52 protein-coding genes and 1 pseudogene (1 of these 53 cut by a window edge) are annotated in these 57,478 nt (G+C 60.5%); 21 read left to right on the forward strand and 32 right to left on the reverse strand.

The window, feature by feature from the left end; genetic code table 11:
- Positions 1-84: 84 nt before the first annotated feature.
- Genes murA through mlaF form a run of 7 tightly spaced genes read right to left on the reverse strand, consistent with a single transcriptional unit; the run spans position 85 to position 4,620 of the window.
- Entirely contained in the window at positions 85-1,341 is a 1,257-nt protein-coding gene (gene murA, locus BFR47_RS07440) for a UDP-N-acetylglucosamine 1-carboxyvinyltransferase (RefSeq protein WP_071472476.1), read from the reverse strand.
- Positions 1,342-1,353: 12 nt separating this feature from the next.
- A complete protein-coding gene (locus BFR47_RS07445; protein WP_071472477.1) occupies positions 1,354-1,614 on the reverse strand; it encodes a BolA family protein in 261 nt (86 codons plus the stop codon).
- Complete coding sequence (locus tag BFR47_RS07450) at positions 1,605-1,901, reverse strand: STAS domain-containing protein (RefSeq protein WP_071472478.1); 297 nt, start codon at positions 1,899-1,901, stop codon at positions 1,605-1,607. The genes BFR47_RS07445 and BFR47_RS07450 overlap by 10 nt, the downstream gene beginning before the upstream one ends.
- The gene (mlaC, locus tag BFR47_RS07455; RefSeq protein WP_139215127.1) at positions 1,898-2,542 is read right to left on the reverse strand and encodes a phospholipid-binding protein MlaC; all 645 of its coding nucleotides are present in this window, start codon (positions 2,540-2,542) and stop codon (positions 1,898-1,900) included. The genes BFR47_RS07450 and mlaC overlap by 4 nt, the downstream gene beginning before the upstream one ends.
- 28 nt (positions 2,543-2,570) lie before the next feature.
- Positions 2,571-3,044, reverse strand: a complete 474-nt coding sequence (gene mlaD, locus BFR47_RS07460; protein ID WP_071472479.1) for an outer membrane lipid asymmetry maintenance protein MlaD — start codon at positions 3,042-3,044, stop codon at positions 2,571-2,573.
- Between the two features lie 6 nt (positions 3,045-3,050).
- Positions 3,051-3,830: a lipid asymmetry maintenance ABC transporter permease subunit MlaE gene (gene mlaE / locus BFR47_RS07465; RefSeq protein ID WP_071472480.1), complete on the reverse strand. Its 780-nt coding sequence runs from the start codon at positions 3,828-3,830 to the stop codon at positions 3,051-3,053.
- Positions 3,820-4,620, reverse strand: coding sequence for a phospholipid ABC transporter ATP-binding protein MlaF (mlaF, locus tag BFR47_RS07470; RefSeq protein WP_071472481.1), 801 nt, complete (start codon positions 4,618-4,620; stop codon positions 3,820-3,822). Before mlaF ends, mlaE begins: the two co-directional genes overlap by 11 nt.
- A gap of 197 nt (positions 4,621-4,817) precedes the next feature.
- Here mlaF and BFR47_RS07475 point away from each other — a divergent pair, with 197 nt between their 5' ends.
- Genes BFR47_RS07475 through mgtE form a run of 11 tightly spaced genes read left to right on the forward strand, consistent with a single transcriptional unit; the run spans position 4,818 to position 12,903 of the window.
- Positions 4,818-5,792, forward strand: a complete 975-nt coding sequence (locus BFR47_RS07475; protein ID WP_071472482.1) for a KpsF/GutQ family sugar-phosphate isomerase — start codon at positions 4,818-4,820, stop codon at positions 5,790-5,792.
- Positions 5,792-6,343, forward strand: coding sequence for a 3-deoxy-manno-octulosonate-8-phosphatase KdsC (gene kdsC / locus BFR47_RS07480; RefSeq protein ID WP_071472483.1), 552 nt, complete (start codon positions 5,792-5,794; stop codon positions 6,341-6,343). Before BFR47_RS07475 ends, kdsC begins: the two co-directional genes overlap by 1 nt.
- The gene (lptC, locus tag BFR47_RS07485; protein ID WP_071472484.1) at positions 6,340-6,888 is read left to right on the forward strand and encodes an LPS export ABC transporter periplasmic protein LptC; all 549 of its coding nucleotides are present in this window, start codon (positions 6,340-6,342) and stop codon (positions 6,886-6,888) included. The genes kdsC and lptC overlap by 4 nt, the downstream gene beginning before the upstream one ends.
- Before the next feature lies 1 nt (position 6,889).
- Positions 6,890-7,387 carry a lipopolysaccharide transport periplasmic protein LptA gene (gene lptA, locus BFR47_RS07490; protein WP_245748847.1) on the forward strand — a complete coding sequence of 166 codons (498 nt, stop codon included), beginning with the start codon at positions 6,890-6,892 and terminating at the stop codon, positions 7,385-7,387.
- 2 nt (positions 7,388-7,389) lie between these two features.
- On the forward strand, positions 7,390-8,115 hold the full coding sequence (lptB, locus tag BFR47_RS07495; protein WP_071472486.1) for an LPS export ABC transporter ATP-binding protein: 726 nt from the start codon (positions 7,390-7,392) through the stop codon (positions 8,113-8,115).
- A gap of 49 nt (positions 8,116-8,164) precedes the next feature.
- A complete protein-coding gene (locus tag BFR47_RS07500; protein WP_071472487.1) occupies positions 8,165-9,604 on the forward strand; it encodes an RNA polymerase factor sigma-54 in 1,440 nt (479 codons plus the stop codon).
- 24 nt (positions 9,605-9,628) lie between these two features.
- A complete protein-coding gene (hpf, locus tag BFR47_RS07505) occupies positions 9,629-9,916 on the forward strand; it encodes a ribosome hibernation promoting factor (RefSeq protein ID WP_071472488.1) in 288 nt (95 codons plus the stop codon).
- Between the two features lie 2 nt (positions 9,917-9,918).
- A complete protein-coding gene (ptsN, locus tag BFR47_RS07510; protein ID WP_071472489.1) occupies positions 9,919-10,365 on the forward strand; it encodes a PTS IIA-like nitrogen regulatory protein PtsN in 447 nt (148 codons plus the stop codon).
- Positions 10,366-10,375: 10 nt separating this feature from the next.
- Positions 10,376-11,242 (forward strand): RNase adapter RapZ, encoded by an 867-nt coding sequence (gene rapZ, locus BFR47_RS07515; protein ID WP_071472490.1) that lies wholly within the window; start codon positions 10,376-10,378, stop codon positions 11,240-11,242.
- Positions 11,229-11,504, forward strand: coding sequence for an HPr family phosphocarrier protein (locus tag BFR47_RS07520; protein WP_071472491.1), 276 nt, complete (start codon positions 11,229-11,231; stop codon positions 11,502-11,504). The genes rapZ and BFR47_RS07520 overlap by 14 nt, the downstream gene beginning before the upstream one ends.
- Positions 11,505-11,541: 37 nt before the next feature.
- Complete coding sequence (gene mgtE, locus BFR47_RS07525; RefSeq protein ID WP_071472492.1) at positions 11,542-12,903, forward strand: magnesium transporter; 1,362 nt, start codon at positions 11,542-11,544, stop codon at positions 12,901-12,903.
- A gap of 161 nt (positions 12,904-13,064) precedes the next feature.
- Here the strand turns inward: mgtE and pmbA are convergent, their stop codons facing one another.
- Positions 13,065-14,405: a metalloprotease PmbA gene (pmbA, locus tag BFR47_RS07530; RefSeq protein ID WP_071472493.1), complete on the reverse strand. Its 1,341-nt coding sequence runs from the start codon at positions 14,403-14,405 to the stop codon at positions 13,065-13,067.
- Positions 14,406-14,508: 103 nt separating this feature from the next.
- Here pmbA and yjgA point away from each other — a divergent pair, with 103 nt between their 5' ends.
- The gene (gene yjgA / locus BFR47_RS07535) at positions 14,509-15,039 is read left to right on the forward strand and encodes a ribosome biogenesis factor YjgA (protein ID WP_071472494.1); all 531 of its coding nucleotides are present in this window, start codon (positions 14,509-14,511) and stop codon (positions 15,037-15,039) included.
- A 91-nt stretch (positions 15,040-15,130) separates the two neighbouring features.
- On the opposite strand, the gene BFR47_RS07540 is transcribed toward yjgA, so the two are convergent.
- The 9 genes from BFR47_RS07540 to BFR47_RS07580 form a co-directional block, all read right to left on the reverse strand.
- On the reverse strand, positions 15,131-15,325 hold the full coding sequence (locus tag BFR47_RS07540; RefSeq protein WP_139215128.1) for a hypothetical protein: 195 nt from the start codon (positions 15,323-15,325) through the stop codon (positions 15,131-15,133).
- A 119-nt stretch (positions 15,326-15,444) separates the two neighbouring features.
- The gene (tldD, locus tag BFR47_RS07545) at positions 15,445-16,890 is read right to left on the reverse strand and encodes a metalloprotease TldD (protein WP_071472495.1); all 1,446 of its coding nucleotides are present in this window, start codon (positions 16,888-16,890) and stop codon (positions 15,445-15,447) included.
- On the reverse strand, positions 16,880-17,710 hold the full coding sequence (locus tag BFR47_RS07550) for a carbon-nitrogen hydrolase family protein (RefSeq protein WP_071472496.1): 831 nt from the start codon (positions 17,708-17,710) through the stop codon (positions 16,880-16,882). Before BFR47_RS07550 ends, tldD begins: the two co-directional genes overlap by 11 nt.
- Positions 17,711-17,720: 10 nt before the next feature.
- Positions 17,721-21,500 (reverse strand): YhdP family protein, encoded by a 3,780-nt coding sequence (locus tag BFR47_RS07555; protein WP_071472497.1) that lies wholly within the window; start codon positions 21,498-21,500, stop codon positions 17,721-17,723.
- Positions 21,500-22,969 carry a ribonuclease G gene (rng, locus tag BFR47_RS07560; protein ID WP_071472498.1) on the reverse strand — a complete coding sequence of 490 codons (1,470 nt, stop codon included), beginning with the start codon at positions 22,967-22,969 and terminating at the stop codon, positions 21,500-21,502. Before rng ends, BFR47_RS07555 begins: the two co-directional genes overlap by 1 nt.
- Before the next feature lie 68 nt (positions 22,970-23,037).
- Entirely contained in the window at positions 23,038-23,613 is a 576-nt protein-coding gene (locus BFR47_RS07565) for a Maf family protein (RefSeq protein WP_071472499.1), read from the reverse strand.
- A gap of 8 nt (positions 23,614-23,621) precedes the next feature.
- Positions 23,622-24,110: a rod shape-determining protein MreD gene (mreD, locus tag BFR47_RS07570; RefSeq protein ID WP_071472500.1), complete on the reverse strand. Its 489-nt coding sequence runs from the start codon at positions 24,108-24,110 to the stop codon at positions 23,622-23,624.
- A complete protein-coding gene (mreC, locus tag BFR47_RS07575) occupies positions 24,091-24,993 on the reverse strand; it encodes a rod shape-determining protein MreC (protein WP_071472501.1) in 903 nt (300 codons plus the stop codon). Before mreC ends, mreD begins: the two co-directional genes overlap by 20 nt.
- Positions 24,994-25,029: 36 nt before the next feature.
- Entirely contained in the window at positions 25,030-26,073 is a 1,044-nt protein-coding gene (locus tag BFR47_RS07580; protein ID WP_071472502.1) for a rod shape-determining protein, read from the reverse strand.
- Positions 26,074-26,244: 171 nt separating this feature from the next.
- Between BFR47_RS07580 and BFR47_RS07585 the strand changes: the two genes are divergently transcribed.
- A complete protein-coding gene (locus BFR47_RS07585; RefSeq protein ID WP_071472523.1) occupies positions 26,245-27,159 on the forward strand; it encodes a 1-aminocyclopropane-1-carboxylate deaminase/D-cysteine desulfhydrase in 915 nt (304 codons plus the stop codon).
- On the opposite strand, the gene BFR47_RS07590 is transcribed toward BFR47_RS07585, so the two are convergent.
- The 3 genes from BFR47_RS07590 to BFR47_RS07600 form a co-directional block, all read right to left on the reverse strand.
- Entirely contained in the window at positions 27,154-29,067 is a 1,914-nt protein-coding gene (locus BFR47_RS07590; RefSeq protein WP_071472503.1) for an EAL domain-containing protein, read from the reverse strand. The two genes, BFR47_RS07585 and BFR47_RS07590, sit on opposite strands and share 6 nt — an antisense overlap.
- 213 nt (positions 29,068-29,280) lie before the next feature.
- Positions 29,281-29,871, reverse strand: coding sequence for a single-stranded DNA-binding protein (locus BFR47_RS07595; protein WP_071472504.1), 591 nt, complete (start codon positions 29,869-29,871; stop codon positions 29,281-29,283).
- A 14-nt stretch (positions 29,872-29,885) separates the two neighbouring features.
- Entirely contained in the window at positions 29,886-31,259 is a 1,374-nt protein-coding gene (locus tag BFR47_RS07600; protein ID WP_071472505.1) for an MFS transporter, read from the reverse strand.
- 145 nt (positions 31,260-31,404) lie between these two features.
- On the opposite strand from BFR47_RS07600, the pseudogene uvrA reads away from it, so the two are divergent.
- A pseudogene (gene uvrA / locus BFR47_RS07605) lies at positions 31,405-34,231 on the forward strand (excinuclease ABC subunit UvrA).
- Between the two features lie 17 nt (positions 34,232-34,248).
- Positions 34,249-36,000, forward strand: coding sequence for a PglL family O-oligosaccharyltransferase (locus tag BFR47_RS07610; protein WP_071472506.1), 1,752 nt, complete (start codon positions 34,249-34,251; stop codon positions 35,998-36,000).
- Positions 36,001-36,007: 7 nt separating this feature from the next.
- Here BFR47_RS07610 and BFR47_RS07615 read toward each other — a convergent pair whose 3' ends face one another.
- Positions 36,008-36,889, reverse strand: coding sequence for a glutaminyl-peptide cyclotransferase (locus BFR47_RS07615; protein WP_245748848.1), 882 nt, complete (start codon positions 36,887-36,889; stop codon positions 36,008-36,010).
- 236 nt (positions 36,890-37,125) lie between these two features.
- Between BFR47_RS07615 and BFR47_RS07620 the strand changes: the two genes are divergently transcribed.
- Positions 37,126-37,518, forward strand: coding sequence for a PA2779 family protein (locus tag BFR47_RS07620; RefSeq protein WP_071472525.1), 393 nt, complete (start codon positions 37,126-37,128; stop codon positions 37,516-37,518).
- Positions 37,519-37,598: 80 nt separating this feature from the next.
- Positions 37,599-38,486 (forward strand): PA2778 family cysteine peptidase, encoded by an 888-nt coding sequence (locus BFR47_RS07625; protein ID WP_217645495.1) that lies wholly within the window; start codon positions 37,599-37,601, stop codon positions 38,484-38,486.
- A gap of 31 nt (positions 38,487-38,517) precedes the next feature.
- Here BFR47_RS07625 and BFR47_RS07630 read toward each other — a convergent pair whose 3' ends face one another.
- Genes BFR47_RS07630 through BFR47_RS07650 form a run of 5 tightly spaced genes read right to left on the reverse strand, consistent with a single transcriptional unit; the run spans position 38,518 to position 43,713 of the window.
- Positions 38,518-40,215 carry a chloride channel protein gene (locus BFR47_RS07630; RefSeq protein WP_071472508.1) on the reverse strand — a complete coding sequence of 566 codons (1,698 nt, stop codon included), beginning with the start codon at positions 40,213-40,215 and terminating at the stop codon, positions 38,518-38,520.
- Positions 40,212-40,802: an ABC-type transport auxiliary lipoprotein family protein gene (locus BFR47_RS07635; protein ID WP_071472509.1), complete on the reverse strand. Its 591-nt coding sequence runs from the start codon at positions 40,800-40,802 to the stop codon at positions 40,212-40,214. Before BFR47_RS07635 ends, BFR47_RS07630 begins: the two co-directional genes overlap by 4 nt.
- Positions 40,803-40,834: 32 nt before the next feature.
- Complete coding sequence (locus BFR47_RS07640) at positions 40,835-41,773, reverse strand: MlaD family protein (protein WP_071472510.1); 939 nt, start codon at positions 41,771-41,773, stop codon at positions 40,835-40,837.
- A gap of 3 nt (positions 41,774-41,776) precedes the next feature.
- Positions 41,777-42,571 (reverse strand): ABC transporter ATP-binding protein, encoded by a 795-nt coding sequence (locus BFR47_RS07645; RefSeq protein WP_071472511.1) that lies wholly within the window; start codon positions 42,569-42,571, stop codon positions 41,777-41,779.
- Entirely contained in the window at positions 42,565-43,713 is a 1,149-nt protein-coding gene (locus BFR47_RS07650; RefSeq protein ID WP_245748849.1) for an MlaE family ABC transporter permease, read from the reverse strand. Before BFR47_RS07650 ends, BFR47_RS07645 begins: the two co-directional genes overlap by 7 nt.
- A 234-nt stretch (positions 43,714-43,947) precedes the next feature.
- Between BFR47_RS07650 and BFR47_RS07655 the strand changes: the two genes are divergently transcribed.
- Together BFR47_RS07655 and BFR47_RS07660 are read left to right on the forward strand one after the other, a co-directional pair.
- On the forward strand, positions 43,948-44,259 hold the full coding sequence (locus BFR47_RS07655) for a YqfO family protein (RefSeq protein ID WP_071472526.1): 312 nt from the start codon (positions 43,948-43,950) through the stop codon (positions 44,257-44,259).
- 62 nt (positions 44,260-44,321) lie between these two features.
- Complete coding sequence (locus tag BFR47_RS07660; RefSeq protein WP_071472513.1) at positions 44,322-44,789, forward strand: methylated-DNA--[protein]-cysteine S-methyltransferase; 468 nt, start codon at positions 44,322-44,324, stop codon at positions 44,787-44,789.
- 531 nt (positions 44,790-45,320) lie between these two features.
- Here BFR47_RS07660 and BFR47_RS07665 read toward each other — a convergent pair.
- Both BFR47_RS07665 and metH read right to left on the reverse strand, forming a co-directional pair.
- Positions 45,321-46,568 (reverse strand): D-alanyl-D-alanine carboxypeptidase, encoded by a 1,248-nt coding sequence (locus BFR47_RS07665; RefSeq protein ID WP_071472514.1) that lies wholly within the window; start codon positions 46,566-46,568, stop codon positions 45,321-45,323.
- A gap of 233 nt (positions 46,569-46,801) precedes the next feature.
- Positions 46,802-50,482: a methionine synthase gene (gene metH, locus BFR47_RS07670; protein ID WP_071472515.1), complete on the reverse strand. Its 3,681-nt coding sequence runs from the start codon at positions 50,480-50,482 to the stop codon at positions 46,802-46,804.
- A gap of 243 nt (positions 50,483-50,725) precedes the next feature.
- On the opposite strand from metH, the gene BFR47_RS07675 reads away from it, so the two are divergent.
- Positions 50,726-52,015: a cation:proton antiporter gene (locus BFR47_RS07675; protein WP_071472516.1), complete on the forward strand. Its 1,290-nt coding sequence runs from the start codon at positions 50,726-50,728 to the stop codon at positions 52,013-52,015.
- Positions 52,016-52,123: 108 nt separating this feature from the next.
- On the opposite strand, the gene BFR47_RS07680 is transcribed toward BFR47_RS07675, so the two are convergent.
- Positions 52,124-52,990: a homoserine O-succinyltransferase gene (locus BFR47_RS07680; protein WP_425433994.1), complete on the reverse strand. Its 867-nt coding sequence runs from the start codon at positions 52,988-52,990 to the stop codon at positions 52,124-52,126.
- A gap of 142 nt (positions 52,991-53,132) precedes the next feature.
- Here BFR47_RS07680 and BFR47_RS07685 point away from each other — a divergent pair, with 142 nt between their 5' ends.
- Positions 53,133-54,311 (forward strand): CinA family nicotinamide mononucleotide deamidase-related protein, encoded by a 1,179-nt coding sequence (locus BFR47_RS07685; RefSeq protein ID WP_071472517.1) that lies wholly within the window; start codon positions 53,133-53,135, stop codon positions 54,309-54,311.
- Positions 54,312-54,341: 30 nt separating this feature from the next.
- On the opposite strand, the gene BFR47_RS07690 is transcribed toward BFR47_RS07685, so the two are convergent.
- From BFR47_RS07690 to BFR47_RS07700, 3 genes are all read right to left on the reverse strand, one after another.
- The gene (locus BFR47_RS07690; protein ID WP_071472518.1) at positions 54,342-55,046 is read right to left on the reverse strand and encodes a phosphatase PAP2 family protein; all 705 of its coding nucleotides are present in this window, start codon (positions 55,044-55,046) and stop codon (positions 54,342-54,344) included.
- A gap of 143 nt (positions 55,047-55,189) precedes the next feature.
- Complete coding sequence (locus tag BFR47_RS07695) at positions 55,190-56,533, reverse strand: 8-oxoguanine deaminase (RefSeq protein ID WP_071472519.1); 1,344 nt, start codon at positions 56,531-56,533, stop codon at positions 55,190-55,192.
- Positions 56,534-56,655: 122 nt separating this feature from the next.
- On the reverse strand, positions 56,656-57,478 hold the 3' portion of the coding sequence (locus BFR47_RS07700) for a nucleobase:cation symporter-2 family protein (protein WP_071472520.1). Its footprint extends 611 nt past the window's final position; 823 of the gene's 1,434 nt are visible here — the last part of the coding sequence; the start codon falls outside the window, past its right edge; it ends in the stop codon at positions 56,656-56,658.

The raw sequence follows: 57,478 nt of genomic DNA on the forward strand, positions 1-57,478 counted from the left end.
GGGGATTGGGATTGGGGATTGGGGACTTTAAGGATGGAGCCGGAAACCGGGCTGTCCCCAGTCCCCGGTCCCTAATCCCGGGATTTAGCCTTTGATGCGTTCTATCTTACCACCCAGAGCGGACAGCTTGGCTTCGATCACTTCATAGCCACGATCGATATGGTAGATACGGTCGACGATGGTGGTGCCCTCGGCCACAAAACCGGCCAGCACCAGGCTGGCGGAGGCCCGCAGATCCGTGGCCATCACGGTGGCGCCGGTCAGCTGCTCGGTATCATCGCAGATTGCCAGATTACCGTTCAGCTCGATATGAGCGCCCATGCGGTTCAGCTCGGGTACATGCATGAAGCGGTTTTCGAAGATGGTTTCGGTCACCCTGCCCACCCCCTTGGCCACCGCGTTAAGTACGGTAAACTGGGCCTGCATGTCGGTAGGAAACGCCGGGTAGGGCGCCGTCTTGATATCCACCGGCTTCAATACCCGGTCGGTCATGTCCAGACGGACCCAGTCTTCTCCGGTTTCCACCAGGGCACCCGCGTCCTTCAGCTTGACCAGCACCGCTTCGAGCAGATGCGGATCGGTATTGCGACAGGTCACATCACCGCCGGTGACGGCCGCACCGACCAGGAAGGTTCCGGTTTCAATCCGGTCTGGCTGAACCCGATAATCACCGCCGTGCAGCGCCTCGACGCCATCGATGATCAGGGTGTCCTGCCCTATGCCCTGAATCCTCGCGCCCAGCGCGTTGAGGAAGTTGGCCAGATCAACCACTTCCGGCTCGCGGGCCGCGTTTTCGATAATGGTACGGCCCTCGGCCAGTACCGCCGCCATCATCAGGTTTTCGGTGCCGGTCACGCTGACCATGTCCATCAGGATATGAGCCCCGCGCAGGCGACCCTCGACCCGAGCCTTGATGTAACCGTCTTCGACCTTGATCTCGGCCCCCATCTGCTCCAGACCGTGGATATGCAGGTTCACCGGTCGGGCACCGATGGCGCAACCGCCGGGCAGGGATACATCCGCCTCGCCGAAACGAGCCACCAGGGGTCCCAGCGCCAGGATGGAAGCACGCATGGTCCGCACCAGCTCATAGGGCGCAACATGACTGTTTACCGCACCGGAGATAGCGATAACGTCATCCTGCTCGCTGACCTTGAGGCCCATCGAGGCCAGCAGCTGCAGCGTGGTGTCCACGTCCTTGAGCTTGGGCACATTGGACAGCCGCACCGTCTCGTCGCACAGCAGGGTGCCAAAGAGGATCGGCAGCGCGGCATTCTTGGCACCGGAGATGGTGACTTCACCGGAGAGCCGACAGGGCCCCTGTATTTTAAATTTGTCCATTTCGGTTCCTGCTCAGGAAGGCATGATGAATTTTCGTTCCCGGGCCCATTGCTCGGGAGTAAAGGTCTTTACGGTCAAGGCATGGATGGCATTCTGGGCGATCAGCTCCATCAGCGGGCCGTTGATCGCCTGTTGCCGCTTGAGCCGGCTCATGTCGGTGAAGTCGGTTGATACCGCTATCACTTCAAAATGGCTGCCTTCGCTTTTGATGTAAAGCTCGTCCAGAGGCAGTGCCTGCCGCAGTAAACGTTCAACTTCGTTATTCAGATCCATGTGGGCTCCCGCTCATGTTGGCTCTCGGCAGTATTGTCTGTCAGTTCAAACAGTGAACTGACGCCGTATAAATCGGCCAGTGGATAAAAACTGGCCGGGGGGGATATCAGGGTCAATGACTGGTTGTCGGCGGCCAGCGCCTGACTCCATTGCACCAGAAACGCCAGCCCGACCGAATCCAGCTGGCTCAACGCGCTCAGGTCCACCAGCCCGGCACCGAACAGGGTAGCCCGCTCGGCCCAGTAGGCCGGCAGATTATCCCGGGTAAGCGCCCGACTGAGCTTCATTGCGCCACTTCCAGTGGGGTCACCGGCTTCTTGGTATGTTCCTGCAGCTGACTCGTCACCCTGTCGATGCCATTCTGGCGGATAAGACCGCTCAGTTCAGCCTGTTTGGCGGACAGCAGGCTGATACCCTCTGCCACCATGTCAAACACCTTCCACTCGCCGGTACGGCTGTTCTGACGCAGCTTGAACTCCAGCTTGATGGCAGGCTTGTTCGGCTCCAGTACCGAAACCGGCACCGAGACCAGCTTTTCTCCCTTGGGCACGCTGCCGGTCCCGATATTCAGCTGCTGCTCCTTGTAGGCCGCCAGGGCATCGGCATAAGTCACCACCAGATAGTCGCTGAAGGCGGCAACGAAACGATCGCGCTGCTCGGGGGTGGTGCTGTTGAGCTGATTACCGATAACACGATAGGCGGAAAAACGGACATCCACCGCCGGCAGCATTTCTTCCCGTACTATGGTGCGCAGGTGCTCGGGGTTGGCCTCGATTTCGGCCTGCTGTCTGGCGAGTCGGTCGAAGGTTTTCTGGGCAACGTCGTTCACCAACCGATAGGGATCGGAGGCCGAGGCCGAGGCAGAGGCTGTCAGTGGCGTCCAGAGACCCGCCAGTAACAACAGCCCGGACATCAGTAGTTTTTTCATCTTTAGCTCCTCGTATGTGGGCTACGGTTTATTTGTCGCCGATGGAATAAATAAACTTTCCGATCAGTTCTTCCAGCACCAGCGCCGACTGGGTGTCGGCAATGGTATCGCCATCCGCCAGCATGCCGATACCCATGTCCTCGTCGGCAAAACCGGGGCTCAGCCCCAGATACTGTTCACCGAGCAGACCCGAGGTCTGAATGGCGGCCGTGCTGCTTTCGGCAAATTCACCGGCGCTGCGACTCACCGTCAGGGTCACCACCGGCACCTGATCCCTGGGGTCCAGGCTTATCTGACTGACCCGTCCCACCACCACGCCGCCCACCTTGACCGGTGAACGCACCTTGAGACCGCCGATATTATCGAACTTGGCATAGAGGGTATAGCTTTCTCCCTGGCCGTTGACGCTGACACCGGCGACCTTGAACGCCAGCAGCAACAGGGCCCCGATACCGGCCAGCATAAAGCAGCCGACGCTGAATTCCAGTTTGCTGTATTTCATCAAAGTTTACCCAAACATGACGGCGGTGAGGGCGAAATCGAGCCCCAGTACCGCCAGAGAAGAATGAACCACGGTACGGGTCGTGGCCTGACTGATCCCGGCCGCCGTCGGCTCGGCATCGAAACCGTTGAACAGGGCAATCCAGGTCACCACCAGCGCAAACACCAGACTCTTGATGACGCCCTGCATGATGTCCTGCTGCCAGTCGACTGCCGCCTGCATCGCCGACCAGAAGCCACCTTCGTCTACCCCCAGCCAGTCGACGCCCACCAGCTTGGCGCCCCAGATACCAATCAGGCTGAACATCAGCGCCAACAGCGGCATGCTGATGAAGCCGGCCCAGAACCGGGGTGCCACTACCCGACGCAGCGGGTCTATGCCCATCATTTCCAGACTGGACAACTGCTCGGTCGCCTTCATCAGGCCCAGTTCGGCGGTGAGGGCCGAACCGGCCCGGCCGGCAAACAGCAGCCCGGTCACCACCGGCCCCAGCTCGCGCAGTAATGACAGCGACACCAGCGGGCCCAGGCTGCCTTCGGCACCGAAGTCCACCAGCACATTATACCCCTGCAGAGCCAGCACCATACCGATAAAGATCCCCGATACCAGGATGATGGCCACCGACTGCACCCCCACCACCTGCAGCTGCTGTATCAGCAGTGGAAAATGCTTTTTCGGCTGGGGCCGTCCCACCAGGGCATGCATCAGCATGAAGCCGGCGCGGCCACAGGCCGAGATACCGGCGACGCCCTGACGTCCCAGCCGCCCTATCACATCAATTAACATCGGCTAACGACTCCCTGAATGAAGGCGCAGGATAATGAAACGCCACCGGGCCATCGGCCTGGCCCTGCAGGAACTGGATCACCTGGGCATCGGTATTCTGTTTCAGTTCGGCCGGGGTGCCCGCCGCGACCACCTGCTTGTTGGCGATGATATAGGCGTAATCGGCGATGTTCATCACCTCGGCCACGTCATGAGTGACAATTATCGAGGTCAGCCCCTGAGCCCGGTTCAGCTCGGAGATCAACTTGACCAACACGCCCATGCTGATGGGATCCTGACCGGCAAAGGGCTCATCATACATGATCAGCTCCGGATCCAGTGCAATGGCGCGCGCCAGTGCCGCTCGCCGGGCCATGCCGCCAGACAGCTCGGATGGCAGCAGGTCCGCCGCCCCACGCAATCCCACCGCTTCCAGCTTCATCAGCACCAGAGTGCGGATCATCGGCTCTGGCAAGCCACTGTGCTCACGCAGCGGAAAGGCCACGTTATCGAACACCGACAACCCGGTAAACAGGGCACCACTCTGAAACAGCATGCCCATGCGCCGCCGCACCTGATAAAGACGGGAACGGCCCAGCGCGGGAATGGACTCGCCATCGAACAGCACGTCACCACTGTTCGGCTTGATCTGACCACCGATCAAACGCAGCAGGGTCGTTTTGCCGATGCCGCTCGGCCCCATGATGGCGGTAATCTTGCCTTTAGGGATCTGCAGGTTGATCCGCTCATACAGGGTCCGGTCACCGTGACTGAAACAAAGATCCCTTATTTCGACAAGGCTCTGGCTCAAACTGATTCCCCAGCAAAAAGAAAGAATTGTATGAGTTCCCCGATCGATGGGCAACCAAGCCGGGCCCTTTTCCTTGAGCGATGCGCCATTCCCTGTCCCGGCGCGAGCCAACAGGGGGATGTCAGAATCCTCAGCCACCTGTCGCTTATCGGCACAAGCTTTTCTATAATGGCGCCGCCTAAGGTGTGGAGAATCCAATGACTGCTGAATTTGATTATCAGAAAACCGCCCAACGAGTGCTGGATATTGAAAAGGCAGCCATCGACGGCCTTTATCAATATCTTGATCGGGATTTCGATCATGCCTGCCGGCTGATGTTCCAGTGCCGGGGAAAAGTCATCGTGACCGGCATGGGCAAGTCGGGACATATCGCCAACAAGATTGCCGCCACCCTGGCCAGTACCGGCACCCCCGCCTTTTTCGTTCACCCCGGTGAGGCCAGCCATGGCGATCTGGGCATGATCGGCAAGGACGACGTGGTACTGGCCCTGTCCAACTCGGGCGAGAGCAGCGAAATCATCGCCCTGCTGCCCGTGCTCAAGCGTCGTGGGCTGCCACTGATCTGTATGACCGGCAACCCCACGTCCACCATGGCACGGGAAGCCAGTGTCCATCTGTGCACCCGGGTAGAGCAGGAAGCCTGTCCGCTCGGCCTGGCGCCGACGGCCAGCACCACCGCCGCCCTGGTGATGGGCGACGCCCTCGCCGTTTCCCTGCTGGAGGCCCGCGGTTTTACCGCCGATGACTTTGCGCTCAGCCATCCCGGTGGTGCCCTCGGCAAACGCCTGCTGCTGCGGGTCGGCGATGTAATGCACCGGGACGAGCGGGTGCCCCGGGTCGGACTCGACACCCTGATCATCGACGCGCTGCTGGAAATCGGTCGCACCGGCCTGGGCTTCACCGCCGTGGTCGATGACCAGCAGCGACTGGTGGGTATCTATACCGATGGCGACCTGCGCCGCACTCTGGATCATAAAATCGATGTACACCACACTTCCATCGAGCAGGTCATGACCCGCAGCAGTACCACGGTACACGCCAACATGCTGGTGGCGGAAGCGGTCAAACTGATGGAAGAGAAAAAAATCAGCGGCCTGCTGGTGGTGGATGAACAACACCATCCGGTAGGCGCCTTCAACATGCACGATCTGTTACGGGCGGGAGTAATCTGATGCAACAACCAAGCCTTTACGGGCCGGTGGCCGATGCACTCTGGCAGCGGATGGCCGGGATCCGGCTACTGATCTGTGACGTGGACGGGGTACTGTCCGACGGCATGATCTATCTCGGCAACCAGGGCGAAGAGTACAAAAGCTTCTGCACCAAAGACGGTTTCGGCATCAAGGCGCTGCTCAATGCCGGTATTCAGGTCGCGGTGATCACCGGCCGGGATTCCCGTATTGTCAGCGAACGCATGGCCTCGCTCGGGGTCACCCATGTCTATCAGGGCCAGAGCGACAAGATGCACAGCTATCGCGCCCTGCTGAAGACGCTCAAGCTTCAGCCGGAGCAGGCCGCCTATATCGGCGACGATGTGGTCGACTTGCCGGTGATGCGGGACTGCGGTCTGGGAGTCGCCGTCGCCGATGCCCATCCGCTGGTGCTGCAGCAGGCCGATTATATCACCCGTATCGACGGCGGCCGGGGAGCAGTGCGCGAGCTGTGCGACCTGTTGCTCGAGGCCAGAGGCGAGCTGGAACAGGCCAGAGGGATGAGCCTGTGAGTCGCCAGACCTGGTGGTTTGGCGCCCTCTTCGCGCTCGCCCTCGTCTGCTGGCAATGGTTCCGGCCGGTTTCCGATGCTCCCGTCAATCAGCAGGATTATCAGCCGGATTTTGTCGCCAAAAACCTGAGCAGTGTGCAGTACAACCGGCTGGGTCTGCCCTACCGGGGGCTGGATGCGGAATATGCGGAGTACTACGAACCGCTGGCCATGACCCTGATGGAAAAACCTGTTATCTTGCTTTATTCGCCCGACGGCCAGCCCCAGTGGCGGCTGAGCAGTGACGAAGGCATGATCAACACCAATGACAATGCGGTGCTGAACGGCACCGTCGTCGGCCAGGGGCTGCAACCGGATGCCCTGGTGGAAACCCTGACCACCGAATATCTGGAACTGGATTTTATCAACAATCAGCTGCACTCCAACCGGGATGTGCAGCTGCGCAGCTCGTCTTACCAGGCTCAGGGCCAGGGGTTGCTGGGCAAGCTGGATCAACAAACGGTGGAATTACTGCATGATACCCGGGCAACGTACATCAATCCTTAGCATGAGCGTCCTGCTTTCCCTGAGCATGGGCCTGGCCGAGGCCAAAGACGCCGACTTCAACCAGCCGGTGACCATCGATGCCGGACGCCAGCTGGTGGAGCTGGCCGATAACAAGGTGACGTTCAGCGACCGGGTGGTGGTCAAACAGGGTTCCATGGACGTTCGCGCCGACAAACTGGTGGTGATCCGCTCCGAGCAGGGATTGCAGTCGATGACCGCCCATGGCGCCCCGGCCACCTACTATCAGGTGCTGAACAACGGCCAGCCGGTCAAGGCCGAGGCCCGGGAAATCCACTACGACATGAAGGCGCGTACCATCACCCTGCTCAAGGATGCGAAGCTGAAGCAGAACGATAATATCGTGACCGGCTACCGCATTCGTTATCACATCGATCGGGAGCAGATGGAAGCCGAAAGCCAGGGCGGAACAGACCGGGTCACCACCATCTTCCTGCCCGAGCAGCTGCAGAACATGAATGACAAAAAGGCTCAGGACTGATCATGGCAACACTGAAAGCCCGTGGGCTCCAGAAGAGTTACAAGGGGCGCCAGGTGGTGGCCGATGTCAGCCTGACCGTCAACACCGGCCAGATCGTCGGCCTGCTGGGTCCCAACGGTGCCGGCAAGACCACCTCGTTTTACATGATCGTCGGCCTGGTACAGCGGGACGCCGGCAGCATCACCATCGATGCACAGGACATCAGCCATGAGCCCATGCATGTGCGGGCCCGGGCCGGTATCGGTTATCTGCCCCAGGAAGCCTCCATTTTCCGGCGCCTGAGTGTGGCCGACAATTTAATGGCGGTACTGGAAACCCGCAAGGATCTGGATGCGGCCGGCCGTGACGAGAAGATGGAACAGCTGCTGGAAGAATTCAATATCACTCATATCCGCGACAGTGCGGGTATGAGTCTGTCTGGTGGCGAACGCCGCCGGGTGGAAATTGCCCGCGCACTGGCGGCCGATCCGCGCTTTATTCTGCTGGATGAACCCTTCGCCGGCGTCGACCCGATCTCGGTGCTCGACATCAAGAAGATCATCCTGCATCTGCGCGATCGGGGACTGGGGGTGCTGATTACCGATCATAACGTGCGCGAAACCCTGGACGTCTGCGAACGGGCCTATATCGTCAGTCAGGGCCATCGCATCGCCGCCGGTACCCCGGCCGAAATACTCGCCAACGAGCAGGTCAAGAAAGTCTATCTTGGTGAACAATTCAGCCTCTGAGCTGGCCCGCCGGAGCCCCCTGCGGTTGATATAGAAGGACTTTTCAACGATGAAGCCAACTCTTCAGTTACGTCTGGGGCAGCACCTGACCATGACCCCTCAGCTGCAGCAAGCCATTCGCCTGTTGCAGCTATCCAGCCTGGAACTGCAGCAGGAGATCCAGCAGGCCCTGGAGAGCAACCCTCTGCTGGAACAGGAAGAGCCGGACAGCATCGAGGTCACCGGAACCGGTAACGACGAGCAAATCGCCGCCGATACCGCCATGGAACAAAGCAAGTTGTCCGATGAACTGCCGATGGATACCCACTGGGATGACGTCTATACCGCGTCCTCCGGCGGCAGCGGCAATGCCGGCCTGCCGGAAGGCGTCGAAGACACCGTCTATCAGGGCGAAACCACCGAGACACTGCAGGATTATCTGCTGTGGCAGATGCAACTGACCCCCTTCAGCGACACCGATCAGGCCATCGCCCTCGCCATTATCGACGCCATCGACGACGCCGGTTACCTGACGCTGGGGGTTGAGGATATTCTGGCTTCCGTTTCCGGTGGCGAGCAGGATATCGAGGCGGACGAAGTGGAAGCGGTCCTGAAACGCATCCAGCATTTCGATCCCCTCGGTGTTGCCGCCCGCAGCGTCCAGGAATGCCTGCGCATTCAGCTGGAGCCCTTTCCGGCCGACACGCCCTGGCTGAACGAGGCCCGCATCATTATCGGTCAGCATATGGATTTGCTCGGCAACCGGGACTACCGTACCCTGCAACGCAAGACTAAGCTGAAGGAAAACGAGCTCAAGGAAGTACTGGCCCTGATCCAGCAGCTCGAGCCTCGCCCCGGCAACAGCGTGATCCAGAGCAGCTCCGAATATGTCATCCCGGATGTGGTGGTGACCAAACGCCAGGGCAGCTGGGTCGCCGAGCTCAATCTGGACGCCATGCCCAAGGTGAGGCTGAATCAGACCTACGCCGCCATGGCTCGCCAGCCCAGGAACAGCGAAGACGGCCAGTTTATCCGCAATCACTTGCAGGACGCCAAGTGGTTTATCAAGAGTCTGGATAGCCGAAATGAGACTCTGCTCAAGGTTGCCAATTGTATTGTTGAACAACAACAGGCATTCTTTGAGTACGGAGCCGAGGCCATGAAGCCGATGGTGCTGAACGATGTGGCCGAAGCGGTGGAAATGCACGAGTCCACCATCTCCCGGGTTACCACACAAAAATTCATGCACACTCCCAGAGGAGTGTTCGAGCTGAAGTATTTTTTCTCCAGCCATGTGGGGACCGACGACGGAGGAGAATGTTCGTCCACGGCAATTCGCGCCCTGATCAAGAAACTGGTCGGTGCGGAAAACCCGGCCAAGCCGCTGAGCGACAGTAAAATTGCCCAGCTGCTGGCCGAACAGGGGATTCAGGTGGCCAGGCGGACCATTGCCAAGTACAGGGAGTCGCTGGCCATCCCCCCTTCCAATCAGCGTAAACGCCTGATTTAAAGGCAGATCGAGAGGGAAGACGTTATGCAGATAAATCTGACTGGACACCATGTAGAAATCACCGATTCACTACGTGACTATGTGAACAGCAAGTTTTCCAAATTGGAGCGTCACTTCGACAACATGACCAACGCACACGTCATCCTCAACGTGGAGAAGCTGCAGCAGATTGCCGAAGCCAACATCCATGTCAGCGGCGGTGAAGTCTTTGCCAATTCCCAGCATGAAGATATGTACGCAGCCATCGATGGCTTAATCGACAAGCTCGATCGCCAGATCATCAAACACAAAGAGAAGCTCAAGCAAAAATAACCATGGAAGTCGCCGACATACTGAGCAGGGACTGCACCCGCAGTGCAGTCCCCTGCACGAGCAAGAAACGAGCCCTGGAAATCATCAGCGAACTGGCAGCTCAGCATCTCAACATCAACAGCCAGCAACTGTTTGATTGCCTGCTGGCCCGGGAAAAAATGGGCAGCACCGGCATCGGCAACGGTATCGCCATTCCCCATGGCCGTATCAGCGACGAGAACCGGGCCACGGCGGTGCTGCTCACCTTTGCCGAACCGGTGGAATTCGATGCCATCGACAACCAGCCGGTAGGCCTGGTGTTCGCGCTGCTGGTACCGGAGCAGGAATGTAAACAGCACCTCAAGACGCTGTCACTGATTGCAGAGAAACTCAGCAACAAGCAGGTCTGCAAGCAATTGCGCCTGGCCGGCAGTGATGACGAGCTTTACAACATCATGGTTTCTTCCTGAGGAGTCCCCTATGCAGCTGGTGATCGTCAGTGGCCGTTCGGGATCGGGCAAAACCGTCGCCTTGCGGGTACTCGAGGATTTGGGCTATTACTGCGTCGATAACCTGCCCGTTGCGCTGCTACCCGATCTGGTACAGATGCGCCGGCACACCCCCGGCGAGGTCGCCGTCAGCATCGATGTGCGCAACCTGCCGGACAACGCCGACAAGCTGGAAGCCTGCCTGAATGAAGTGCGCGCCATGGAAGACGTCAGCCTGTCCAGCATCTTTATCGATGCAGGTAACGCCGCACTTATTCGCCGCTTCGGCGATACCCGCCGGCTACACCCATTATCCCGGCTCAGCCTGACGCTGGACGAAGCGATCCACCAGGAAACTCACCTGCTGTCGCCGCTGTCCGCCGCCGCCGACTTGCGTATCGATACCTCCGATCTCAGCATTCACGATTTGAGCGAAATCATCCGCGAACGCATCCTCGGCAAGAAGGAACGGGAACTGAACTGGGTATTCGAGTCTTTCGGCTACAAATACGGAGTATCACAGGATGCGGACTTCATGTTCGATGCCCGCTTTCTGCCCAACCCTCACTGGATCGCCGAACTGCGCCCCTTTACCGGCAAGGATGAACCGGTGGCCAGCTATCTGAGCGGTCAGCCCGAGGTCACCAAGTATCTGTGGCAGATTGAAAACCTGCTGGTCACCTGGATGCCTCACCTGGAACGTAACAATCGCAGCTACGTCACCGTTGCCATCGGCTGTACCGGTGGTCAACATCGCTCGGTCTACCTGGCCGAACAACTGGCCTGCTCATTCCGCAAGATGGGCAAAAGCGTACAACTGCGCCACCGCACCCTGGAAAAACGCCATGCCGAAAATTGAACGGGACCTGGAAATCGTCAACAAACTGGGGCTCCATGCCCGGGCCGCCATTCAACTGGTACAACTGACCCAGCAATTCGATGCCACCGTGACCGTCTGCAATCAGGAAAAACAGGCACCGGCCAACAGCGTCATGGGCTTGCTGATGCTGGAAACCGCTCAGGGCCATGCCATCCGCGTGGTTGCCGAAGGGCCGGATGCCGAAGCGGCCATGAACGCCGTGTCCCGCCTGGTTGCCGACCGCTTCAACGAATCAGAATAATTCCTCTATCGCCGTCCCGCACAGGGCTGGAGTCCGGATGACAGAATCAGTAGAAAAACCAAGAACGCCGGATCATCTGGAGACCATTACTCAGGCCCTTAACAGCGGCATGTTCGTGCACGTTCGCCGCATGTTGCAGCAAATGCGCCCGGGCGACGTCGCCTGGTTGCTGGAATCCTCGCCCTCTCCCAGCCGCAAGGTTTTGTGGCAGCTGATTGATCCGGATGAATACGGCGAGATCCTGGAGGAACTGTCGGAAGAGGTCAGGGACGGCATTATCCGGCTGATGGATCCGGAGAAGCTGGCCGCCGCGCTGGAAGACATGGAGTCGGACGATCTGGCCTATGTACTGCGCGACTTGCCCGAGCAGCTGTTCAATCAGGTACTCACCCAGATGGACGAGCAGGATCGGCAGCGGGCGGAGCAGGCGCTGTCCTATCCGGAAGACACCGCCGGTTCCATCATGAATACCGAGTTCATCACCCTGCGTGCCGATGTCACCATCGATGTAGTATTGCGCTACCTGCGTCGCCATAGCGAACTGCCGGAAGGCACCGATACCCTCTATGTGGTGGATCAACACAACCGGTTCCTGGGTGATATTTCTCTGGCCAGCCTGGTGATTCAGGACCTGGCCACCACGGTGGCCGAGGCCATGGATACTCAGGTAGAAGCCATTCCGCTGACCATGTCCGATACCGAAGTCGCCCACCTGTTCGAACGCCACGACTGGCTCTCGGCGCCGGTGGTGGACGACAGTCATCGGCTGCTGGGCCGGATTACCATCGATGACGTGGTGGACATCATCCGTGAGGAAGGTGAGCACTCGATGATGGGCATGGCCAAGATGGACGATGACGAAGACACCTTCGCGCCGGTACTGACCAGCGCCCGCCGTCGCTCCATCTGGCTCACCGTCAACCTGGGTTCGGCCCTGCTCGCCGCCAGCGTGTCCAACATGTTCGAAGAAACATTGTCACAACTGGCCACCCTGGCCATCCTGATGACCATAGTGCCCTCCATGGGAGGCATCGCCGGCAACCAGACCCTGGCACTGGTGATCCGTGGCATGGCAGTCGGACATATCGGTGACAGCAACGCCCGCTGGCTGCTGACCAAGGAGGCACTGGTCGGACTGTTCAACGGCCTGCTGTGGGCGGTGATGGTGGCGATAGTGGTGAGTCTGTGGAAAGGCAGCTGGGAGATAGGCCTGGTGCTGGCCTCGGCCATGTTCATCAACCTGTCGGTGGCGGGTCTGGCCGGGGCCGCCATTCCACTGGTGATGCGCAAGCTCAACATAGATCCGGCGCTGGCCGGCTCCATGGCCCTGACCACCGTCACCGACATCGTCGGCCTGTTCTCCTTCCTGGGTCTTTCGACCCTGATCCTGCTGCACTGAGCCGGGAATAGGGAATAGGGAATAGGGCATAGGGAATAGGGAATAGGGAATAGATTGGCGATAAGCGCAGCGAATCCCAACCCAGGCTCCTGATAAGAAGGAGGGACTGGTGATGAGGGACTCGATCCCGGACCTCCAGTCCCTAATTCCATTCCCCCCAGTTATTGCCCGGCTATTTTCATCTCGCCGATCAGCACCGAGCCAGTCTGCAGGCTGGAACGGGTTTCCACATCGGTACCGATGGCCTGAATACCCGCAAACATCTCTTTCAGATTACCGGCGATGGTGATCTCTTCCACCGGATAGGCGATTTCGCCGTTTTCCACCCAGAAACCCGCCGCCCCACGCGAGTAGTCGCCGGTAACGATATTGACGCCCTGGCCCATCATCTCGGTCACCAGCAGGCCGGTGCCCATCATCTTCAGCAGTTGCTCCAGACTGTGGCCACTGTTGGCCACCGTCCAGTTATGGATACCTCCGGCGTGACCGGTCAGCGCCATATCGAGCTTGCGCGCGGAATAGCTGGTCAGCAGGTAAGTCTTGAGTTCGCCGTTTTCGATGATATGGCGCTCGTGGGTGCGTACCCCTTCGTTATCGAACGGCGAGCTGGCCAGCCCCTTGTGCAGGTGCGGCTGCTCATGAATACCGAACCAGGCCGGGAAAATCCGCTCTCCCAGAGCGTCGAGCAGAAACGACGACTTCCGGTACAGGTTGCCACCACTTATCCCCATTACCAGATGACCGAACAGGCCTGACGCCACGTCCGGATGAAACAGCACCGGTGCCCGGGTGGTCCCCATCTTGCGGCCCCCCAGGCGGCCCAGGGTGCGACTGACGGCTTCATCTGCTACCTGCTCCGGGGTCCAGAGATCCTCGAAGCTGCGCGCCGAGGTGTAGCCGTACTCGCGCTGCATGTCGCCGTCCTGTTCGCCGATCAGCACACAGCTCATGCCGAAACGGCTGCCGGCATAGCCCTTGATAAAGCCATGACTGTTACCGTAGACCTTGATGCCCAGGTTGCTGGAAAAACTGGCGCCGTCCGATTGCTTGATACGCGGATCCCGGCCCAGTGCCTGCTGCTCGCAGCGCAATGCCAGCTCGATGCCGTCGGCCGGTTCAAGTTCACGGGGGAAACACAGCTCAAGCCTGGGCGCATCCCAGGCCAGCGCATCCGCATCGGCGATGCCGGCGAAGGGGTCGACGGTGGTGTAACGGGAGATATCCAGCGCCGCCGCCACGGTGCGGGCGATGGCGTCGGGCCGCAGATCCGAGGTGGAGGCGGAGCCCTTGCGGCCATCACGATAAACGGCGATCCCCAGGGCACCATCCTTGTTGAACTCGATGTTTTCCAGTTCACCGTTACGGGTGTTGACCGAAAGCCCGGTCTGCTTGCTGATGGACACTTCGGCGGCGTCGGCGCCCAGTCGCTTGGCGCTTTCCAGTGCTTGTTCTACTGCCAGTTCTAACTGGCGCTGTTCGGTTTGAATTTCTGCTGGGGTCATGATTGAAATCGCTGGCTCAGTTTGGAGTTAGCATAACAGACCCCTGCGCCCCTTGGGAGAAGCTGGTAATATATATGTAAATCTTAAATGAGACGGAAAAGCTATGAGCCACCATGACGACCCGAGCGGGTACGATGATGAAATCGAATGGGTCAGCAAGAGTGAGATGAAACGGGAAAGCCACGCCCTGCAGAAGCTGGGCGAGTCGCTGGTCAAGCTCAAGCCCCATGAACTGGCCAAGGTCCCGCTGGACGATGACCTGCAGGAAGCCATCGAGCTGGCACACAAGCTGCACAACAAACGCGAAGGCCTGCGCCGGCATATGCAGTATATCGGCAAGCTGATGCGTACCCGGGATGTCACCGATATCCAGAAGGCGCTGGCCGGTTTCGAGCACAAGAGTGCCGTGGCCAACGCGCATTTCCATAAACTGGAGTTGTGGCGTGACCGGCTGATCAAGGAAGGGGACAAAGGCGTCAATGCGCTGCTGGCGGAACACCGTAATCTGGATCGGCAAAAACTGCGACAGCTGGCTCGTCAGGGTCGCAAGGAGCTGGCTGCCGGCCTGCCGCCCCAGGCCTATCGCGAGCTGTTTCAGTATCTGAAACTGCACCTCGGCTCTGACGCATCCTAATAACGACAAGCTGTGGCGAAAAAGCAGCAATAATCCGGACAGCACAACGGGAGCCTTGGCTCCCGTTGTTATTAATGGGCTTATTCAGCAGTTAAAAACACATACCCGCCGGTTTTTTACCCATTTTACGTAATTTGGCACATTCACGGTGATCAACACCGTCGCCCTTGCTCGCCATTTCCTGCACTACAGGCTGCTGCGTATTCAGCACCGAACCGGCCTGGGCCGGCATTAACATCAACCCAAGAACAGAGGCAAAGGCTATCGATAGCAATGTTTTCATCATTATCGCCTCCATCGTTACTGCCACGCCGTTGCGTGGGTCAGCAACCATTAGACCTTGCCTGGTCCCCGGATCGCACAGAAAATAACTGTTAACCCCTGGTTGATAATCAACCAGAGATCCTACTGAGTACCACCCACCGTCATCTTGTCCAGCTTCAGCGTCGGCTGACCGACGCCGACCGGCACGCTCTGACCATCCTTGCCACAGACACCTACCCCGGTATCCAGCGCCAGATCATTACCCACCATCGACACCTGGCTCATGGCCTCGGGGCCGTTGCCGATGAGGGTCGCGCCCTTGATCGGCGCCGTCAGCTTGCCGTCTTCGATAAGATAGGCTTCGGAGGCGGAAAACACGAAGCGTCCGGAGGTAATGTCCACCTGACCACCGCCGAAGTTGGGCGCGTAGATGCCTTTCTTGACGCTCCGGATGATCTCTTCCGGCGGCGTCTGCCCCGGCAGCATATAGGTGTTGGTCATGCGCGGCATCGGCAGGTGAGCATAGGACTCCCGCCGACCGTTGCCGGTGGGTGCCATCTTCATCAACCGGGCATTGAGCTTGTCCTGCATATAGCCCTTGAGCACACCGTTTTCGATCAGCACGTTGTAACCACTGGCGGTACCCTCATCGTCGATGGTCAGGGAGCCGCGGCGGTTGGCCAGGGTGCCGTCATCCACGATGGTGCACAAGCTGGAAGCCACCTGCTCGCCGATGCGACCGGAATAGGCGGAAGAGCCCTTGCGGTTGAAGTCGCCTTCCAGGCCATGGCCCACCGCCTCGTGCAGCAGCACCCCGGGCCAGCCGGCTCCCAGCACCACCGGCATGGTACCGGCGGGGGCGTCTATCGCCTCCAGGTTGACCAGAGCCTGGCGTACCGCCTCCTTCACATACCCCATGGCTCTGGGCTGACCATCCACCTCTTCCAGGAAATAGTCGTAGCCGACCCGACCACCACCACCACTGCCACCCCGTTCGCGGCGTCCCTTGCGCTCGGCCAGCACCGAGCAGTTCAGTCGCACCAGAGGACGCAGGTCTGTCGCCAGGGTGCCGTCGGTGGCCAGTACCAGGATTTCTTCATAAACGCCGGAAATGGAGGCGATCACCTGGGTCACCGCCGGATCCAGGCTACGGGCGAAGGCATCCATCTGCTGCAACAGGGCAATTTTCTGCTCCCGGCTCAGGCTGTCGAGCGGGTTGATGCCCAGATAACGGGCCGTTGCCGGTTGCTCTCGTCCGATCTGGAAGCGGCCGTCACCTCCGTGTTCGGCAATACCGCGGGCGGCACTCACCGCCTGATCCAGTGCCGCCGCCGTCAGCTCGTCGGAATAGGCGAAGCCGGTTTTTTCGCCGCTGACCGCCCGCACGCCCACGCCCTGCTCGATGTTGTAGCTGCCATCCTTGACGATGCCGTCTTCCAGCACCCAGGACTCGTGCACGCTGTTCTGAAAATAGAGATCGGCAAAATCTATCTGGTGCCGGCTCAATCGTGCCAGCTGGGCATCCAGTAACGCCATGTCCAGTTCATTCGGGACCAGCAGGCTGCGGTTAATCTGTTCAATACTCATGCTTATCTCTCCAAACCGCACTCAGGCGGGCGTGTTGTGCAACCGGCATTTCGCGGCGAATGCGGGACAGTCGTTCCAGGTCCAGCGGCGCGATGATGAGCCCTTCCCCCCTGGGCAAACAGGCCTGCAGCTCACCCCAGGGATCGAGGATCACCGAGTGGCCCCAGGTCTGCCGCTCGCCCTGCTCGCCATAGAGGCCCGCCGCCAGTACATAACACTGGTTTTCGATGGCCCTGGCCTGCAGCAAGGGCAGCCAGTGCGCCTGACCGGTGACCCGGGTAAAGGCCGCCGGCACCATCAGGATCTCGGCGCCCTTGGCGCGCAACGCCCGGTATAGCTCGGGAAAACGTAAATCATAACAGATAGACAACCCCAAACGCCCGAAGGGACTGTCTACCACACAAAGTTCATCCCCGGGCGCGTAGGTGGCCGACTCCCGATAACGACCGTGACCGTCGGCGACATCCACATCGAACAGATGCAGTTTATGGTAATGACCGACTCGCTCTCCCTTATCGTTATAAACCAGACTGGTGGTATGGAGCCGCTCGCTGCCCTCGATACGGGTCGGCATCGAGCCCACCACCAGCCAGATCCCCAACTCTCGCGCCCAGCGACAGAACTGCCCCTGTATCGGGCCCTCACCCAGAGGCTCGGCCAGGTCCAGCGCCGCCTGTCGATTGCCAAACACCACCGCATTTTCCGGCACCTGTACCAGCAATGGACGACTCGGCGGCAATTGTTGCAACAAGGCATCCAGCTTGTCCCTGTTGGCCGGCCAGTCGGGTCCGGCATTCATTTGTATCGCAACCAGTTCCATCGCATTCTCCTTATTCGTTCCCGGGCAATGGTACCCGATCCTGCTCCCGCCCCAGCTCCGTCACCCTGGGCTGCGCCAGCGGTCCTTCCACCCGATAACGAATACGGGTGAAGACATCAACCACCGGGCCCAGCACCTTGGACAAGGCCAGCACATAGAGTCCGGTTACCGGCGTGACTGCAAAGGCGGCCAGTACCGGCAGATTGCCGGTCAGGTCCGGGGTAAATTCAAAACGGTAGTCGAGCCGCTCCGCGGCCAGATCCACCAGCCCGCGACCACTCAAGTCACCGGCCGCGCCCTTCAGCTCCAGATCATCACTGCGCAGCACGCCGTCCTGCAGCTCGCCACTGGCACTGATGCGATCAAAATAGAACCCCTGCTCGAACACATCACGAAAATCCAGCCGCAAACGGCGCAGCACCGACTCCATGCTCAGTACCGACAACAGACCCGCGCCCCTGTCATTCAGCTCGCTCAGCACGCCGGCCTCGGTGTCGGCGGCGAGCCGGCCATTCAGGCTGGGACGATCCGGTCGCCAGGGCACATCCAGCCAGCGCAACTGACCGTTGAATGTGGCGGCGGTCTCGCTGAACGGAGATTCCTTGTCCAGCGCCAGCCACAGACGCTGCAGAGACGGGGTGCTGCTCTGCCACTCCAGCCGGCTCAGATTACCGCTGTCGTGCTGCAGCCACTGGCCATGCCCTTTCGCCTGCAGCAGCGGCCCGTCCAGACTCATGTCCGCCAGCTGTATCCCGTTCTGCCCGGACAGGGGGCGCAGATCAAAGGCCACCTTGCCCAGCGCCAGCTTGCGCCAGCGACAATCGTCACACCGGAATTCCAGGGCGGGAAGCTGACCCGGCTGCAACCTGCTGTCCGAGGCCGGTTCCGGGGTCGGCGAGTCAGCTGACACCGGCCATTCGGGCGCCAGCCAGAGCCGGCTGAAATGCGCCTGCCACGGCTGTTCGCCTCCCCAGCCAAGGGTGCCCTCTGCCTGTTCCGCCGTCACACTCAACTGCTGGCGCTGGCCCGGAGCCGGTACGACGGACAACTGGAGCTGATGCAGAGGCTGCTGCCAGAGCCGGGCCCGGCTGGCCTGCACTGATACCCGATAGGATCCCGGCCATGTCAACCGGGTCGCCGCGCGGTCCGGTGCCGGTGAATATGATTGAAATTCCCGTAACAGCGCCAGCCAGTCATCCAGTGGCAGGTCCGGCACCCGCACCGCGATATCCAGTGGCGGCCGGGGCAATGTCGGCTGCACGCCGGCACCGGCCGAGAGCCACAATCGATGTACCCGTGCGCCCGTCGGCCCGAAGCCCAGCCCGGCCTGACCTCGAATATGCTCTCCCAGGGTCAGTTCTGCCCGGGCCTGACGGCCATCACCACTCACCTCCAGATGACTGGGCTGTGACCGGGCACCGATTTTGTTCAGCGGTGGCGGCAAGGTGCTGCTCAGTCCCTGCAGTGCCGAGTCGGCTTCGAAGCGGTAATGAAACTCCCCTGGCTTTGCCAGAGTCAGTTCAAGGTTGCCACGCCAGTCGGCGGCTCCGCCCAGTGCCGCCAGAGGGGGATGGTGCTTCGCCAGTTCGGCCGCCTGCAGCCGCCCCCTGATATCCAGCCCCACCTCATAGCCGGCATCGGTCTGCTGCCCCCGGTAATCCAGCCGTAGTGGCTGTCCGCTCCATTTCGCCTGCATGTCCTCGAACCGGGTCTGCCGTTCGTCGAACAGCAGACGACCACTGACCTCGTCGAGTGGCAGATCCAGTAGCTTGACGCGCACCCGGTTGCGCTCGAAGTCGACCTGTCCGTCTACCGCTACCGGCCCGCCGCGCAGCGGGATTTCCAGCGCCAGCCGGGCCTTGAGCGGCCCCGTCACCTGCACCTGCTCCAGAGTAGTACCGACCGAGCCCGCCAGAGGAGAATCCTGCAGATAGGCGGTCACCGCCTCGCCCTTACCTTCTATGTCGGCACTGAGCCGCAGGCTGGCGTCCTTGCGCAGCGGCACTATCCGGGCGTCGATGGCGCTGGCCACCACGGCCCCCAGCTGCCCTTCCCGCCCCTTCATGTAGAGCCCGTCATTTTCAAACAGCAAATCCAGGCTCAGCTCGCTCAGCGGCTGCCAGTGCGGATTGAAGCGGAACTCCGCCTCGCGCAGCGGTACCCTGGCCTGGAAAATGCCCGAGCCATCCGCGTAGGGAAAGGCGTTGAGCCGCCCATACCAGAGCACCTCGGCGCCATCGGCCTGACCGCCACGGATAGCACCCTGCAAATAGTTCACCAGCGGCGCACCCATCAGCGGCTCGGGAAAATAGCTGAAAGCCCGCTCGGCCCGCAGCACATCGACCGACGCCGAGGCGCTGAGCAACGGTGCCCCCCGAGCCGGCAGTTGCAGGCTGAACCAGCCCTGCAGTGCCAGATCGGCGGTGTCCACGGCCAGCGCGTCACTCCACAACAGCCAGCCGTCCGGCTGCTTGCGCCAGTGTAGCTCGGTCGATAGCCGCTGCATCGGCCAGGGCTCGCGAAAGGCACCGTCGTAAATCCAGTCGGCGGCTTGTTGCTGGTCAAGGCTCAACTGGCCACGATCGGCGGCAAGAGAAAAGTGTCCGTTGAGACCCCGGGTTTGCGGCACCCAGCCGAAGGCGTGGGTACTGACCTCTTCCAGCTCGCCCTGCCAGTGCCAGTCATCACCGGTGGCGGCGGCGGAAAAATAGAGATTGCTCAGCTGGCCGCCTGGCGATATGCCCTCCAGCTGGCGGGCCGTGGCCGGCCAGAACGGCTCGCCCCATTGAGCCAGCAGCGCCAGATCGGTAAACGTCAGCCGATCCAGGTAGCCCAGTAGCCGATCCTGGTGCCGATCGAGCTGAAAATTCCAGCTCGGCCAGGCTTCTGCATCGACGCTGATATCGATATGACTGCTGGCCAGCTGCCAGCCGGCTTCGGTCGGTTGCCACTGCACCCGACCACCGTCTACCGCTATCTGGTGGTCATCGCCCCAACGCAGCCGGTTTTCGCCCAGGTTGAGCAAACCGGCGCTGAAGGTGCCCTGCTGCCACTCCAGCCATAATTCGAAATTAAAATCGGCGTTCACACCCCGGTCCCGGGCGCGCACGCGGGAAAGGATTGCAGACGCATCCACCTGGTCGGCCTGCAGGTAAATACTGCCATCGAGCCGGTCGATGGGGCCGGTGAAGCGGCTCTTGAGCACCAGCTGCTGGTCCGGGGCCGGGCCAAAGCCCAGGCTGCCCTCGCCCTGATGCAGGCCCGGGGAGTTTTGCCAGTGCAGGGCAGGAAGATGCAGTTCGAACAGCTCCTGCTGTGGCAGGGTCACGACCAGCTGCGCATCGTTGAGGGAGAAACGCTTCACGCCTTCGAGCACCAGGCTCGACAACCAGGCCATGTCGGTGCGCGGCCCCCCGGCCGCTGCGCCGCTCGGGTTCAGCGGCAGACGCAGGCCGTCGAGGGTGATCTCGTTCAGTATCGGCTGCCACTGGCGCAGACTCTGCCAGAGCTGAACGTCGACCAGGGCCCGACGCAGGGTGATGGCCGGCGCCTCGGGCCGGTGCAGGCTGACGTCGCTCACCACCAGCACCGGGCCGTAATCCTGCCAGCTCAGTCCCAGTTGTCCCACTTCCAGGGTCAGCTGATGCTCGCTCAGCAGCCGGTCCAGCCACTGCTGCTGCCAGCTGGCCAGCCAGGGCGAGCCGAAACGCAGCAGGGTAACCAGCAGCGCCAGCAGCACCGCCGCGGCCGCCAGCCCCAGCCAGGCCCAGCTCAGGCTCCGTCTGATCACTACATCATCACCACGTCAAACTGTTCCTGGTTATACAGCGGCTCGCTGTTGACCCGAACCTGCTTGCCGATGAAGACTTCCAGCTCCGCCAGCATATGGGACTCATCTTCCTGGAGGGCGGAGGCCACCGCCGTCGAGGCGTACACCACGAACTTGTCCGCATCGTAGGCCTTGTTGACGCGGGTGATCTCGCGCAATATCTCGTAGCTGACGGTTTCCACCGTCTTGACCCGGGCCCGGCCGTCACACTCCGGGCAGGCACCACAGAGCACATGTTCCAGGCTTTCCCGAGTGCGCTTGCGGGTCATCTCGACCAGTCCGAGCTGGGAAAAACCGTTGACGTTGGTCTTGGCCCTGTCCTTGGAGAGCGCCAGCCCCAGGCTGTGCAACACCCGCCGCTTGTGATCCTCATCGTACATGTCGATGAAATCGATAATGATGATCCCCCCAAGGTTGCGCAGCCGCAGCTGACGGGCAATGGCCTGGGTGGCTTCGGTATTGGTGTTGAAGATGGTCTCTTCGAGGTTGCGGTGGCCGACGAAGGCACCGGTGTTGATGTCGACCGTGGTCATGGCCTCGGTCTGATCGATGATCAGGTAACCACCGGACTTGAGCTCGACCTTGCGATCCAGCGCCCGCTGAATTTCGTTTTCCACGTCGTAGAGATCGAAGATCGGTGCCTCGCCCTGATAATATTCGATCTTGCCCGACAGTTCGGGCACGAACTCGTCGACGAAGGCACGCAAGGTCTCGCAGGTGTTGCGGGAGTCGACCCGGATCCTGTCCAGCTCGGTCCCCACGAAATCCCGCACGATGCGACAGGCGAGCCCCAGATCTTCATACAGCATGGAGCAGGAAGCGTACTTGCCGCGCCGCTCCAGGATCTTGCGCCACAGACGCTTGAGAAAGGCCGCATCCTGAGACAGCTCGGTTTCTCCGATGCCCTCGGCGGCGGTGCGGATAATGAAGCCGCCCTGCTCGTCCACATAACCGGCAACCAGCTGCTTGAGCCGTTCCCGTTCCTGCTCCGAGTCGATACGCTGGGACACGCCCACATAGGCACTGCCGGGCATGAACACCAGATAGCGGGACGGGAGCGTAATGTCGGTGGTCAGACGGGCGCCTTTGGTACCCAGCGGATCCTTGACCACCTGCACCATGATGTCCTGCCCCTGGCGCACCAGTTCCGCGATATTGCCGGCCTGAAAGTGTACCTGCTCCTTGGTGTCCACGCATTCGGTATGAGGCACGATGTCGGAGGCATGCAGGAACGCCGCCCGCTCACCGCCGATATCGACGAAGGCGGCCTGCATGCCGGGCAGCACCCGACTGACCTTGCCTTTGTAGATGTTGCCGACGATACCTCGCCGGGCCTGACGCTCTACATGCACTTCCTGCAGGATACCGTTTTCCACCAGCGCCACCCGGGTTTCCGCGGGGGTCATATTGATTATCAGTTCTGCAGACATGCTTGCTCCGCCCATAGGAGAATGAAACGGCTTCTAAACTATCACAGAATAGCGGGCAGTAGAGGAGATCAGCCCGACAAAACCCCGCTCCGGCGCAGCAGGGCTTCGGTTTCCACCAGCGGCAGTCCCACCACGGCGCTGTAACTGCCGTTGATCCGCGCCACAAAACGCCCGCCCAGGCCCTGAATACCATAACCACCGGCCTTGTCGGTCGGTTCGCCACTGGCCCAGTAACGGTCGATATCGCCGTCACTCAGCGCCCGGAAACTGACCTCGGTGGTCACCAGCACTCCCTCTGTCTGGCCTTGCCAGGCCAGCGCCATGGCGGTCATGACCTGATGGCTGCGGCCGGACAAACGGCGCAGCATCGACTCGCCGTCAGCCTGATCGCGCGGTTTTTCCAGCACCTCGCCGTCGACCACCACTATGGTGTCCCCGGCCAGCACCGGCAAGGGTAACGCCGCCATGGCCGCACCGGCCAGGGCCTTGTCCCGGGCCAGGCGCTGTACATAGTCCGTGGCCGTTTCATCGGGCCGGCGTTGTTCTTCCACCCGAGGCAACACCAGCTCGAACGGCAGTTCCAGCATGGCCAGCAATTCACGACGACGGGGCGAGGCGGAAGCGAGATAAAGCAACGGGGTCATAGACGAGCTCACGACAGGGCGAATTGCCGCCGGCATTTGCGCAGCAGCAGAAAAATCCAGGGCCAGAACACCATGCTGCTGACGATGGACCAGAAGTAGGGATAGTCGAGCTGGATATCCCGGTTCATGTAGGCCGCCCAGAAGATCAGCAGCTTGTTCAGCATCGCCAGGGCGCCCACCACGAAGGCCTGCTGCCAGACCGAGTAGTTGCGCATGCGCTGAAACTGGGAGGCGGCAAGATACACCGGTATCACCAGCGCCAGGGCGTGGATCCCCAGCACCGAGCCGAGCAGCAAGTCCAGCACCAGGCCGGCAAAGAAGGCGGTGCCCACGTTGGCCCGATGCGGCAGGGCGATGGTCCAGTAGATCAGGGTGACGAGCAGCCAGTCGGGCCGGAATGGCGCGATCAGCTCCGGTAACGGCAAGATGGACAGCATCAACGCCAGCAGCAGGCTGGTACCGATGATCAACCGGCCTTTAAGGGAAAAACGGCTCATTGGGACGCCTGCTCCTGAGGTGCTGCCGCGGCTCCGCCGAGGGTTCATCCACATCGATCACCCGGGACTCCGGCCACAGCAGCAGCAGGTAGCGCACCCGATCGAGAGCGGCAAACGGTTGTACCCGGATATCGGCAAAGGGTTGTCCTTCTTCGTAGCCGACCCGGCTGACGCGACCGACCGGATAACCTTCCGGGAACCGCCCCGCCAGCCCGGAGCTGAGCAGTATGTCACCTTCCTGAATATCGGTGTTGCGGGTAATATTGTGCAGCAACAGCCGATCCAGCTGACCGCTGCCGCTGGCGATGGCTCTGATGTCGTTGCGCGCCACCCGCACCGGTATGCCATGGCTGGTATCGGTGATCAGCAACACCCGGCTGGTGGTCTTGCCCACCGACACCACCTGTCCGACCACCCCTTGCTCATTCAGTACCGGCTGCCCCTCGGTCACCCCTTGCAGACTGCCTTTGTCGATCACCACCTGATGAATGAAGGGATCCGTGTCCACCGCCATGATCTCGGCCACCATGCGACGGGTATCGAAACGCACCGGCGAACCGAGCAAATCGCGCAGTCGCTGGTTTTCCTGTTCCAGATGGCGCAGGCGCAGCAAGTCGTCACGCAGCAGAAACAGCTCCTGTTCCAGACGCTGGGTCTGGCTCAGCAGTGCCTGTCGCGACATCAACTGGCTGGAGGCAGAGTCAAGCAGGATCCGGGGACTGTTGGCCATATACTGCAACGGGCTGACCAGTGAGTTGAGATAGACCTTGACCCCGGTAAAGCTGTGATAGCGACTGTCGGCAATGATCAGCGCCAAAGAGACAACCACCGCTAGCACCAGGCGGATAGGCAGAGAAGGACCACGGCCAAAAATCGGCTTCATTGGAAAAGTGACAGGCCGGTTGTCCCGGCCTCCTTATTAATCGTAATGGAACAGATCTCCGCCGTGCATGTCGATCATTTCCAGCGCCTTGCCACCACCACGGGCAACACAAGTCATGGGATCGTCGGCTACCACCACGGGAATGCCGGTTTCTTCCATCAGCAACCGATCCAGGTCGCGCAGCAGGGCGCCACCGCCGGTGAGTACCATGCCCCGCTCGGAGATATCGGAGGCCAGCTCGGGCGGAGACTGTTCCAGCGCCACCATGACGGCACTGACGATGCCGCTCAACGGCTCCTGCAGCGCCTCGAGAATTTCGTTGGAGTTCAGGGTGAAGCTGCGCGGCACCCCTTCGGCCAGGTTACGGCCACGTACTTCGATTTCCAGCACCTCGTCGCCCGGGTAGGCCGATCCCACCTCGTGCTTGATGCGCTCGGCAGTCGCCTCGCCGATGAGCGAGCCGTAGTTACGGCGCACATAATTGATAATGGACTCGTCGAAGCGATCGCCCCCAATCCGTACCGACTGGGAATACACCACGCCATTGAGGGAGATGATGGCCACTTCGGTGGTACCGCCACCGATATCGACCACCATGGAACCGGTGGCTTCGGAGACCGGCAGACCGGCACCGATGGCGGCAGCCATCGGCTCATCGATCAGATAGACTTCCCGGGCACCCGCCCCCAGGGCCGATTCCTTGATCGCCCGACGCTCGACCTGAGTGGAGCCGCACGGCACGCACACCAGCACACGCGGGCTGGGGCGGAAGAAATTGTTGTCGTGCACCTGTTTGATAAAATGCTGCAGCATTTTTTCGGTGACATAAAAATCGGCAATCACCCCGTCTTTCATCGGACGGATGGCGGCGATATTGCCAGGGGTACGCCCCAGCATCTGTTTGGCGGCATGACCGACGGCGGCAACACTCTGGGCCGAACCGGATCTTTCCTGGCGAATGGCCACGACAGAGGGCTCGTTCAGAACAATGCCCTGATCTTTGACGTAGATGAGAGTGTTGGCCGTTCCCAAATCGATCGAAAGATCGTTGGAAAACATGCCTCTGAGCTTTTTAAACATATGCTGAAGGGGATCCTGGGTTGATAAACCGGAAAGTGCGGCTAACTTTATCAATGCAGCCGGTTTCAGGCAAGATACAAGCACAGCTAAAGCCGCTTGCAGACGGGTATAAGTTTCAATAAAACGATAAGTTCCTTACACTTGCCTCATCACCCCTTCGTTATTTATTTCGTGTCAGAATTTAGCGCCTGGAAAAAGCTGTATCAGCCGCAGCGCCCCTCCCCGCAGCAACGACTTTTTCATCCCCTGCTGGAGCAGCATGCGCTGGCCCTGTGGATCAAGCGGGATGACCAGCTGCATCCACGGATCTCCGGCAACAAATGGCGAAAGCTGAAATACATTCTGCGCCAGGCTCTGTCGGAACAGGCATCCGGTGTACTCAGTTTTGGCGGTGCCTATTCCAATCATCTGCATGCGCTGGCCGCCGCCGGCCACGAACTGTCACTGCCCACTCTGGGCATAGTGCGTGGCGAACCTCACAGCCGCCACAACCCCACCCTGGGCGATGCCCGTCGCTGGGGCATGGCGCTGGAGTTTGTCGATCGGCAGCAGTATCGGCGACGCCAGGAGCCGGCCTGGCTGAACGAGCTGGCCCGGCGCTATCCCGGCTTTCTCATCGTGCCCGAAGGGGGCAGTTGCCCCCAGGCACTGCCGGGGGTGGCGGAATTGTGGCAAGAGCTGTCGCAGGAAGTGGATGAAGTGATACTGCCGGTGGCCAGTGGTGGCACCCTCGCCGGGCTGCTGTCCGCCCGTCCCGCCACCACCCGGGTGCGGGGCTACGCGGTATTGAAGGGCACCAGCTGGCTGGCCGAAGAAGTCTGCCGGCTGTATCCGGCCGCCGGACAGGATCCGGGCTGGCAGCTCGAGCTGGATCATCATGGCGGCGGCTATGCCAGGTGCCCGGTGGCCGACCAGGCGACCATCGCCGAACTGGCCGAGCAACTCGGCATCCCCCTCGAACCCATTTACAGTGGCAAGGCCATGCTCGGGCTGTTTCGGGATATTGAAGCCGGCCTTTATCCTGCCGGCAGCCGCCTGCTGTTTCTGCATACCGGCGGTTTGCAGGGCGCGCGGGGGGCGCTATAGCAGATCGAACCGCTCCGGACGAGAGAAAAAATAACCCTGGCCGGCATAAACACCCAGCTGATGCAGGCATTCCCATTCGTCGGCACTTTCCACGCCCACCGCAATCACCCGGGCCCGGGTGCCGACACTGTTGCCGACCAGGCTTCTCACCGCCATCTGATTGACCGGCTTGCCGGCAATGTCACGTACCAGGCTGGGATGCAGCTTGAGATAATCCAGATCGTAATCCCTGATGTACTGGGTGCTGACCACATCCTGGCCCGCATGATCCACCGCCAGCCGGCACCCCAGCGCCCTGAGTGCACGCAATGGTTTACTCAGTGCCTGAAAATGACGACTCACCTGGGCTTCGGACAATTCAATGACCAGCTCATTCAGCTGCGACTTGGGCAACTGGATCAGCTCGAACACCAGCCAGCGATAGAATCCCGCATTGAGCAGGCTGGCCGCCGACAGATTGACCGCCAGGGTCGAGCGCCGATCACTTTCCTGCAGCAGGGTCAGAGTACGCAGCAGGATCACCCGATCCAGCTCCTGTAACAGACCACATTTTTCCGCCATGGGCAAAAAGTGCCCGGCCGACAATACCCGCCCCTGCTCGTCCTTGATCCGGGCCAGCAGTTCATAAATGACCGGGGCCTGTCCCGCGGCGGTGTAGATACCCTGCCAGTCGAGGCGGATTTGATCCTGCTCCAGCTGGCGGCCCAGCAGGGTCCGCCAGCGTACCGTGCCCTTGCCGCTGCTTTCTTCGGTGACGCCCTTGTAATACATGAAATAGCCATCACCCCCCTGCAGGCCGGCGCTGCGCAGGGCCAGTTCCGCTTCTTCCTCCACCGTCGGCAGTTGCTCGCCATAGCGGAAACAGACCCCACCGATAAAGAGCGCCGGCTCTCGTACCTCGTCCGGCCAGTGCAGCCGCCGCAACAGTTTCATCACCTGCCGAGCCGCTTCCAGCGCTTCGCTTTCCACCAGGTTGGGGAACAACAATGCGAAGGTATTACCGGTATAGCGGGCTTGCAGGGCGCCGGGATAACGACGGATCAGGTGGCCCAGATAGACCGACGCCGACGACAGCAACTCATCGCCCCGCTCGTAGCCCAGTTTGTAGTTGATCGGCTCGAGATCCTGCAGTTCGACCAGCAACAGCGCCCCGGAATGGCTGGCCGGATCATTCAGCGCCGCCTCCAGCCGGTTGTCGAAAAACACCCGGTTACCGATACCGATATTCTTGTCCACAAAGACATTGGCGCGCATGAAGGTATCGAAGCGACTTCGCTCCCTGCCCGCCTCTTTCAGATCACGGAGCAACTTGTCCAGTGCCTGACTGGCCTGATGCGGCCACTCCTCCCGGGTGTTGTGCTGCAACATGCTGAGCTTGCCATCGAGGATCAGCTGGCCACGCACATCGAGCAGCTCGGCGCCGTGAAGTTGCCGACGAAACCAGCGCAGGCTGAACAACATGCCGGCGAACACCAGCAGAATGGCGGCCGTTAACCCTGAAAGCGCGGCGAGGGAATGATCGATATCGTAGAAGGGGGGGCGCAATACCAGACGCACACTCAGCCCCTGATGCGCATTCAGTTCATGCCGGTATTCCAGCGACAACTCATCGGCCGCGAGCGGGCTGTCCGACTGGTAACGATACAGCGGGTGCTCGGCGTCCTGCACCGAAAACTCGATGATATCGTTGACATCCAGCAGCGCCGGCAGCCAGCGATCGATACTCTCCTGCTGCTCGGCTCCATTCTGCCAGCCTTCGTTGACCAGCCGTACCACCGAGTCTACCTGCCGTTGCTGGTAGGCAGACCCCATCTGATAGAAGCTGATCCCGGCTCCTATCAGCACCATCAGTACGGCCGCCAAGATGCACACTGTGATGGTGGCAATAAACTGATTGGTAAATCTCATTGATGATCCCTGGCTGAACCCGGTTGATTCCGGCTTTTCTTCCCTGATATTCCGTTCCTGATCGAAACGGTACAACAAATGCGAGTCATTATCGTGGCCCAGTCTGAAAGATAAGACCTTTCAAGCCGTACCGCCATGGCAACCGATAATGAAAAGCCCCTGAATCAGGGGCTTAACGTCAATTTTTTACGTAATGACTCGCAGGTCGAACCCTCAGAACGGGATGTCGTCATCAAAGTCCATCGGCGGCTCGTTGTAGACCGGTGCCGGATTCTGAGGCTGACTCTGGGGCTTGCTGGCCGCCGGCTTGCTTTGCTGACCGTACTGAGGCTGCCCCTGAGGTCCGCCCTGTTGCTGACCCCAGCCGCCCTGACCACCTTGCTGACCACCCTGTTGCTGGCCACCTTGCTGTCCCCAGCCGCCTTGACCACCACCCTGAGCACCACCGCCCTGCGGGCGTCCGCCCAGCATCTGCATGGTGCCGCCAACATCGACCACGATTTCGGTGGTGTAGCGATCCTGGCCATCCTGACCCTGCCACTTGCGGGTCTGCAAACGCCCTTCCACATAAACCTGAGAACCTTTGCGCAGGTATTCACCGGCAATTTCGGCCAGCTTGCCGAAGAACACCACCCGGTGCCATTCGGTACGTTCTTTCTGCTCGCCGGTCTGCTTGTCGCGCCAGGTCTCGCTGGTGGCCAGGGTGATATTGGCGACCGCGTTACCGTTGGGCATGTAACGCACTTCCGGGTCCTGGCCCAGGTGGCCGATCAGGATAACTTTATTGATGCCTCTATTGGCCATAACTCGCTCCGTACTCACAGGTTGATCAGGCGCCGGGCCTGATCCAGTTCAAAAATATTACCGTCTACCTTCAGGTAGGCGGCCCCCTCCTCGGGGATAATCAAAGCCTCATGCACACCGGGCAGGGCCATCAGCCGCTGCAACAGCTGCTCACGCTGATCCTTGTTTTCTATATTAACACCGATGGACAGGATATGAGACCGCACCTTGCTCACATTGGTCATGCCGGTCGCCAGCCAGAACCAGAACGCCATGCACACCGCCACCAGTACAAAGACGCCGCCGCCGCCCAGTTGCTGATAAAGCAGGCCGCCCAGCACCCCGCCGAGAAAGGCACCGAAAAACTGGCTGGTGGAATAAATCCCCATGGCAGTCCCCTTGGCACCCGCCGGGGCCAGCATCGACAGAAAGGCGGGCAGGGAAGCTTCCATGAAGTTGAAGGCGGTAAAATACAGCATCATCGCCAACGCCAGCAGCCATAGCTGCCCCTGACCGGCTGCCATCAGCAGCAGCGCCGCCATCATCACCAGTATCGAGGCCTGAAACAGCTGCTTGTTCATGTTGCGCCGCGCGCCCAGGATCAGAAAGGGCACGATCAACACGAAGGACAACAGCAGGGTCGGCAGATACAGCCACCAGTGATGCTCGGCCACCAGTCCCGCATCGAGCAGCGTCAGCGGAAAAGCCACAAACACCGCGGTCAGGGTCAGATGCAGCAGCATGATGCCGAAGTCCAGCCGCAGCAACTGCCGGTCTTTCAGCAGCCGGCCAAACAGTTCGGGCGCGGCGGTCACATCCCGGATCTGTCCGCGATGGGCCTGCTCCGGCAGCATGAAACGCACCATCAGGATACCGACCAATGCCAGCAGCGCCGTGGTCCAGAATACCCCCGACAGGCCAATGAATGCGGCCAGCACCGGTCCCAGCACCATGGCGATGGCAAAGGAGATGCCGATACAGACCCCGATAATGGCCATGGCCTTGGTCCGGTTTTCTTCCCGGGTAATATCGGCCGCCAGCGCCAGAATGGCGCCGGCGATGGCGCCGGAGCCCTGCAGCACCCGACCGATGGCCACGCCATACACCGAGTCGGACAGCGCGGCCACCACCGAGCCCAGGGCAAACAACGCCAGACCGGCATAGATCACCGGCTTGCGACCGATACGGTCCGACAGCCAGCCGACGGGGATCTGCAGTATCGCCTGGGTCAGGCCGTAGACGCCGATAACGATGCCGACCCACAACGGTGAAAAGCCGATCAAATCCTGACCGTAAAGCGCGAATACCGGCATGATCATAAACAAACCAAGCATCCGCATACCGAAAATGCCCGCCAGGGTAAACGAGGCCCGCCGCTCGCGAGGGCTGAAGCCTTGCTCGTCACTCATGGATATCCTTCCGCCGTCAACAGGATTGAAAAGAGGCCTAGTTTAGCACGGTGACACTGTCAAGATTAATCCTTATTGTCCCTTGGCTGGCTATTCATCCAGTGCCATACTAGCCGGTCGAATTTACACCAAGGTGATGCTGCAGATGGATAAAATCGAAGTTCGCGGGGCCAGGACCCACAACCTGAAGAACATCAGCCTGGACCTGCCAAGGGACAAGCTTATCGTGATCACCGGCCTGTCCGGTTCGGGTAAATCGTCCCTCGCCTTCGATACCCTCTACGCCGAAGGCCAGCGCCGCTACGTGGAGTCGCTTTCCGCCTACGCCCGCCAGTTTCTCTCGCTGATGGAAAAACCGGACGTGGACCATATCGAAGGCCTGTCGCCGGCCATCTCCATCGAGCAGAAGTCGACTTCCCACAATCCGCGCTCCACCGTCGGCACCATCACCGAAATCTACGACTATCTGCGATTGCTGTTCGCCCGGGTGGGCGAGCCGCGCTGCCCGACCCACTCGCTGCCGCTGGCGGCCCAGACCATCAGCCAGATGGTGGACAAGGTGCTGGAGCAGCCCGAGGGCAAGCGACTGATGCTGCTGGCGCCGGTGATACGCAACCGCAAGGGCGAGCACAGCAAGCTGCTCGACAACCTCTCCGCCCAGGGCTTTATCCGTGCCCGCATCGACGGCGAGGTCTGCGATCTGTCGGATCCGCCGGCGCTGGAACTGCAGAAGAAGCACACCATCGAGGTGGTGGTGGATCGTTTCAAGGTGCGCGAGGATCTGCAACTGCGGCTGGCGGAATCCTTCGAGACCGCATTGGAACTATCCGGCGGCATCGCTTCTGTGGTGTCGATGGACGACGACCAGGAAGCCCCGCTGGTGTTTTCCGCCAACTTCGCCTGCCCCGAGTGCGGCTATTCCATCGCCGAACTCGAGCCGCGCATCTTCTCGTTCAACAACCCGGCCGCGCCTGCGACAGCTGCGATGGCCTGGGAGTGCAGCAGATCGTCGATCCGGACAAGGTGATCAGCAATCCGGAGCTGAGCCTGTCCGGCGGCGCCATCCGCGGCTGGGACAAACGCAGCTACTACTACTACCAGATGCTCAAGTCCCTGGCCGAGCATTACGACTTCGATCTGGAGGTTCCCTACCAGGATCTGCCCGAGGCCATTCAGCAGGCGGTGCTGTACGGCTCTGGCCGCACCAGTATCGAATTCAAGTACATGAACGATCGGGGCGACGTGCTGGCTCGCAAGCATCCGTTTGAAGGCATTCTGCACAACATGGAGCGCCGCTACCGGGAAACCGAGTCCAACTCGGTGCGTGAGGAGTTGGCCAAGTACCAGACCAACCGTGCCTGCCCTAGTTGCCGTGGCACCCGGTTGAAAGAAGGCCCGCGCAATGTGTTTGTGGCCGATCATACCCTGCCCCGGATCACCGACATGGCCATCGGTGAGGCACATGCCTTCTTCACCGATCTGGCGCTGTCGGGACAGAAGGCACAGATCGCCGACAAGATCCTCAAGGAGATCGTGGCGCGGCTGGGTTTTCTGGTGAACGTCGGGCTCAACTATCTGACCCTGTCACGCAGCGCCGATACCCTGTCCGGCGGCGAAGCCAGCGCATCCGGCTGGCCAGTCAGATCGGCGCCGGCTTGGTGGGCGTCATGTATGTACTGGACGAACCCAGCATCGGCCTGCACCAGCGCGACAACGAGCGACTGCTGTCGACCCTGACCCACCTACGGGATCTGGGCAACACGGTGATCGTGGTGGAGCATGACGAAGACGCCATTCGCGCCGCCGACTACGTGCTGGATATCGGCCCCGGTGCCGGGGTGCACGGCGGTGAAATCGTGGCTCAGGGTACGCCCGCCGAGGTGATGGCCAACCCGGAGTCGCTCACCGGCGCCTACCTGTCGGGCCGCGAATGCATAGCGATACCGAGCCAGCGTACCCCGGTAGGCGACCACTGGCTGGTGTTGAAAGGGGCCAGGGGAAATAACCTGAAAAATGTCGAGCTCAGGCTGCCGCTGGGGCTGATGACCTGCGTGACCGGGGTCTCGGGTTCGGGCAAGTCGACGCTGATCAACAATACCCTGTTCCCCCTGGCCCACCGCGAGCTGAACAAGGCCACCGTCAGTCAGCCGGCCCCCTATAACAGCATCGAGGGCATGGACAGGCTGGACAAGGTAGTGGATATCGATCAGAGCCCCATCGGCCGTACCCCACGCTCCAACCCGGCCACCTATACCGGTATTTTCACCCCCATTCGCGAGCTGTTTTCCGCCACCCAGGAAGCCCGCTCCCGGGGCTACAAACCGGGCCGGTTCTCGTTCAACGTCAAGGGCGGCCGCTGCGAAGCCTGTCAGGGAGATGGTGTCATCAAGGTGGAAATGCACTTCCTGCCCGACGTTTACGTTCCCTGTGATGTGTGCAAGGGCAAACGCTACAACCGCGAGACCCTGGAGATAAAATACAAGGGCAAAAGCATCCACGAGGTGCTGGACATGACGGTGGAAGACGCCTGTGACTTCTTCGCGCCGGTACCGGCCATCGCCCGCAAGCTGCAGACGCTGATGGACGTGGGCCTGTCCTATATCCACTTGGGCCAGTCGGCCACCACCCTGTCCGGCGGCGAGGCTCAGCGGGTCAAGCTGGCCAAGGAGCTGTCCAAGCGTGACACCGGCCAGACCCTCTATATTCTGGACGAACCCACCACCGGCCTGCATTTTCACGATATCCAGCTGTTGTTGACGGTACTGCACCGGCTGCGCGATCATGGCAACACCGTGGTGATCATCGAGCACAATCTGGACGTGATCAAGACCGCCGACTGGATAGTCGACATGGGACCGGAAGGTGGCAGCGGCGGTGGCCAGATCCTGGTCACCGGCACCCCCGAACAGGTGGCGGAACACAAAGAGTCTCACACGGCTCGCTTTTTACAGCCTATGCTGAAAGGGCGCTAGTCTGCATGGAAGCAACGATGACACGGATTTCATTACCCTACCTCTGGTTCTGGTGTTTCGCCGCCTGGACGCTCGGCGGCATGCATTACTTCATGCACAATCCCGGCGGTTCCGGGTTCTACCTGCCGTTCAACATGGTGGGCTGGATCTTCATCTCGCTGATGACGGGCCTGGGGCTGTGGCAGATGACCCTGAACCGCAGCGTCGATTACAGCCGTTTTCACCTCTGGTGCTGGCTGGTGCTGCTACTGCTGCTGGTGCCGCTGCTCTATCCCAACCGGGGCTTTGCCGATCATGCCCTGCCGCGGCTCGCGGGGCTGACCGGCGGCCTGCTGTTCTGGTTTGCCCTGCTGCAGTGCCGCTTCGATGAAAGCGCCCGCTACCGGCTGCTGTATTTTCTGCTCGCCGCCGTCAGCCTGGAAGCCCTGCTCGGACTGGTGCAGTATTACCTGCTGACGCCCGGCAACTGGATTGGCTACAACACCGACACCAATCGCCCCTACGGCATCTTCCAGCAACCGAATGTGATGGCCAGCTTCATGGCCACCGGCCTGATGCTGTCCTGCTATCTGGGACTGGCAGACAAACGCCCCCTGCCGGCCGCCAGAAATATCTGGCTGGGCACCCTGCTGGTGAGTTGCTCCCTGCTGCTGACGGTGCTGCAATCCCGGGTCGGCCTGCTCGGCGCCGCCGTGGGCCTGCTGTTGCTGCTGCCCTGGGCCTGGCAACAGAGACCGAAATACTGCCTGTGGGGGCTGGAGCTGATCGGACTGGGGGTGGTGTTCGGGCTGTTCTCCCTGAGTGGAGGCGAAGGAGTGCAGAGGGGAGCAGAGGTTTACACCAACCCCGGTATCCGCCAGCACTACTGGCAGCAAGCGCTGGCGCTGATTGCCGAGCATCCCTGGTTCGGCACGGGCTATGGCGATTTCGAACGCCAGTTCATGGAGTTCTATCTGTCCCGCATGGAACTTCAGCCCGGCCTGCCGATGATGGAGTCCAACCTGGATCACCCCCATAACGAGCTGCTTTACTGGGGGGTGGAAGGCGGCCTGCTGCCGGTGGTGGCCATTGTCTCGGTGGCGCTGGCCTTCATTTGCCTGCTGTTCAGGGCGCCCTGGCGCCACGCGCTGGCGCTGGCCGCTCTGGTCTGGCCCATCGCCCTGCACAGCCAGACCGAATACCCCTTCTATCATTCCCTGGCCCACTGGATCACCCTGCTGGTGCTGCTGTACTGGATAGACTCCCGGCTGGAATCGCCACACAGCCGGCCATACCGCCCCTGGTTGCTGGCCCGGTTTACCGCCCTGCTGATCCCGGCGCTGGTCGTGCCCTTCATGCTCACCGGCTTGCAGACTGCCCGAGTGGTGACCCAGTATGAACGCGGCGGCGGCAAGGAGCCTGAACTGCTGCTGTCGGCCAGCAACCCCATGGCCTGGCTGACCCGGCTGGAGTTCAACGCCATGTCGCTGCGGCTGGCGGTGGGCTCGGCGCAGCAGAATGCCGAGGAACTGCAAGCCTATGTCGACTGGGGCCGGCAGTTTGTGCGCCATACCCCCAGAGCCAATATTTACTACAACATGGTGCTGGCCCTGAACCGCCTGGAGCGGGAACAGGAAGCGGAACAGTTGCTGCAGCAGGCCCGTTATTTCTATCCGGATGATGCCATGTTGCAGCAGGACAATATCAGCAAGGCACTGCAGACCCTGGATCAGGGCCGGAGCAGCCAGGCTGGCGAGACGGCCATGGTCACGGATTCCGGGGAGTCTTGAGCTGGTTTCACCGTGCCGCCGGCACGAAGCGTACCCGAAACATCCTGGACCAGAATTTGCCGGTCAGGTAAAACTCGTCGCCTTTGGGATCATGGGTGATGCCGTTGAGTACCGCCTCCGGATCCGCCGGACGGCCGCTCAGATCCAACAACGGGGTGGTGTCGATCTCGGCATCGACTATCCCGCTCCGCTTGTCGATCCTGACGATACGGTGTTCCTTCCAGATGTTGGCGTAAACGTGGTCGCCGACACAGGCCAGATCATTCAACCGGTGCCGAGGCAGCTCCCGCTGCGTCACCTCTACCTGCCCCAGCAGGGAGAAATCCAGCGGATCCCGCCGGTAAAGGGTGGCGCTGCCATCACTCATCCACAGTGCCTCGCCATCGAAGCACAACCCCCAACCCTCACCGCCATATTGATGGGCCTGTACCAGCGACAGACTACTCACGTCGTAGACCAGCGCCAGCCCTTCTTTCCAGGTCAGCTGGATCAGTTGGTTACCAACCCGTGTCAGTCCTTCACCGAAATAACCGGGATCCAGAGCCAGTCGCTGCAACACCTCGCCGGTGGCCGGGTTTATCTTGCGCAGGCTGCTCTGGCCATAAAGGCCGGTGCTTTCGTAAAGATAACCATCGTGTAACAGCAGCCCCTGAGTAAAGGCATCGGCAGCATGCGGCAAGGTTGCCATTATCTCCACACCCAGACGTTCGACGGTAATATCATCGGCCTGGGCAGGCAGGCAACACAGCCAGATCACCGGCAGCGCCCGGATCCGCTTCAAATAACCAGAAATAACGCCTCCAAAAATAGTCGCATGATGGTCGTGACACTTGAGCCGGTGCTGCCGATAGCCGGGAGGCGCGGCATTCATGCCTGTTATGGTCACCATCTGCATCTCGCCCAGTCGGAGCCAACACCTTCAACCATGCCGGTCGGGAAGAGAGCCGGCGCTCGGGTCATGACCTCCACAGGCAACAACAGTACGATTTTGGTGCTTCAAATGACAACCCTGCACTTTCGCTCTGTCTATACTCATGACGAACGTACTCGGACCCCAGGCACGAGAACCGTGCTCTCGGAACGAGTCCATTTCGCCTCCCCCGCCTAAGGAGAATAACAATGATAATGAAAAGATTCTTTCGGATACTCAACCCGATATTGATCCTGTCCCTGATGATGGGCTCCCTGCCACTGTCAGTCCAGGCCCAGCCAGGCCAACTGGTGTCTACCCAGAGCGTACTCGATGCGATGCAGATGAGTGCCGAACGTGAGCGTATCGGCGCCTTGCTGGCCCGCACCGACGTACGGGAGCAACTGATCAATTACGGTGTCGAGCTGTCAGAAGTCGAAGCGCGTGTGTCCGCCCTGTCGGATCAGGAAGTGCGGCAGATGGCCGAACAGCTGGACAAGATGCCGGCCGGGGCCAATGGGGTGGTCGGCGCCCTGCTCACCGTGTTCATCATTCTGCTGGTCACCGACCTGCTGGGTCTGACTCACGTCTTCCCCTTTACCCGCTGATGGCTTTGTTACCGCCGCCGAAGGCGCTCCGCCGCCGGCAAAACGCCCGCCCGACGGGCGTTTTGTCGTTAGTGGTGTTGATGTTACCGGCACTGCTGACCGGCTGTGCCGCCACGCCCATACTGTCACCGGAAACAGAAACCCGGCTAGCCAGCCCGTCCTATGTCACCGGCGTCCCCTTTCATGGCCAGCGCGACTACCAGTGCGGACCCGCCTCGCTGGCCATGGTACTCAATGCCAGCGGCGTAGAGGTGAGCGTGGATCAGCTGATCCCTCAGCTATTCGTGCCCGGACGCGAAGGCAGTGTACAGCCGGAGATGATGGCCACGGTGCGCCGTCATCGGCGCATCAGCTACCCGTTGGACGGCAGCTTCGATGGCCTCTTGTCTGAAGTAAACGCCGGACACCCGGTAGTCGTGCTGCAAAACCTGGCGCTGCCGCTCTGGCCCATGTGGCATTACGCGGTCGTCATCGGTTACGACAGACAACGGGAGCAACTAGTGCTACACAGCGGCGAACAGTCCCGTCAGGTGACCGGTATGGGCCGTTTCGACGCCACCTGGGCACGCAGTGGTCGCTGGGCCATGGTGGCGCTGCCGCCGGGGCAACTCCCTCGGAGCATCAGCTCGCAGCAGGCCACCGACAGCATCGCCGCCTTTGAAGCCTCGGCCGGTGCCGAGGCCGCCCTGCCCGCCTGGCAGGCGCTGGTCGAACGCTGGCCCGGCCATGCCATGGGCTGGTTCGCCCTGGGCAATGCGCTGTATGCCAGCGGTGATCCTCAGGCGGCAACCAGGGCCTTCGAGCAGGCCACCACACAGGACCCCGAGTTGGCGGTCGCCTGGCTCAACCTGGGGCTGACTCAGCAAGGTCTGGGCCAGCGACAGCAGGCCATCGCCAGCCTGCACCGGGCGGCGGCGTTACCCGGCCAATGGCAAGCTCAGGCTGAACAGGCGTTAACTGAAATGTGAGATGCCCCTCTCACACCTCACGGTTTTTACATTAATGGATGGGGTCATCCGTGGTCAGCATCGTCACCAGCCGGCGGCGTGTCACCAGCCCCAGCCCCTGACGACCGACCGGCAGCAGAAAGCCGGCGGTTTCTTCCTGCTGCAACGTCTTGATCGCGGTCAGTAGAGAGGCGTCTGCGCTCAGTTCAAGCAATCGACGGTTGGCCCCCAGCAGCGGTGCCAGCACTTGTTGCAGCGTCAACTCCTGCTGCTGCAACCATGGCCGATACACCTGCTCCAGAGCCTCGCCTTCGACCAGATAGCTGTGCTCTCCCTGACGCACCACCACCCACGGCAGCTTGCGTTCGAGCACGGCACCGAGGTTGTCGTCGGTCCCGATGTCGAAATCGGAAAAACGGAAACTGGCCAGTTCGGACAGATAACGCTGCGCCAGGGCGGTACGCAGCGGATGGGTCTGCAGCAGACGCCCCCGCTCCTTGAGCAGGGTCAGCAGCAGCGAGGGCTGCCGAAAGCCGTGCTGGCAGACCAGGTTGGCAGTGAGCACCACCGTCATCGCCGGAAACATGGCCTCGGCGCTGAGTGACAGTTCCAGCACCGTGGCCAGCGCCGCCAGCGGCGCATGCAGCACGGCCCCCATCATGGCCGCCATGCCCAGCAGGGCATAGAGGCCCGGCTCGGACGCGCCCGGCACCAGGGCACCCGCCACGCCGCCGGCACAGACCCCCAGCATCAGCATGGGAGCTATCTGTCCCCCCGGCACGCCCAGGCCAATCGCCGCCGCCGTGGCAATCAGTTTGGCCCCCAAGATCAGCAACAGCAGCAGCCAGGGCAACTGGTGACTCAGGGTGGCATTGATGGTGTCATAGCCCGAGCCGAGGATCTGTGGCACGAACAGTGCCAGCCCCCCGGTGATCAGGCCGGCCAGCAGCAGCCTGACCGCCCGTCCCTTGATGGGAAAACGAAGGAAGAGCCTGACCAGATAATGAAACAACACCGCCACCAGTCCCACCCAGAGTCCGGTGAGCAGCAGGCTGGGAATATCGCCATAGCCCGCCAGTGACAATCGGACCGGTTCCAACACCGCGTGAGGGCCAAGCAGCGCGCCGCTAAAGGCCGAGGCACTGATGGCCGCCGCGATAATGGGCGCAAACCCCAGCAGGCTGTATTCCATCAGCACCACCTCCATCGCGAACAGCACCCCGGCCAGCGGCGTGTTGAAGGCGGCGGAAATGGCCGCCGCCGTACCGCAGCCAATCAGCAGCCGCAGCTGACTCGGAGGACGATCCGTGTATTGCCCGAGCAGGCTCGCGATGCCGGCGCCCAGGTGTACCGCCGGCCCTTCGCGGCCGACGCTGTGGCCGGTGCCCAGCGCAATCAACGCCGCCATGAACTGAAAAGCGGTATTGGCTGCCGGCAGTTGCCCCCGCCCGAACTGCAGCCGTTCCAGCACATAGGCCAGCCCGACCGTCTGACCCGAGACCGGTGTCAGCCGATAAAGCAGGATCAGCAGCAGGCTGCCCAGCACCGGCAATCCCAGTCGCCACCAGGGCGACAGGGATTCGAAATCTTCCAGGTTGGCCCCGTTCAGCCAGCCCAGAGTCAGGTTCAACAGGCTCAGGAAGCTGACCATCACCAGACCGGACAGGATCCCAATGACACCACCCAGCAGTACCAGCGGCAGCAGGCTGTGCGAGGGGCCGGCAAAAAAACGGTGAAACTTGCTGGTCATCGGCTATGCCGCCCGGTGACCAGCAGCCAGTCGAGCAGCTCCCTAGCCAACCGCTCGTGAGCGACCCCGAACGCGGCCACTACCGCCGGGACATCTGTCCCCTGCGGAACAGCCCCGACATCGAAACGCCGGCTGGCCAGGATGGTGCGCCGCTCGGGATCCACCAGCCGGGCATCGAAGCGAATGATCACCACCGGCTGGCCCTGGCGGTATTCGCTTTGAAAGGCTCGCAATACCCCACTCAGCTCGACATCGACCCGCAGGTTGTCATTGTCACTGCCGACATATCGCAGACGGCCATCCTGCTGAAACGACTCGATCAATTGATCCCGCCACAGCACGGGTACCGAGGACACCCAGCGCGCATGCTGATAGACGCTGAGCTGGTTGTCCTGCGGCACCACTGCGATGCGGGTACCAGACAGCAGCCCGCTGGTCTCGGGCCGGGTGACCCGCAGCGCCATATCCATGCCTGGTGCCGGACCGGGTGCCAACATCGGCGTCGGCAGACGATAGAAGGTAACCGGCGGGGACGAGGGCAGCAGGGTGCAGCCACTCAGTACCAACACCACGGGTAACCATTTCATCGGCATATGCGTCCATAACCGTCTCATCGTCATCATGGCTGAAACTCCCGGATTTTCTCCCCGCCCAGCAGAAAGCCGGAGGGATCCTCTTCCAGGCGACGGGCCACCTCTCCCAGGGTGGCGAGGGTACTGCGCAACTCCCGCAGGGTCGGCTCCAGCTCGGCCATGCCCTGCAGACCCGAGTCCAGTGCCTGCTGATTATCGGCCAGCAGCCGATCGAGATTGCGGCTGAATCGCTCCATCGAGGCCAGGCTGCGATCCGCATTGGTGAACAGGCGCTCGCCCTTATCCCCGAACTGAGTCTCCAGCCGACCAAGCAGCCGGGAAGCCTGAGTCATGGTGGCTTTCATCTGTCGGCTGGTCTCGGCCAGATCCGCCATTCCCTGACGGAGTTCGTCTTTCTGCCCGGCAATCACGCTGGTGGTCTCGTCCAGATTGGCCAGCACCCGGCCGAGATGTCGGCCGTTTTCGGTCGAGAACAGCTGATTGGCCTTGTCAATCAGGGAGGTAACGCCCACCAGCAGCTCTTCACTGTTTACCCGCAAGCGAGCTATGGGTGAGGGATCCGCCAGGATCACCGGTATGGCATCACCTTCTGCCTCCAGCGCCGGGCTGGCGGGAGAGCCCTCGCTCAGCTGGATGTTGGCGGCGCCGGTGATATTGGCCAGCGCCAGCCGGGCCCGGGTGTCGGCTTTTACCGGGGTCTGCCGACCGATACGGACCCGGGCCAGCACCCGCCGCGGATCCTGTGGATCCAGCGACAGCGTTTCCACCTCCCCGACCCGGATGCCGTTGTACTCCACCGCACTGCCCACGGTCAGGCCGCTGACCGCCTCCCGAAACACGATATCGTACAGCCGGGAGTCCTGCTGAGTACCGGCTCTGGCCAGCCAGAGCACGAACAGCAAGACGCCGGCGGCAATGGCCAGGGTAAAACAGCCAATCAGCACATGATGTGCACGGGTTTCCATCTGTTACTCCTTGCAGGCAAGTTCGGCCGCCTGACTCGCGGCCCGACCGCGGGGGCCATGAAAGTAATCCTGTACCCAGGCATCGTCGGTGACGGCCACCACCGCCAGCCGGTCGGCCACCAGCACCTTCTTGTGGGCCAGCACCGCTACCCGGTCACAGCTGCTGTAGAGGGTATCCAGATCATGAGTGACCAGGAATACCGTCAGGTTGAGTGCATCACGCAGCGTCAGCAACAACCGGTCGAAGGCCGCCGCCGCGATGGGATCCAGGCCAGCGGTGGGCTCGTCGAGAAACAGCACATCCGGATCCAGCGCCAACGCCCGGGCCAGGGCTGCCCGCTTGATCATGCCGCCGGACAGCTCGGACGGATACAAGGCCGCCGCCTTGGCCGGCAACCCCACCAGTGCCAGCTTGACCGACGCCAGATAGGCGGCATCGGCGCGGGACAGTCCCGCCTGCTCGATCAGCGCCAACGCGATATTTTCGGCCACGGTGAGCGAAGAAAACAAGGCTCCCTTCTGAAACAGCACGCCCATGCGTCGTTCCAGCAGCACCCGCTCCGGCTCCGGCAGGGCCAGCAGATTCTGACCCAGCAGCCGCACCTCTCCGCCACTTGGCCGGCGCAGACCGACGATGGAGCGCAACAGCACCGACTTGCCGGTACCGGATCCCCCGACCACCCCGAGGATCTCGCCCCGGTAAACGTCCAGATCCAGGCCCTCATGCACCGCATGGGGGCCGAATCGATTGTCGAGCCCCCGCACCTGGATCACCACTTCGCCGGACCGGCTCACCATTCCATCTCCATCAGAAAGAGGGCGGCAATCGCATCCAGCAGTATCACCACGAAGATCGACTGTACCACGCTGGAGGTGGTGTGCTCGCCCACCGACTGGGCGCTGCCGCCGACCTTGAATCCTTCCAGGCAGCCAATCAGCGCGATCAACAAGGCAAACAACGGTGCCTTGCCCAGCCCCACCAGCAGATGCTGCACCGGCACCTGCTGCACTATGGTCAGATACTGGGCCAGAGAAATATCGAGTGACAGCAGCGACACCACGGCACCACCGACCATGCCCGAGAGCATGGCGATAAAGGTCAGCAGCGGCAGGGTCAGCACCAGGGCCAGCAGCCGCGGCAACACCAGTAATTCGATGGGATCCAGCCCCTGGGTGCGCAGTGCGTCCAGTTCCTCGTTTACCTTCATCGAGCCGAGCTGGGCGGTGAAGGCGCTGGCAGTGCGGCCGGCCAGCAGAATGGCGGTGAGCAGCACCCCGAACTCCCGCAGAAAGGAATAGGCCACCAGATCGACCGTATAGATGGTGGCGCCGAAGTTAGCCAGCACGGTGGCGCCGAGAAAGGCCACGACCGCTCCGACCAGAAAGGTGAGCAGGGCGACGATGGGTACCGCATTGAGGCCGCACTGCTGCATTTGCGCTACCAGCGCGGTGATCCGCCAGCGCCGTGGCCTGGGGATCGAGACGGCCAGGGTACTCAGGGTCAGCCCCATGAAACCGAGCAGCAGTACCCATTGCCGCCAGCCCGCCAGCACCCGTTCCCCCAGCAGGGCCAGACCATCGGTCCAGCGGGATACCACTGGCGGCGGGGCTTCCCGACTGACCATGGCGGCCGCCACCGCCAGCAGCAAGGCCCGGCGTTCGGAAGACAGTCCGCTGGCGTCGGGCAGTATCCGGCACAAGGTGTCCGCGCCCAGCAGCTTGACCAGCAGGGCGGCACCGGCGGTATCCAGTTCGGTGAGGCCGGACGCATCCAGGCAGTCGGCTGGTATTGTCGGTGGCGCCACATTACGCGCCAGTTGCGCGTAATGCGCCAGGGTCCAGGGCCCCTGCAGGCGGGCACAAGGCTGGGCGCCGGTGGTTACGATCAGTGCTGCGCTCATCTCGTTCATGCTCTCCGGCCCGTTAGATAACAAATTCATATGAGACTCAAATTATCTGCCATCGCCTCCATAACCACAACAACTACCCGGTTTTATGCTAGGATCGCGCGATATCTGCGTCATTCCGAGACCCCTTATCATGACCATAGAACAACAATTGCAGCAACGCAGCGGCGGCCATCGAAGCTCCATATCTTTAAGAGAAAGGTGTAAACCATATTCAGGACGGGACAGGTGCTTGAAAAAAGCCTGATAACCCGGCCGGGAGGCATCATGTACAAACTGGTATTCTTCGTCCCCGAATCCCATGCCGAAGCGGTGAAGCAGGCGGTGTTCGCCACGGGCGCCGGCAGGATCGGCGACTACGACCGGTGCTGCTTCGAAACCCGCGGCCAGGGCCAGTTCCGGCCCCTGGCCGGCGCCAATCCCTTTATCGGCCAATCCGGTGAGCTGGAACGGGTGGATGAGCTGCGCATCGAGCTGGTGTGCGAGGATCACCTGATCCGCACCGCCGTCGCCGCCCTGCGTACGGCTCACCCATACGAAGAGCCAGCCTTCGATGTCTGGCCGCTGAGCGAATTTTAACGCTACACCAGCCACAAGGGAGATAGAATCACGGTATCCCTCTTGTCATTTCGGAGTCTGCCATGTCGACACACTGTATCTTGCCCTGCCCGCTGGGCTGGCTCTCAATTTCCGCCACCCCCGACGCCATCACCGGGCTGCGTTTCATCGATCAGGCCGATAATACAGGGACGCCGGCCACCCCCTTGCTGCAATCCGCCTGCCGGCAACTGACGGAATATTTCGAGGGCAAGCGCCGCCACTTCGAGCTGCCTCTGGCCCCCCAAGGCACGCCTTTTCAGCAATCGGTCTGGCAGGCGCTGCTAACCGTTCCCCACGGTGAGCGCCGCAGTTATAAAGACATCGCCGGGCTTATCGACAACCCCAATGCGGTCCGTGCCGTCGGACTGGCCAACAGCCGCAATCCCATCGCCATCATCATCCCCTGCCACAGGGTCATCGGTGCCAGCGGCAGGCTGGTCGGTTATGCCGGAGGGATAGAGCGCAAGGCCTGGCTGCTGCAGCACGAAGGCAATCCGGGTAACGATTAGCGACAAGTACCACTCACCCTGTGCGAGATCTCTCAAAGCATCGTCGGCATAAACGCTTTCTGGCTGCGCCATCTGCCGGAGATGATGGAATTTACAGATATATATCAATACATTACAAAAAATCGCGATTTTAACACCAGCAATGGCGTCATTTATTCGGCTTGAGCCAGAACCAGACTGGGCTATTATCTCTCTCGCAGGAAGCAAGGAGCCGGTCAGGACGACAGGCTGCCAGGACAGGCAAAGGAAAACCCGCAGGATGCGGCGATGGACACCTCCAGGATGGAGACGAACGTCAGGTCAGGATGACTTGCGGTCAGGATGACAAAGGACAGCCCGATGGATCGGGAAAGGGAACGCCATAAAGGATAAGGCAGCGTCAGGGATTGCAGGGAGCAAACCGGTTTACGGACAAGCCAGCAAGACGACCCAAAAAGGGGCAACATGATGTTGCCCCTTTTTCTATGGTCAAAACAAAGTAAGGGGGAGGAAAAGGCGTTACCTTTCTCCTCCCCCTTATTCCTCACCCGGTTAACTGCCGGTCATCTTCACCACCAGACAATCCATCCCCTGGCGCGCCAGACGCTGGCAGGCACTCTTGGCCTGATCCTTGTGCATGCCCACCAATTGAGCCCGGAACAACTTGCGATTGCTGATGTTCACCTCATTGACGGCCACCTGGATAAGCTCGATATTGTCCAGCCGCCGGGCCGCATCGGAAGCCCGGTCCCGTGCCTGCTCGGATACCCGGAAAGAGCCAACCTGCACGGCCCAGCCAAGCTCGCCCACCGGCAAGGTCTGCTGTACCGACAGGGTCTGTTGTGTCGGCACGGTCAAAGAGGCTCGCTGCAGCACCGCTGGTGTGCGAACTTCGGGTTCTTTCACGACCACCTGACGCTGGACTTCGGTGCTGACCACCAGTTTGCGGGCGGGTGCCGTTTTGGGCGATGCCTTGGCCAGCTCCGTGGCCCGCGCGAAACCGCTATCCAGCAATTTCACCATCTGAGCGTCCCGGGACTGGGCCGTATTACCCCCCATCACCACACCGACAAGGCGGTGTTCGCCACGCTGGGCCGACGTGGCCACATTGAAGCCCGACGCCCGGATATAACCGGTTTTCATGCCATCAACACCGGCCGTGTTACGCACCATACGGTTATGACTGTGATAGGTCTTGCCTTTGAAGCTGAAGGAAGCCGTCGAAAAATAGTGATAATGCTGAGGAAAATCCTTCATCAGTCGCAGCGACAGCTTCGCCAGATCCCGGGCGGTGGAAGCCTGGGCATTATCCGGCAGACCGGAGGCATTACGGAAGGTGGTGGAGGTCATCTGCATCGACTTCGCCTTGGCGGTCATCATGCGGGCAAACTCGCTTTCGGTGCCCCCCAGGGCTTCCGCCACCACCACGGCCGCATCGTTCGCCGAGCGCACCACCAGGGCCGGAATGGCGTCCCGTACTCGCAGCCGCTCCCCTTTCTTCAACGAAATATTGGTTTGCGGCATGGAGGCGGCGTGGGCCGACACCGGCATGGCGGTATCCAGCGTCATCAACCCCTTGTCCATGGCCTCGAACAACAGATAGAGAGTCATCATCTTGGTCAACGAGGCCGGATAGCGGGCGGCATCGGCGCTGGACGCATGCAACACTTCACCGCTCTCCGCATCCAGCACGATGGCGGCATAGCGCGGGTTGGCCTGAGCCTGACTCAAAGAGCCCAATAACAGCATGATCGCCAGGAGCAACCATCCTGTTTTTCCGGTGTGTCTTACAGCAAACATGGAAGGCTCCTCCCAGTGGTGAAATAAAGTCGGCAGAAGCTACGCCATCGTCCGAATCCTGTCCAGCGTTTCCCGCTGTCCTGCGCCGAAAACACAGTATTACCGCCTTGACCGCACTCCCTGCTACTACAAGCATACACCTTTCACGGGCGAGAATATGCCGGCCATTCAGGATTTGGCAGGAAGGCGCCGTCGGCGCCTTCTTGTCTTGAGGATGAGTCGGAAACCGGGGATCAGGCGCTCAGGTTGGGCGCCAGCCATTTTTCGGCCTCTTCCCGCGTCATGCCCTTGCGAGCGGCATAATCCAGCAACTGATCGTCCTGGATCTGGGCCACCGCAAAGTAGCGGGTATCGGGGTAGGAGAAATAAAAGCCCGATACCGCCGCTCCCGGCCACATGGCGTAGGATTCGGTCAGCTTCATGCCGATACGCGATTCCACATCCAGCAACTGCCAGAGGGTGCCCTTCTCGGTATGCTCGGGACAGGCCGGATAACCCGGAGCCGGACGGATGCCACTGTACTTCTCCCGGATCAGCTCGTCGTTGCCGAGATCCTCGTCCGGCGCATAACCCCAGTACTCCCGGCGCACCAGCAGGTGCATGTATTCGGCGAAGGCCTCCGCCAGGCGGTCCGCCACGGCGCTGGCCATGATGGCATTGTAGTCGTCTTCTGCCTCTTTATAGCGACGGACGATGTCATCCTCCCCGATACCACCAGTGACCGCAAAGCCGCCCACGTAGTCGGGCTTGGTCCCCCTGGGTGCCACATAATCGGCCAGACAGTAATTGGGGAAGCCGTCTTTCTTCTCGGTCTGCTGGCGCAGGAAGCGCAGGGTATGCAGCACCTCGGTGCGGGACTCGTCGGTGTAGATTTCCACATCGTCTTCGACGCTGTTGGCCGGGAACAACCCCATGACCCCGGAACAGCTCAGCTCCCCCTCGGCCTCCAGCTTGTCCAGCAAGGCATTGGCATCGGCAAACAGCCGCTTGGCTTCCTCGCCCACCACTTCATCTTCCAGAATGCGCGGATACTTGCCCGCCAGCGACCAGGTCAGGAAAAAAGGCGTCCAGTCGATATAGTCGCGCAGTACCGCAATGGGCACCTCATGAAACTCGTGGATGCCCGGTTTGGCCGGAACCGGCGGGGTATAAGCCTGCCAGTCGATGGCCACCTTGTTGGCGCGGGCTTCGGCCAGGGCGACCGGCTTGGTACGCGGCTTCTTGCGGGCATGCTGATCGCGCACTACGTCATATTCCTGGTTCAGCCGTTCGACGAAAGCCGGCTTGTGTTCTTTACTCAGCAGGGTCTGCACCACGCCAACGGCGCGGGAGGCATTGGACACATAGACCACCGGCTCGTCGTAGTTCTGTTCGATTTTGACTGCGGTGTGGGCCTTGGAAGTGGTCGCCCCGCCGATCAGCAGCGGAATGGTGAAGCCCTGGCGCTGCATCTCCTTGGCCACGTGCACCATCTCATCCAGCGAGGGAGTGATCAGGCCAGACAGGCCTATCATGTCGGCATTGGTTTCCCGCGCCGTCTTCAGGATCTGCTCGCAGGACACCATGACCCCCAGATCCACCACCTCGAAGTTGTTGCACTGCAGTACCACGCCGACGATATTCTTGCCGATGTCGTGCACGTCGCCTTTTACCGTGGCCATCACCACCTTGCCATTGGTCTGTCCCACTTCTTTGCTGGCTTCGATAAAGGGATTCAAATAGGCCACCGCCCGCTTCATGACCCGAGCCGACTTGACCACCTGGGGCAGAAACATCTTGCCCTCGCCGAACAGGTCGCCGACCACGTTCATGCCGTCCATCAGTGGGCCTTCAATCACGTCCAGCGGGCGGGCAGCCTGCAACCGGGCCTCTTCGGTGTCCTCTTCGATAAAATCGGTCAACCCCTTGACCAGGGAGTGGGCCAGCCGCTCGTTGACCGGCCAGCTGCGCCATTCCAGATCCCGGGGGTCCGCCGCCTGGGCCCCGCTGCCGCGGTAACGCTCGGCGATCTCCAGCAGGGCTTCGGTGGCGCCGTCGTTTTCGTTGAGCACCACGGCGATGACTTTTTCCTTCAGTTCGGGCTCGATGTCTTCGTAAATCGCCAGCTGACCGGCATTGACGATGCCCATGTCCATGCCGTTCTTGATCGCATGGTAGAGAAAGACCGCATGAATGGCTTCACGCACCACATCGTTGCCACGGAACGAAAAGGATACGTTGGACACGCCACCGGAGATCATCGCATGCGGCAGGTTGTCCTTGATGTCCTTCACCGCCTCGATGAAGTCGACCGCATAATTGTTGTGCTCTTCGATACCGGTGGCCACGGCGAAGATATTGGGATCGAAGATGATGTCTTCCGGCGGAAAGCCCACCTGCTCCACCAGAATCCGGTAGGCGCGCTCACAGATCTCGAACTTGCGCTCCCGGGTGTCGGCCTGCCCCACTTCGTCGAAGGCCATCACGATCACCGCGGCGCCGTAGCGGCGCACCAACCGGGCCTGCTCGATAAACTTCTCTTCCCCTTCCTTCATGGAAATGGAGTTGACGATGCCCTTGCCCTGAATGCATTTGAGACCGGCCTCGATGACCTCCCACTTGGAGGAGTCGATCATGATCGGCACCCGGGAAATATCCGGCTCGCCGGCAATCAGGTTGAGGAAGCGGGTCATGCAGGCTTCTGCGTCCAGCATGCCTTCATCCATGTTGATATCGATGATCTGGGCGCCGCTTTCTACCTGCTGCAGCGCCACTTCCAGCGCCTCGTCGTATTTCTCCTCCTTGATCAACCGCTTGAACTTGGCCGAGCCGGTCACGTTGGTCCGCTCGCCAACGTTGACGAACATGCTTTCGGGCGTGATCAGCACCGGCTCCAGACCGGACAGCCGGCAGGCTATCGGCAGCTCGGGCAGTTTGCGCGGGGCGATCCCCGCCACCGCCTCGGCCATGGCGCGAATGTGTTCGGGCGTGGAGCCACAGCAACCGCCCACCAGGTTGAGGAAGCCGCTTTCGGCCCACTCGCGAATATGGCCGGCCATTTCTTCCGCTTCGAGATCATATTCGCCGAAGGCGTTGGGCAAACCGGCATTGGGGTGGGCGGAAACATAGGTTTCGCTGATACGGGACAATTCGGCCACATACTGGCGCAGTTCGTCGGGCCCAAGGGCACAGTTCAGACCGAAGGAGATCGGCTGGGCATGGCGCAGGGAGTGGTAGAAGGCTTCGGTGGTCTGGCCGGTCAGGGTACGGCCGGAAGCATCGGTGATGGTGCCGGAAATCATCACCGGCAGGCGAATGTTCTGCCGCTCGAACAGGCCTTCGATGGCAAACACCGCCGCCTTGGCGTTGAGGGTGTCGAAGATGGTTTCGATCATCAACAGATCGGCACCGCCGTCGATCAGCGCCTGGGTGGCTTCGGTATAGGCGTCCACCAGCTGATCGAAGGTGACGTTACGATAACCGGCATCGTTCACATCCGGTGAAATGGAGGCGGTCCTGTTGGTCGGCCCCAGCACCCCGGCCACGAAGCGCGGCTTGTGCGGCTCTTTTGCGGTCCATTCGTCGGCCACCTTGCGCGCCAGCCGGGCCGCTTCCAGGTTGATCTCCGCCGCCAGGGATTCCATCTGGTAATCCGCCATGGCGATGGTGGTGGCGTTGAAGGTATTGGTTTCGATGATATCGGCGCCGGCGGCGAAATAGTCGCTGTGGATCCCGGCAATGATCTCCGGCTGGGTCAGCACCAGCAGATCGTTGTTGCCTTTCAGGTCCGATGACCAGTCGGCGAAGCGTTCGCCTCGGTAGGCCGCCTCGTCCAGTCGATGTGACTGGATCATGGTGCCCATGCCCCCGTCAATGATCAATATGCGTTCGGCCAAGGCCTGTTCGAGCTGGGAAAAAACGGGGGATCTGGACACTGATAACTCCTGTTACAACCTGATTCCTGAAAGCGTTGACCATGCTACCACAAAATACGAAGATGGAAATCCAGCCATCTACAAGGCTGACACATGACAAGGGTCATATCGCCGGTAAAAATGCGTAAATTAACCGCATTTTCACTAGTGAAAATGCGTGTTGTTAGGGCACACTATGCACCACCGGCACAGACCGGCCAACCTAGCTTGCAAATAAAATAAAATATCTACGGAAGTGCCTTTATGAGCGTCTATTACACCCTGTGTATTCTGGCGGCGATGGCTATTAGCATCGCTTTCGTCAATCAATACATCATGAAAATCCAGACTACCATCGCCATTACCTTCGGCGCCCTGCTGATCTCCATCCTGATGTTGATCCTCGGTAAAACAACCTGGCCCGAGCTGCAATCACATGCCATTGCCACCCTGGAAACCGTCGATTTTGGCGAGTTCCTGCTGCAGGGCATCCTCGGCTTTCTGCTGTTTGCCGGTGGTCTGGGCATCAACCTGCCGGCCCTGAAGAGTCAGAAATGGGAGATTTCGGTACTGGTGCTCATAGGGGTGCTGATTTCGACCCTGGTGGTGGCCGGTGGTCTGTGGCTGCTGGCCTATGTGGCGGCCATTCCTCTGCCCTTTATCTACTGCCTGCTGTTCGGCGCACTGATTTCCCCCACCGATCCCATCGCCGTGCTGGCCATCGTCAAAAAACTGGGTGCGCCCGAACAAATCGCCATTCAGATCGAAGGCGAGTCACTGTTCAACGATGGTATCGGCCTGGTGATCTTCCTGACCATTTTTGCGGTGGCATTCAACGGTAATGAAGCGACCTTCGGTTCGGTGATGACCCTGTTCACCCACGAAGCCATCGGCGGCATCGTGTTCGGTGCCCTGCTGGGACTGATGTCCCATGTCATGATCAGCGCCACCGACGACGGCTCCATGGAGCTGTTGATGACGCTGTGCATTCCCACCGCCGGCTTTGCCCTGGCCAATATGCTGGGGGTCTCCGGCGCCCTGGCCATGGTGGTGGCGGGGATCATGATCGGCAACTGGACCCGCTACACCGGCTTTTCCGAACAGAGTCAGAAGTATCTGGACCATTTCTGGCACTTGCTGGACGAGTTTCTGAATGCCCTGCTGTTCCTGCTGATCGGTCTGGCCATGCTGCTGGTGCAGTTTCACTGGCAAGCCTGGATTCTGGTGCTGTGCGGTATCCCGCTGGTGCTGGCCGGCCGCTTCGTCAGTGTCGCCCTGCCCTATGTCGGCTTTCGACGTTTCCGCAGCTACAACAAATTCTCGATACGGATCCTGACCTGGGGCGGCTTGCGTGGTGGCCTGTCACTGGCGATGGCGTTATCCATTCCTACCGGCATCAAGCTTGGCACCGACGGTCAGGTTGAACTGCGGGATCTGATCCTGATGATGACCTACGCCATCGTGCTGTTTTCCATCATAGTGCAGGGCATGACCATCACTCCGATGATCAACAAGGCCAAGGCGGCGGAAAAAGCCGGTTTTCCGATAGAATGACAAGAGGGGCCGTGGCCCCTCTTCGGTCTTACCAGTCTTTGGTGAGGGTGTCACCGGCGGCACTCAGGGTGCGCAGGTCGTAAGGCGTCAGCTGGTAAACATGGTAGTTCAGCCAGTTGGAAAACAGCAGGTGGCCATGCTGCGCCAGGTGGCTCGGGGTGAGTTGTTGGCATTGTTGCCGGGGTAATAGTTTTCCGGCATCCGAGGCTCTATACCGACCTCCAGATCCCGCTGGTATTCCAGATGCAGGGTATCCGCATCGTATTCAGGATGACCGGTCACGAACACCTGTCGTCGGTCCGGACTGACCGCCAGATAGACCCCGGCCTGCTCCGAGGCCGCCAGTATTTTCAGATCCGTCTTTTGCCGGATAAAATCCACCGGAAAATCCGCATAGCGGGAATGCGGCGCCAGAAACACATCATCGAAGCCCCGCACCAGTGGCTCGTACTGAGCCAGATTCTGGTGCTCGTACACGCCGGACAGTTTTTGCAGCCGGGTTTGCTTGTCGAGACCATAGAGTATCTTCAAACCGGCCTGAGCCGCCCAGCACAAAAACAGCGTCGAGGTAACATGGCTTTTGGCCCATTCGATCACCCGTTCTATCTTGTCCCAGTACACCACATCACAAAAGTCGGTGAGCCCCAGCGGAGCCCCGGTGATGATCAGACCGTCATAAAACTGATCCTGCACCTGTTCGAAATCATGATAAAAGTGCTCCAGATGCGACAACGGGGTGTTCTTCGAAGGTCTGTCATCGATACGCAACAGATCCACGCCAATCTGCAACGGCGAATTGGACAGCATGCGCAACAACTGATTTTCCGTTTCAATTTTCTTCGGCATCAGATTAAGCAGTAACACCCGCATCGGGCGGATTTCCTGATTGACCGCCCGGGTTTCCGTCATCACGAAGATATTTTCCTGGGTCAGGACATTGGCCGCTGGCAGGCGATCCGGAATTCTGATGGGCATTAGCTCACTCCATGTACAGCATCGGTAAGAAAGTCTAGACATCTAGAAATCTACAACAAAGGAGCGGGTCTTGTCATCCCCGACGTGTGCCGCAAACCGAAGATACGTTAGAATCCCGGCAACGCACCTCGAGGAGAGAACGATGGAACCTGTAATTGAACTGGTAAGCACCGGCGATGAAGTCCTGACCGGTCTGATAACAGATACCAACGCCGGCTGGCTGTCACAGCGGTTGCTGGAGCAGGGCTGGCAGGTTCGCCGCCGCTTCACCGTGGGCGATGACAAGGCCGATCTGGTCGAGCTGTTTGTGCAGCGCAGTCACCAGGCCGATCTGGTGATCGTCAACGGTGGCCTCGGTCCCACTTCCGACGATATCAGTGCCGAAGCCATGGCCGAGGCAGCCGGCGCTCCCCTCGAACTGAATCAACACTGGCTCGAGGTGATGCAGCAGAAATACAGCAGCCGCAATCGCCCCATGCCCCAGAGCAACAGCAAGCAGGCCATGCTGCCGCAAGGCGCCGAACTGGTGGACAACCCGGTGGGCACCGCCTGCGGCTTTGCGATCCGGCTGAATCGGGCGATCTTTTATTTCACTCCGGGGGTCCCGTCCGAACTGAAAAAAATGATGGATGACGAAATACTGCCACGACTGCGTGGCCAGTTCGGTCAGAACGGGCACAGCCAGGTACGTCGTTTCTTTCTGTTCGGATTATCGGAATCCGGACTCAGCGACCGGCTCGACAGCCTGCCATGGCCGGCAGGCATCACCCTTGGCTACCGGGCCAACTTGCCGACCATAGAGCTGAAACTGATTACCGAAACCGAAGACGCCGACGCCATTGCCATGGCCGAAGCACAGTTGCTGGCGGAAGTGGGCACTCACCTTGTGTGCCGGGACGAGATGAATTTCGGCACCACATTGGGCCCGTTGTTACATCACAAGGACCTGATTGTCTTCGAAGACGCCAGCGGCGGCCGCCTGACCGATACCATCAGCACCATCACCCCCGAATTCGAGGGTCACTATCTGGCGGGCCTGCCCGACAGCGCCGAAGATCTGGCACTCTGGCTGCAACGTTCGGCCCGCCCGATAGCGCTGGCCATCGGGGCCGAGGGGCCACAAGGGGTACCCATTGCCCTGCATACCGGGCAAGGCTGCCAGGCACAGACGCTGAAAGTGCACTTTCGCGATCCGCTGAACCGGCGCCGCCTGCTGGCCTTTGCCGCCTTCGACATGTTGCGCCGGCATCTGGTCGGTGAAACCGTGATGGTGGATTACGATATATTGCCCTGCAACGAGCGCTTCACTCTGTCGGCATAAAAAAGGGGCGACCTCAAGTCGCCCTATTGTTCAGCCTTGCAACCGCCATCTGAGCAGCAGCTTTTCGACCGGAGCGATCATCGCCTCAGTCAGCCGATGAGCCAGTGGAGTATGAAACAACCAGGCTCCGGTGATCAGCGCCAGGGGAATGGAGCCACAGATAAAATCGGTAAACCAGTGCGCGCCGGACATCACCCGCGGCATAGCCATAATCAGCACCAGCGGCCCCACCGCATAGAGATAGTGACGGGGAAAGCGATAACAGGCGAACAGCAGGAAAGTAGCGAAGCCGATGCCATGATCGCTGGGGAAAGCATCACCGGATGCATCCTTGGCCTTGATATCTGGCACCAGTTGACTGACCCGTTCGGCCTGCGCATGAATCAGGGTCGGACTGGCTCGCTTTATCGGTAACACTTTGCCCACTGCCGCCTGCAGCGAAAAGCTGCCGGCCATGATCAGCAGCAAACAGCAGATCCGCGCTCGCTCAAAGCCGGACGCCAGCCAGGCGTAACGAAACACGAAGCCCACCATCAGCAAGGCAACGGCACCATCGATCCAGCGCTGATTGACGAAGGCCACCAACTCTGCAAAGCCGGGCACCGTGATCAATCGACTGTTGAACCACCAGAACACGGCATCATCCAGTTGCTGCCAGTGTCCCGACCACCAGGAAAAAAACAGCAATAATGCCAGTACCTGCAGTACGGCCCACCCCTTGAAATCCCATCGCATCTGATTATCTTCCAACTTGGAAAACGGGGCCTGTTTATAGCAGATAACAATGAAAACGTCAGGGAATTCGACCAGTCAGAAGGTAAAAAGGGCTTCGTTTGACACTCTTGATGTAATCAAATCTTGGGCTCACGCATTCATGATCACATCAGCCTGGAAGCCAGTGCTCGCTGACTCGCCTTGAGCGCCTCTATATCCAGACCACAAACGGCGCCATCGATCACCCGCCAGCGCCCCGCGACCATCATCCGATCGGCCCGCCGAGCACCGCACAGAATCAAGGCCGCCAGCGGATCTCCGGCGCCGGCAAACTGGATATCATCCAGCCGGAACAAGGCCAGATCAGCCTGTTTTCCGACGGCAATATCACCGATATCGTCACGCCCAAGACAGGCCGCCGAACCACGAGTAGCCCAGTCCAGAACCTTCTGATGGGTGATCTTGCGGGCGCCATAACGCAGCCGTTGCAACAGTAACGCCTGGCGCACTTCGGTGATCATGTTGGAGCCGTCATTGGAAGCTGAGCCATCCACACCGATGCCGACCGGGCAGCCGGCAGCTTCCAGACTCAGGGTCGGGCACTGGCCCGAAGCCAGCAGCATGTTGGAAGAAGGACAATGGGCAATACCTACTCCCGCCTGTCCCAGGCGGCCGATTTCTTCATCGTTGAAGTGAATACCGTGAGCCAGCCAGACCCGGTTGCTGAGCCAACCCACCGACTCCAGATAATCCACCGGACGCAGGCCGAACATCTGCTGACAGAAAGCGGTTTCATCATGGGTTTCCGCCAGGTGGGTATGCAGCTGAACCTGGTGCTGCTCTGCCAGCCGGGCAGTCATTTTCATCAACTCGGTACTGACCGAAAACGGGGAGCAGGGCGCCAGTGCGACTCGTATCATGGCACCCTCGGTGTGGTCATGATAACGGCGGATCAGTCGTTCACTGTCTGCCATGATCACCTCTTCACTCTGTACCGTCGACTGAGGTGGCAAGCCTCCCTGCTCCTGGCCCAGGCTCATGGAACCACGGGTCAGGTGCACCCGGACGCCGAGCTGTTGTGCCTGCGCCACCTGAATATCGATGGCATCTTCCAGCCCCTGGGGAAACAGGTAATGATGATCGCTGGCGGTGCTGCAGCCCGATAGCAGCAGCTCGGCCAGAGCAATCTGGGTCGAGACTTCCACCATTTCCGGCTGCAGTCTGGCCCAGACCGGATACAGCGAGGTCAGCCAGGAAAACAGCTCCTTGTTCAGGGCCACAGGATGGGCTCGAGTCAGCGTCTGGTAGAAATGATGATGGGCATTGATAAGCCCTGGCAGCAAGACATGCTGACCGGCGTCAAAAACCTCATCTACCTGTACCGAGGGTGATTGCCCCGCGGCCAGCAGTTCGGTGATCCGGTTGCCGGTAATCACCAGACCACCGGCATAGGCCGGGTTCAACGTAGCGAGGGGTTGCTTTATCCAGCGTGTTTTGGGGTTTTGCATCAGACTTTCGGCTCCCTTTAAATATGAAAGTTGGCATCCCCCGGATGTAGAAAACCCTGACGCACAATCCGGGAAGGTACGTCAGGGGTCAAGCCTGTCAAGGCTGTTAAAAGAAGTAAGTGTTAACCTACTTCACCTAACTTTTTTTTTGCCGCATCGTCTTCACCGTCGGTGACCCGAGTATCGACATCCGATTCTTCGGCATGCGCCTGCTCGGGCAGAATCAGGCTCAGCAGGATGGCGGTGATAGCCCCCATGGCAACCGGCGAGCTCAGGATGTTAGCCAGCGTCTTCGGCAGTTCCTGCAGCACGTTGGGCACGGTAGAGACACCAATCCCCATACCGACGGAAATGGCGACTATCATCATGTTACGACGATCCAGGTTGGCCTGGGACAACACTCGGATACCCGCCACGGCGACGGTACCGAACATGATCAGGGTAGCACCACCCAGTACCGGCTTGGGCATCTGCTGCAGCACACCGCCGATGACGGGGAAGAGCCCCATAATGACCAGAATGGCGGCAATGTAGATACCGACAAAACGACTGGCCACACCGGTCAGCGCGATAACACCGTTATTCTGGCTGAAGGTGGTAGAAGGCATGCTGTTGAAGGTCGCGGCAATCATGGAGTTCACCCCATCCGCCAGCACGCCCCCCCGGATCCTGTTCATATAGACAGGACCGGTTACCGGCTCTCTGGAGATGGTGGAGTTGGCAGTCAGGTCACCGGTGGTTTCCATGGCACTCACACAGAACAGGATAGCCAGCGGGATAAAGGCGGCGAGATCAAACTGAAACCCGAACTTGAACGGAACCGGAACAGAGACCAGAGGCAGGCTGCCCAGATTGGAGAAATCAAGACGGCCCATAAAGAATGCCACGACCATACCCAGCGTCAGGCCGATAACAACGGCGGCCAGACGGATCATCGGGTTTCTG

Origin of the sequence: Oceanisphaera psychrotolerans (assembly GCF_001870485.1) — a bacterium.
Lineage (GTDB): Bacteria > Pseudomonadota > Gammaproteobacteria > Enterobacterales > Aeromonadaceae > Oceanimonas > Oceanimonas psychrotolerans.

Excerpts from the sequence above, each read along its gene's own strand:
- murA (WP_071472476.1), bottom strand. The coding sequence starts at position 1,341 with ATGGACAAATTTAAAATACAGGGGCCCTGTCGGCTCTCCGGTGAAGTC.
- lptB (WP_071472486.1), top strand. The coding sequence starts at position 7,390 with ATGGCAACACTGAAAGCCCGTGGGCTCCAGAAGAGTTACAAGGGGCGC.
- BFR47_RS07580 (WP_071472502.1), bottom strand. The coding sequence starts at position 26,073 with ATGTTTAAAAAGCTCAGAGGCATGTTTTCCAACGATCTTTCGATCGAT.
- BFR47_RS07675 (WP_071472516.1), top strand. The coding sequence starts at position 50,726 with ATGAGCGTCTATTACACCCTGTGTATTCTGGCGGCGATGGCTATTAGC.
- mreD (WP_071472500.1), bottom strand. The coding sequence starts at position 24,110 with ATGAGCCGTTTTTCCCTTAAAGGCCGGTTGATCATCGGTACCAGCCTG.
- mlaC (WP_139215127.1), bottom strand. The coding sequence starts at position 2,542 with ATGAAAAAACTACTGATGTCCGGGCTGTTGTTACTGGCGGGTCTCTGG.
- mreC (WP_071472501.1), bottom strand. The coding sequence starts at position 24,993 with ATGAAGCCGATTTTTGGCCGTGGTCCTTCTCTGCCTATCCGCCTGGTG.
- BFR47_RS07635 (WP_071472509.1), bottom strand. The coding sequence starts at position 40,802 with ATGAAATGGTTACCCGTGGTGTTGGTACTGAGTGGCTGCACCCTGCTG.
- tldD (WP_071472495.1), bottom strand. The coding sequence starts at position 16,890 with ATGAGTATTGAACAGATTAACCGCAGCCTGCTGGTCCCGAATGAACTG.
- rapZ (WP_071472490.1), top strand. The coding sequence starts at position 10,376 with ATGCAGCTGGTGATCGTCAGTGGCCGTTCGGGATCGGGCAAAACCGTC.
- BFR47_RS07640 (WP_071472510.1), bottom strand. The coding sequence starts at position 41,773 with ATGGAAACCCGTGCACATCATGTGCTGATTGGCTGTTTTACCCTGGCC.
- kdsC (WP_071472483.1), top strand. The coding sequence starts at position 5,792 with ATGCAACAACCAAGCCTTTACGGGCCGGTGGCCGATGCACTCTGGCAG.
- mlaD (WP_071472479.1), bottom strand. The coding sequence starts at position 3,044 with ATGAAATACAGCAAACTGGAATTCAGCGTCGGCTGCTTTATGCTGGCC.
- mlaE (WP_071472480.1), bottom strand. The coding sequence starts at position 3,830 with ATGTTAATTGATGTGATAGGGCGGCTGGGACGTCAGGGCGTCGCCGGT.
- BFR47_RS07685 (WP_071472517.1), top strand. The coding sequence starts at position 53,133 with ATGGAACCTGTAATTGAACTGGTAAGCACCGGCGATGAAGTCCTGACC.
- pmbA (WP_071472493.1), bottom strand. The coding sequence starts at position 14,405 with ATGACCCCAGCAGAAATTCAAACCGAACAGCGCCAGTTAGAACTGGCA.
- BFR47_RS07695 (WP_071472519.1), bottom strand. The coding sequence starts at position 56,533 with ATGCAAAACCCCAAAACACGCTGGATAAAGCAACCCCTCGCTACGTTG.
- BFR47_RS07615 (WP_245748848.1), bottom strand. The coding sequence starts at position 36,889 with ATGGTGACCATAACAGGCATGAATGCCGCGCCTCCCGGCTATCGGCAG.
- BFR47_RS07540 (WP_139215128.1), bottom strand. The coding sequence starts at position 15,325 with ATGATGAAAACATTGCTATCGATAGCCTTTGCCTCTGTTCTTGGGTTG.
- BFR47_RS07520 (WP_071472491.1), top strand. The coding sequence starts at position 11,229 with ATGCCGAAAATTGAACGGGACCTGGAAATCGTCAACAAACTGGGGCTC.
- BFR47_RS07595 (WP_071472504.1), bottom strand. The coding sequence starts at position 29,871 with ATGGCCAATAGAGGCATCAATAAAGTTATCCTGATCGGCCACCTGGGC.
- BFR47_RS07680 (WP_425433994.1), bottom strand. The coding sequence starts at position 52,990 with ATGCCCATCAGAATTCCGGATCGCCTGCCAGCGGCCAATGTCCTGACC.
- BFR47_RS07655 (WP_071472526.1), top strand. The coding sequence starts at position 43,948 with ATGTACAAACTGGTATTCTTCGTCCCCGAATCCCATGCCGAAGCGGTG.
- BFR47_RS07475 (WP_071472482.1), top strand. The coding sequence starts at position 4,818 with ATGACTGCTGAATTTGATTATCAGAAAACCGCCCAACGAGTGCTGGAT.
- ptsN (WP_071472489.1), top strand. The coding sequence starts at position 9,919 with ATGGAAGTCGCCGACATACTGAGCAGGGACTGCACCCGCAGTGCAGTC.
- BFR47_RS07650 (WP_245748849.1), bottom strand. The coding sequence starts at position 43,713 with ATGAATTTGTTATCTAACGGGCCGGAGAGCATGAACGAGATGAGCGCA.
- yjgA (WP_071472494.1), top strand. The coding sequence starts at position 14,509 with ATGAGCCACCATGACGACCCGAGCGGGTACGATGATGAAATCGAATGG.
- rng (WP_071472498.1), bottom strand. The coding sequence starts at position 22,969 with ATGTCTGCAGAACTGATAATCAATATGACCCCCGCGGAAACCCGGGTG.
- lptA (WP_245748847.1), top strand. The coding sequence starts at position 6,890 with ATGAGCGTCCTGCTTTCCCTGAGCATGGGCCTGGCCGAGGCCAAAGAC.
- BFR47_RS07690 (WP_071472518.1), bottom strand. The coding sequence starts at position 55,046 with ATGCGATGGGATTTCAAGGGGTGGGCCGTACTGCAGGTACTGGCATTA.
- mgtE (WP_071472492.1), top strand. The coding sequence starts at position 11,542 with ATGACAGAATCAGTAGAAAAACCAAGAACGCCGGATCATCTGGAGACC.
- BFR47_RS07550 (WP_071472496.1), bottom strand. The coding sequence starts at position 17,710 with ATGGAACTGGTTGCGATACAAATGAATGCCGGACCCGACTGGCCGGCC.
- BFR47_RS07630 (WP_071472508.1), bottom strand. The coding sequence starts at position 40,215 with ATGACCAGCAAGTTTCACCGTTTTTTTGCCGGCCCCTCGCACAGCCTG.
- hpf (WP_071472488.1), top strand. The coding sequence starts at position 9,629 with ATGCAGATAAATCTGACTGGACACCATGTAGAAATCACCGATTCACTA.
- BFR47_RS07445 (WP_071472477.1), bottom strand. The coding sequence starts at position 1,614 with ATGGATCTGAATAACGAAGTTGAACGTTTACTGCGGCAGGCACTGCCT.
- BFR47_RS07665 (WP_071472514.1), bottom strand. The coding sequence starts at position 46,568 with ATGTTTGCTGTAAGACACACCGGAAAAACAGGATGGTTGCTCCTGGCG.
- BFR47_RS07620 (WP_071472525.1), top strand. The coding sequence starts at position 37,126 with ATGAAAAGATTCTTTCGGATACTCAACCCGATATTGATCCTGTCCCTG.
- BFR47_RS07600 (WP_071472505.1), bottom strand. The coding sequence starts at position 31,259 with ATGAGTGACGAGCAAGGCTTCAGCCCTCGCGAGCGGCGGGCCTCGTTT.
- BFR47_RS07610 (WP_071472506.1), top strand. The coding sequence starts at position 34,249 with ATGACACGGATTTCATTACCCTACCTCTGGTTCTGGTGTTTCGCCGCC.
- BFR47_RS07500 (WP_071472487.1), top strand. The coding sequence starts at position 8,165 with ATGAAGCCAACTCTTCAGTTACGTCTGGGGCAGCACCTGACCATGACC.
- BFR47_RS07645 (WP_071472511.1), bottom strand. The coding sequence starts at position 42,571 with ATGGTGAGCCGGTCCGGCGAAGTGGTGATCCAGGTGCGGGGGCTCGAC.
- BFR47_RS07450 (WP_071472478.1), bottom strand. The coding sequence starts at position 1,901 with ATGAAGCTCAGTCGGGCGCTTACCCGGGATAATCTGCCGGCCTACTGG.
- BFR47_RS07625 (WP_217645495.1), top strand. The coding sequence starts at position 37,599 with ATGTTACCGGCACTGCTGACCGGCTGTGCCGCCACGCCCATACTGTCA.
- BFR47_RS07565 (WP_071472499.1), bottom strand. The coding sequence starts at position 23,613 with ATGACCCCGTTGCTTTATCTCGCTTCCGCCTCGCCCCGTCGTCGTGAA.
- BFR47_RS07590 (WP_071472503.1), bottom strand. The coding sequence starts at position 29,067 with ATGAGATTTACCAATCAGTTTATTGCCACCATCACAGTGTGCATCTTG.
- BFR47_RS07660 (WP_071472513.1), top strand. The coding sequence starts at position 44,322 with ATGTCGACACACTGTATCTTGCCCTGCCCGCTGGGCTGGCTCTCAATT.